Genomic DNA, 56,227 nt, shown 5'->3' on the forward strand with positions numbered 1-56,227 from the left:
ACGTGACCAAGGGTCTTTTGATCCCTTGAAGTCGCGCCTTTTGGCCGAAGGCCCCGCTATCGCGATGACAGGGCGCCCTCCAAACACAGGCGACCTTCTACGCCCACGAGCGCCCTGGCAGCGCGATAGCGGCAGCGCGATAGACAACAGCGCGATATTCACAAAAGCCCGAGCTCCCCGAGGTCGGCGACCGGCTCGTCGAACGAAGCAGCCGCGTAGGAGGCGAAGAGTCCGCGAACGGCCTTCGCGGCCGGCTCCGACATGCCCTTGGCCTCGGCGGCCAGCGCGGCGCTGTCGGTCGACTCGAGCGCGGCCCGCACGTCACCGCCCGAAAGGGAGCGTGCGGACGCGACGATGAGGTTCAGGAACCCGTGATGGGTGAAGCCGCTGGTCTCGTCGTCATGCCGGACGGCACGGTGCAGGCTGTTCGTGGCCTTGAACGACGCCCCGGTCGAGCCGCTGACCACCGAGAGGAAGTCCGCGACCTCGTCGACGCTGGGGAAGTTCTCGCCCGCCTTGCCGCCGCAGCGGATCTTCGGCCAGCTGCCGTGCTCGATCACCTTCCGCACACCGTCCAGCCAGCCGACACCGCGCCGCGGCTCGACCACCCGGATGACGTCCTCGGGCACGAACTCGGAGACGCGCTCCAGCCAGACCTCGTCGACGTCGGACGGCGCCGGCATCTCCACCATCCGCAGCGCGAGGATCTCGCTGCGCGACTCGACGATCGAGATCGCCTTCGGGACCCCGCCGAGGCCGGTGTCGATGATCAGCGACAGCGGCAGCGGTTCCTTGGGTTTGATCTTGATCAGTTCGGTGATGAGCTCGGGCAGCCTCGACGCCTGGCACAGGAACACGCCGAGGACGCCGGAGTGTTCACCGGACCTCGACGCGAAGTGCGCACGCAGCGCTTCGGGCATGGACGCCTCGCCGGGCGGGAACAACGCCGAGTCGTCGACGAGCCGCGCGAACAGGGGAGGGATTCCTCGGGGGCCGGGTGGCGTGAGTTCCACAGCGCTTGACACGACTGACACGCTAGTAGCGTACGACATCAGGACAAAATCGTTCGCACAACGGACACGTTCCGGGGAGATTCCGATGCCTTACTACCGGCAGGTAGGCGAGATCCCGCACAAGCGCCACACGGCGTTCCGCAAGCCCGACGGGGGCCTGTACGCCGAGGAACTGATGGGTGTCGAGGGCTTCTCGGCGGACTCCGCGCTGCTCTATCACCGCGGCCTGCCCACCGCGATCGTCGACGCCGTCGCGGTCGAGGACGAGCGCGGCCCGATCACCCCGAACCACCCGCTCAAGCCGCGCGCCTTCAAGACCCAGGACCTCGAGTTCGGCGACGCCGACGCGGTCACCGACCGGCGGCGCCTGTTCGGCAACGCCGACGTCACCATCGGCTTCGTCAACGCGACGAAGCCTTCGCCGCTGTACCGCAACGCGGCGGGCGACGAACTTTTCTACGTCCACGGCGGCGGCGCGACCGTCGAGACGATCTACGGCTCACTGGAGATCGGGGACGGCGACTACCTCGTCATCCCGACGTCGTGCACCTACCGCGTGCTCCCGCACGACGAGGTCGAGCTGCTGACCATCGAGGCGCGCGGCCACATCGGCCCGCCGAAGCGCTACCTGTCGGCGAAGGGCCAGTTCCTGGAGCACTCGCCGTACTGCGAGCGCGACATCCGCGGCCCGGCCGAACCGCTGGTCGTCGACGGCACCGACGTCGAGGTCCTCGTGCGCCACCGTGCGGGCCTGACGCGCTACACCTACGCGACCCACCCGTTCGACGTCGTCGGCTGGGACGGCTGCCTGTACCCGTGGGTGTTCAACATCGACGACTTCGAGCCGATCACCGGCCGCGTGCACCAGCCGCCGCCGGTGCACCAGACGTTCGAGGGCCCGAACTTCGTGGTGTGCTCGTTCTGCCCGCGCAAGGTCGACTACCACCCCGAGTCGATCCCGGTGCCGTACAACCACGCGAACGTCGACTCCGACGAGCTGATGTTCTACGTCCGCGGCAACTACGAGGCGCGCAAGGGCTCCGGGATCGAGGTCGGCTCGCTTTCGCTGCACCCATCCGGCTTCACGCACGGGCCGCAGCCCGGCGCGGCGGAGGCGTCGATCGGCGCCCAGTTCTTCGACGAGACCGCGGTCATGGTGGACACCTTCGCGCCGCTGGAACTCGGCGAAGCGGCCGAGGCCTCGGAGGACCCCGGCTACGCGTGGACCTGGTCCGGACGCGGCCCCGACGCCTGAATTCCTCGTCGCGGCCGTGGCGGGACAAGTACCGCCACGGCCGCAACGGTTCGGCAACGCGGCCCCTGGCGAGGGGAAACCTCCGGATAATCGGTGTTCCCACCGCTGGAGGTTCTCCATGGTCGTGAATCCCGGTCAGTCCAGAGGCGGCCGCAAGGTCCTGGCGTTCGTGGCCGCGGCGGTGGTCGCGATCGGCTTGATCATCGGCTTGCGCGCGCTCACCAGCGATTCCGGCGACGAGACCGCGGAAGCGAAGTGCACGACAGGCGACGCGGTCGAACTGCAGGTGTCGTCGTCACCGGAGAAGGCAGGGGTGGTCACCGAGATCGCCAAGGGCTACAGCGGCCGCTCGGTGGCCGGGCGCTGTGTCGACGTGCTCGTGCAGTCGAAGTCCTCCGGCACCGCGATGCAGGCGCTGTCCCGCGGCTGGAACGAGGCGGTGGACGGGCCACGGCCGGACGTCTGGACGCCGGCCGCGTCCGGCTGGGTGAACCTGCTGCGCCAGAACCTCACCGGCACCGACCACCCCGCGCTGGTCCCCGAGGGCGACCCGGAGTCGGTCGCGAACGCGCCGCTGGTGGTCGCCATGCCGAAGCCGATGGCCGAAGCGCTCGGCTGGCCTGGCAAGGGCATCGGCTGGAAGGATCTCGCCGCGCTCGCCACCGATCCGCAGGGCTGGGCGAAGTACGGCCATCCGGAGTGGGGGAAGTTCCGGCTCGGCAAGACGAATCCGAACATCTCGACGTCCGGTCTCAACGCCACCATCGGCGCCTACTACGCGGCGACAGGGACTTCGTCGGACCTGACCGCGAACGCGCTCGCGAAGCCGGAGGCGCGGACGTTCGTGCAGAACGTCGAGCAGGCCATCGTCCACTACGGCGACAACACGCTGACGTTCCTCACGAACCTGCAGAAGGCCGACGACCGCGGCGCGGCGCTTTCGTACATCTCCGCGGTGACGGTCGAGGAGAACTCGCTCGTCGGCTACAACCAGGGCAATCCCACCAACGATCCGGAGAAACGCGGGCAGCACGCACCGCCGAAGGTGCCGCTCGTCGGGATCTACCCGAGCGACGGCACGCTCAACTCCGATCACCCGTTCACCGTGCTGAACTGGGCCGACGACCTCCACAAGCAGGTCGCGGCGGACTTCCTCGCGCACCTGCGCGGCGCCGAGGCGCAGCAGAAGTTCAGTGACATCGGCTTCCGCACGTTCGACGGGAAACCCGGTTCGCAGACGATCTCGGAGAACGGTGCCCAGCCCGACACGAAGCTCAACCTGATCCGCCCGCCGAGCCCGCCGGTGCTGACCGAGGTGCTGAAGTCGTGGAAGGACCTGCGGAAGAAGGCGAACGTGCTGCTGGTCGTCGACGTCTCCGGCTCGATGGGCGACGGCGTCAGCGGGACCGGGAAGAACAAGATGGACCTCGCGAAACAGGCGGCCGTCGCGTCGTTGCCGCAGTTCAGCGACGCGGACCAGGTCGGGCTGTGGATGTTCTCCACGAAACTCAACGGTGACAAGGACTTCTTCGAACTCCGGCCGGTGGCGCCGATCGGCGGCGAAGCGGGCAGGCAGGAACTGGCGTCGCGGCTGAACGGATTGACCCCGCAGAACGGGACCGGTCTCTACGACTCGTCGCTCGCGGCCTACGAGTTCATGAAGCAGCGGCTGGATCCGAACGCGATCAACGCCGTCGTCGTGCTCACCGACGGCCGGAACGAGGATCCCGGCGGCATCGATCTGCCCAACCTCGTCGGGCAACTGCGGACCGAGGGTGGCGGTGAGGCGGTGCGGATGTTCACCATCGCCTACGGCTCCGACGCGGACTTGGGCGTGCTCAGGGAGATCGCCGAGACCACACAGGGCGTCGGATACGACTCGTCCAAACCGGACTCGATCGACCAGGTCTTCACCGCCGTGATCTCGAATTTCTGAGATCCTCGGATATGCGCTTCGTCCGTGAACTAGCCGAACCGTGGGGACTGCTCCTCGCGGCGACGTCGGCAGGTGCGGCCTGGGCGGTGCAACTGCCGTCGGTCGCCGCGCTGGGCGTCGGCGTGACCGTGCTCGCCGCCCGCGCCGGGATCGCCGCCGCCACGCGGGCGAAACCTGCGTCCGAGCCCGGAGAACGGGCTCTCCCCGACGTCGAGCCGGGTTCCCCGGAGGCGGGCTGGTTGCGGCGCGCGGAGGCCGCGGCCGACGGTTTCCAGTCCATCTCCGACTCGCTCGGCACCGGCCCGCTCGCCGACCGGGTGGCCGACATGGAACCGGTGGTGCGGGAAACCGTCGACACCCTCCGGCGGCTGGCCGGCCGCACGTCCGCCACCGGAAAAGCGCTGGCCCGGGTGGACGCGGGCGCCGTCGCCGCCGAGAAGGCCCGGCTGCGGAAGGAACTGAAGACCGCCGACGACGACATCCGAGGCGACCTGACGCAGTCGCTAGAAGCCGTGCAGGCACAGGAGGACGTCCACGCGCGGCTTTCGAGCGCGCAGCGGAAACTGCTGGCACAGCTGCGATCCGGCGCGCTCGGACTCGACGGCCTGGTCGCCAGGGCTGCCGAATTGTCGGCAGCCACCGGCGATTCGCTGCTCGACACCACCACGATCGGCGAACTGAGCGAACAGCTGGAGGGGATCCGGCGAGGCGTTGTCGAGACCGAAGAGGCGACGCGGCGCTCGCTCAGCTGACCCGCGGCGTCACGGCCCGAACTTCACCGGCCCGAAAACCGCGTGACCGGGCACTCCGGCCTTCGCGGTCTTCCCGGCCACCGGCACACCGAGCACCCACAACCGTCCGGTCGCGGCGATGTTCGCGGCGAGGGACTGGTCCGAGCCGCCCGCGCTCACGGTGATCTGCCTGCCGTCGGGCAGGACGGTCCGGCCCTTCACCGTGACCATGCCGAAGAGGTTGACGGACGCCGGGCCGGACACGACGGGCAGCTCGGTCCACCGCGGTTCGGGTACCGGCCTGGAGACGACGAGCGCGGCGATGGCGAGACCGAGCAACCCCAGCACACAGAGGACCGCCAAGACCTGCGCGATCAGCACGAGGAGGCTGCCGCGATCCGGGAGGTCGACCGCGATCCAGATCGAGAAGGCGGCCGCCACCAGAGTGACCCCGGCTCCGTAGAAGTAGTACTGCCCCAGCAACCGGCGTTGCAGCGAGAGAAGCCGTCCGGATGAAACCGGCTCCGTGGCCAGCGGCCGCGAACCCCTCACCGGGACGCCCCGGAACGCGCCGCGCCGGGGCACGATGACGCCCGGAAGCAGGACGAACCGGCCCAGCACCCACAGCCTTCGCTGAGCGGCGAGCTGCGCGCGAAGCGGGGCCGGGAGCCGCACCACCAGCCACTGCCCGTCGAGCGGAACGCTCACCCGCGAACCAGCGACGACGGCGCCGCCGAGCCCGCTCACCAGGCGGAACGGCTGGTCGGCGAGGCGCCGCATCGGCAAGGATCCGGCGATCGTGAGGTGGCCGTAGAAGACCGAAACCGGCGTCATGAAGACGAGGAGGAAAAGCGGTACGGCGATCCCGAACCGGCCCATGACCAGCAGGAAGACGCCCAGTACGACGAGCAGCCCGGCGGCGAACGCCAGCGTGCCCGCGGTCGTGGCCGAGCGGTCGAGAAGGGACACCAGGATCGGCATGTTCGCCACCGGAATCCCTTCGGGTGGTTCGAGCACCTGGATTCTGCGGTCTTCCACCTGGTCAACGTAGACGCGTGCGGCGGGAAGTGATCGAGCCTACTTCCGCTCAGCACTTCAATCAGGTTAGGCTCACCTAACTTAGGAGGTGAGCCGTGACCACACCGACGTCCCTTCGCCGCCCGCCGGCGCCGAACCCCGCGGAGCGCGCGAAGACGATCGCCACCCGCAACGGGCCGGCGACGCTGATGCCGACCGCCGAGCAGCGCGACCAGCCAGGACAGTACGGCCGCGTCGTCCCCGAGCTGCACCACGTGCACACGAGCGGCAGCGTCAGCATCCTGCTGCCGGACGAGCACACCCTGGTGAAACGCGCACACGAGGCGCAGCGGGGCGAGCTCGCGGTGATGGTCGAGCTGACCGACCAGGCGCCGGTCGCCCTGCGCGAGCCCATCCGCGGACTGTTGTGGATCACCGGCTGGCTCCGCCCGCTCTCCGACGTCTCGGCCCGCGCCCGTGCGGTCTCCATCGCCGAAACCCGGCCGGACGAGCGGTTGCTGGACGTCGGACACGGCCTGACGTTGCTGCGGCTGACCCCGGCGTCGCTGGTGCTCGCGGACGCCGAGGGCACGCACTCCCTCCGGCCGCACATGTTCAGCGCCGCACCGCCGGACCCCTTCCACGACTACGAGGCCGGCTGGCTGCGGCATCTGGAGACCGACCACGCCGACGTCGTCCAGCAGCTCGCCAAGCATGTGCCGACCGAACTGCGCGGCGGATGGATCCGGCCGCTCGGACTGGACCGCTACGGCCTGCGACTGCGGGTCGAGGCCGACTCCGGCGACCACGACGTCCGGCTCGCGTTCTCGCGCCCGGTCGACGGGCCGCCGCAACTCGCCGGCGAGATCCGCAGGCTGGTCGGCTGCCCGTTCTTTTCGGCGGATTAGGCGAGTTGCGCCGGGAAGCCGCCCTTGGCGATCGGGCCCCACGACTCGATGGTGACGCGGATGATGCTCTTGCCCTGCTTCACCATCGCTTCGCGGTACTCGTCCCAGTCGGGGTGCTCGCCCGAGATCGCGGGGCTCCAGCAGCGGCTGAAGGGAACCATGCCCGCATGCGACGCGGTGAAAGTTCCCTTCACCGCGTGCCATGCGGTGAAAGCGTCCTTCAGCTCCAAGGTAGCGTGCGGCAATGCGAAGCTGGCTGCGTCCCGAACGCCCGGCGCCGCCGGAATTCGTGGAAGACCCGGCACGCCGCCGCGCGATCGTCATCGAACTGGTCGTCGTCTTCGGAATCACCCTCGGCCTGTCCGGGTTGCGCAGCCTGCTGTCCCTTGTGGACTCGCTGCTGCAACCGGTTCCGCTGGCACAACAACAGGCCCAGCTCAACGTCCCCCAGGCGACGCTGAGCCTCGTCGACATGCTCAAGCAGCTCCTGAGTGCCGGCCAACTGGTCGGCTGGGGCGCGCTCGGCCTGTACCTGCTGTGGCGCGGCGGGATGAAGCTCGCGCGGATCGGGCTGGATCGGAGCCGTCCCGGACGTGACATCGGCTACGGCGTTCTGCTCGCCGCCGCGATCGGGATTCCGGGACTGGGGCTGTACTTCCTGTCCTACGGCCTCGGGTTCAGCCTCTCGGTGCAACCGTCCACTTTGGGCGAGACGTGGTGGCGCCCGATCACGCTGACGTTGTCGGCGTTCGGGAACGCGTTCGCCGAAGAGGTGCTCGTCGTCGCGTACCTGCTGACCAGGCTGCGGCAGCTCGGGCTGCGCGAGAACAGCTCACTGGTCGTCTCGTCGGTGCTTCGCGGGTCATACCACCTGTATCAGGGTTTCGGCGGCTTCGTCGGCAATGTCGTGATGGGTCTGGTGTTCGGCAGGCTGTGGCAGAAGACGAACCGGCTGTGGCCGCTGATCGCCGCGCACACCGTGCTCGACTTCGTCTCCTTCGTCGGATACGCGCTGCTCAAGGGGCGAGTTTCCTGGCTTCCCTAGCCAGTCCATCCATGCCCCCGCCGCCGCCCTCAACGGCGGAGCTTCACTCCGCATACTCTGAACAGGGTGATTGACGAGACGACTCCACCCCGAGTTGACAGCGAAGTCGGCCCCCTGCGTGCGGTGCTGCTGCACAGGCCCGGCAACGAGCTCAAAAGGCTCACGCCTCGCAACAACGACCAGCTCCTGTTCGATTCCATCCCCTGGGTGGACCGCGCACAGGAGGAGCACGACGCGTTCGCCGAAGTACTGCGCGGCCGCGGTGTCGAGGTGCTGCTGCTGGCCGACGCGCTGCGCACGGCGCTCAGCGACACCCGCGCCCACGCGGCGGGCGTGCACGCGGCGGTCGACGAACGACGGCTCGGGATCGACCTGGCCGATTCGCTGCGCTCCCACCTGTCGAGTGTCTCCCCCGAGGTGCTGGCCGAAGCGCTGATGGCCGGGATGACCTTCGAGGAACTGCCCGCCTCCGAGGGTGTGTCGCTGGTCCGGCTGATGAACCACCCGAACGACTTCGCCGTCGATCCGCTGCCGAACCTGCTGTTCACGCGGGACTCGTCGGCGTGGATCGGCGACCGGGTCGCGGTCTCCTCGCTCACCATGCCAGCCCGCGTCCGCGAAACCGCGGTGCTGGACCTGATCTACGCCTACCACCCGTGGTTCCGCCACGCGTCCCGCGCGTACGGCGCGCATTCGGCGCCGATCGAGGGCGGCGACGTCATGCTGCTCTCGCCGGGTGTCCTGGCCATCGGCGTCGGCGAGCGGACCACCGCGGCCGGCGCGGAGTCGCTGGCGCGGTCGGTGTTCGCCGACGGGATCGCGCACACCGTGCTCGCCGTCCCGATCCAGCAGACCCGCGCGACCATGCACCTGGACACGGTTTGCACGATGGTCGCGGCCGACGCTGTCGTCATGTATCCGCTTTCCCGTGATTCGCTGACCGCGTTCACCATGCGGCCGACCGATGACGGTTCCATGAAGGTGGAAGGTCCGGCCCCATTCCTCACCGCGGCCGCCGAAGCAATGGGAATCGACCGGCTCCGCGTCATCGACACCGGACTCGATCCGGTCACCGCGGAACGTGAGCAATGGGACGACGGGAACAACACCCTCGCGCTCGCTCCCGGCGTCGTCGTCGGCTATGAACGTAATGTGGAAACCAACGCACGACTGGAGGAGGCCGGTATCGAAGTACTGGCCATCACCGGCTCCGAGCTGGGCTCCGGCCGCGGCGGGCCGCGCTGCATGTCGTGCCCGATCCGGCGCGAAAGCATCTGAAACAACAATCAAGTAAGCCTTCCCTCATTGATTACGACTGATTAGGGAAGGCTTACTTAATTGAGCTGGACCTATCATTGGGAATGGTAACCTTATAGGGGACAGATCACCGGATAGAAGTGGAAATCAAAGAGGGACATGACGTAGTGTCGAACATATGGCCCTCCTCAAGAAGCAACCGCGCTCGAAGTTCTATGAACTGCTGCAGGCGCAGATCCACAACGAGTTCAACGCCTCCCAGCAGTACATCGCGCTGGCGGTCTGGTTCGACGCCGAGGACCTGCCGCAGCTCGCGAAGCACTTTTACAAGCAGTCCGTCGAGGAACGCAACCACGCGATGGCGCTGATCCAGTACATGCTGGACACCGATCACCATGTGGAGATCCCCGGCACCGGCGACGTGCGCAACACCTTCTCCGACGTCACCGAGGTCATCGAGCTCGCGCTGCAGCAGGAGAAGGACGTCGCGACCGACATCCAGCAGCTGGCCAAGGCCGCCCGCGCCGAAGAGGACTACATCGGCGAGCAGTTCACGCAGTGGTTCCTCAAGGAGCAGGTCGAAGAGATCTCCCAGATGTCCACGCTGCTCAACATCGTCAAACGCGCGAACGGCAACCTGTTCGAGGTGGAGAACCACCTGCACCGCGAGTCCATCGGGGACGGCGGCGCCGACTCGGGGATGCCCCCGGTCGCGGGCGGGGCGCTCTGACGCGCTGACCGCTCTCCCACCACAGAGAAAACCCGGGCTCTCCCCCTTGGAGCAGCCCGGGTTTTCCGTCTGCGCCGACGGCTCAGCTGAACTGGCAGTCCTGGTTGATGCTGGTCAGCAGGATGCTGACGGCGGACCCGTCGTCGGACACGAAGATCCGGTACGCGCTCACCGCGCTGGCGGGCGCGACGTAGGTACCGCCGTCCTTGGTGCTGCCGGGGTACGCGGCGAGGATGTCCGCCTCGGTCGAGCCGACCCCGATCCCTTCCGGAGTGTGCACCGTGCCTGCCGGGTTGATGACGGTCACGCCGTCGGCCTCGGTCAGCGACACCGACGTCGGGCCCGGTACGCCGAAGCCCTCCGCGTAGCCGTAGACGCAGCCGCCGCGAACCTCTCTTGCCCGGATCGGGCTGACAGCGGCCTCCGCGTCGGCTTCGCTCATGCCCAGCCGGAGCTTGCCGAAGCCGGACGCGGTCAACAGCGAACCCGTCGTCACCTTGTTCGGTGAAGGCGGTTTCGTGGCCGCGGTGCTCTTCGGCGGCTTGACCGGCCCATCGGAGATCGTCGACTGCGGCGGCTGGGCCATCTGGCTCGACTGCGGTGCCGAAGACGACACCGGCGGCACCTCGCTCGCGGGTCCCGGCAGGACCTGGCTGGTCGCGGACTGCCCCAAGCCGAGCTGATCGGGGGGAAAGACCGCGCCGTTGTCCTTGTCATGGATCGTGAAGACGGTGAGTCCGCCGCCCACCATGACCACCGCGGCGGCCATCCCGGTCGTCGTCTGCATCATCCGGCGGCGACGGCGGCGACGCTTGGCCCCCGCCACGATCGTCTCGGGATTCAGCGTGGACGGCACCCCGAGCCGATCGTCGGAGAACAGGTCGCGCAGCTTCTGCCGCACGTCCTCCTCGGACATGTTCATCCCGCTTCCCTCCCTTCACCTTTGGACTCGAACAGTGCGAGCTTCGTGCGCAAGGACGTGATCGCCTTGCTGGCCTGGCTTTTCACGGTGCCCTGGCTGATGCCGAGCGATTCCGCGATCTCCGCTTCGGACAGCCCCTCGTAGTAACGCAGGACCATCACCGCGCGTTGCCTCGGCGGCAGCGCGCGTAACGCCTGCCACAGCGGCTCGTGCTCGAACGGATCCACCGGACTGTACGGCCGCGTGTCCGGGAGGTCGGCGACCAGGCTCTCCCGCTTGGTCCGGCGCCACCGGCTGACGTGCGCGTTCGCCATCGAACGGCGGATGTAGGCCATCGGGTCGCCGGTCTTGTGCTGGACGTAGGACCAGCGTGCGCCGATCTTCTCCAGCACGGTCTGGACCAGGTCGGCGGCGTCGTGCGGGTTCCCGGTGAGGGCGTGCCCGTACCTCAGCAGACCCGGCAGGCTGGCCTGCACGAAGTCGCCGAAGTCGGTGAGCTCACCCGGCACGTCACTCCCTCGGCTCTCGCCGGCCCCCCAGACGTCCGTCCCCGAGATGACCGTCGCGGCAGCGGTCACCGTATCGCCTCCTCCCGGGGTCCCTCGGCCAGTTACGCCTGGCTCACCTCTCCCGAAACGCATGACCGCCCCCACAGGTTGTCTCTTGCCGCGAACCGATTCGAGAGACGCCCATACGGATGAGGAGTTGCCCGCCTCAACGTCTCGACAGGGACTCGGGAATTCTGAACGAACCGTCCCCCCGATCAGGGAATTCGTGCACGGCCACGACGGCGTTACGCGGTATCGGTCCGTACACGTGGGGGAACTGGACACCGGCCGGATGCGGCGGGTCGCCGTCCTCCCAGACCACGGGCGAGCCGACGAGCGCCGGGTCGATCTCCAGCAGCACGAGATCGGTGCGGCCGGCGAACACGGCGTTGGCCGGGATGTGCGCGGTTCCCGGGTCCGAGCAGTGGATGAAGCCGTCGGAGTCGAGCGACGCGGCGGTGTAGACGCCGCCTTCGGGCACTTCGGCCCACTCGGCCTGACTGCAGATATGAAGGATCACGCACCCATCCTGACGCAATTCGTCCTCTGGTTGCGGTAGATGCGCGTGCAACTACCGCAACCAGAGGACGAAACGCGAGGAGTGGGTCAGCGAATGGTGAGCTGGCGGCCGATCAGGCCGTCGCGCGAGCGGCGCTCGGCGGCGTTGAGCGGCTCGGTGTCGAGGGACTTCAGCGCGGCCTCGAGCCGCACACCGAGCTGGTCCTTCGCGTCGGCCCATTCGCGGGCGTGGGCCTCGGGGTCGAGGTCCCACACCGGGACGAGCAGCCCGTGCGCGCGGAACGAACCGGCGTAGCGGGAGCCCTCGCCGAGGCCGAGCTCACCGGCCGCGGACAGCCGCGCAAGCGCTTGCAGCAGCAGGTTCTCCGGTTCGGGGCGGACCCAGCGCAGGTGCGCCTTCTCGCCGGCGAGCACCCAGTACGCGCCCGCGCCGAGACGCTCGGTCGGCATGATCGCCGCGTTCGCGCGCTCGAGGGACAACGCGACGTCGCCGCTCGCGTCGGCGTCTTCGGGCAGCCACCAGGCGAAGTCGTTGTAGAGCGTGGCGTCGAGTTCGACGCTCGTGTCGAGCAGGTCCTGCAGGCGAGCCTTCTCGTCGGCGGTGGGCGGGGTCGTCGTGTCCGGCACGGACAGGACGTCGCCCTCCTTCGCCTCCAGCGCCCACTGGAGCGACCGGCCGAGGTCGCGGCTGATGTCCGAGGACCGGGTCTGCACCTGCATCCCGACGTAGCGCTCGCCGTCGGACCGGACGAACGCGGCCGCCGCCATCGGCAGCACCGTGCCGAGGGTGACCTTCTCGCCGGAGCCCGCCAGCGTGAGCGACGCCGTCGCCGAGGGGACGAACTCGCGCAGCGCGATCAGTTCGGTCTCGGCCGCGAGACCTTCGAAGGGCTGGCCGACGAAGACGTCGCGCACCTTCGGCTTGCGGTCCGAGGTCGTCTTGGGACCCTTCTTGCGCGAACCCTTGCCCACGTCAGCCTCCTCAAGCTCGGTTCAGAACGCTATCGCGGGAAGGGCGCGCGGCTCGTAAGGCCCCCGCCCTTCCCGCGCGCGATCAGGAGCGCGAGGCCGGACGACGGCCTCGGGAACCTTCGAAACCTGCTTCGGCTTCTCGGGCGTGTCATCAGCGAAAACGGCATTACGAATACGCATGGAAATATCCCAGATCCCCATGAGTCGATTTCTTTCCGAGCCAGACTGTCGCGGAAGTCTTCAGTGGGCCCGGTAACGAAAACATCGCGGGTGACACCCCGCTTCCCCGGAATCAACCTGATAGGCCGGTTTCAGCGGCCATTCGGGTATTACGGAAACATGACTGAAAATAGTTGTCACCATCCGGTAGGTCTAATCGCGGGTGATCAGTCTGCCCTTTTCCCGCACCTCGGCGAATACTTGATCATGGCGCCGACCGGCGCCGGATTGCGGAGAAGGGATCACAGATGAGCAACTCCAAGCGCCGGGCCGCACTGGCGGCCTTGCCCGTGGCACTCGGACTGTTGGTGGCAGGCCCCGCGGTGGGCATGGCCTCGGCCACGCCGCAGGCCGCGCCGCAGGCAGAGAAGAGCGACCAGGCGCGCTGCCTGCTGCTCTGTTTCGGCCACTACCACCATTCTCACCATTACCATCACCATCACGGTTACCCGGGATACTGGCTGTACTGACAGCTCTGCGACCGCGTCGGGGTGGGGTCCCGGCGCGGCGCTGTCATGACCCGGCCGGGTTACAGTCGGCGAGTGTTCGACCTCGCCGATCCGGCCTTCCTCGCGAACCCGTATCCGTACTTCGCCGACCTCCGTGAGCGCGGCGAAGTTCACCGGCACGACGGCCTCGGCATCGCCGTGGCGGTGTCGCACGCGGCGTCGGCCGCCGTCCTGCGGCATCGCGGGCTCGGCCGGATCTGGCAGGACGCGCTGCCGGTGGAGCGGTTCGCGTCGTTCAACCTGCTGCACCGCGACTCGCTGCTGGAGAACGAGCCGCCTGCCCACACCCGGCTGCGGCGGGTGATCGCGGGCGCGTTCGGACGCGGGCACGTCCAGCGGCTGCGGCCGATGGTCGCCGAACTCGCGGACGGCATGGTCGGCGGGCTCGCCGCCGAAATCGCCGAAACCGGCTCGGCCGATCTGCTGGCGCACCTCGCGCAGCCGCTGCCGGTCGCGGTCATCGCGGAACTCCTGGGCGTCCCGATCGAGGACGGGCCGCAGATGGTCACGTGGTCGAACCACATCGTGAAGATGTACGAATACGGCCTCGCCGAGGAGAAGCGCGACGCCGCCGAAGCCGCGTCCGCGGAGTTCGTCGAGTACCTGCGTGACGTGGCGAAGCAGCGCGCGAACTCTCCTGGCGACGACATCATCAGTGACCTTCTCCGCGGCGAACTCACCGAAAGCGAACTGGTCGCGACCGCGGTCCTGCTGCTGATGGCCGGGCACGAGGCGACGGTGAACGTCATCGGGAACGGCGTCAACGCGCTGCTGACCCACCGCGACCAGTGGGAGCGGCTGGTGTCGTCGCCGGATCTCCTGGACCCGTGCGTCGAGGAGCTGATCCGCTTCGACGCGCCGCTCCAGCTCTTCGAGCGGACGGCGACCACCGACGTCGAGATCGCCGGGTTCCGGGTGGCCGAGGGCGAGAAGATCGGCGCGCTCCTCGGCGCCGCCGCGCGGGACCCCCAGGTGTTCGACCGGCCGGACACCCTCGACATCGGCCGCACGCCGAACGCGCACCTCGGCTTCGGCATGGGCATCCACTACTGCGTCGGCGCCCCGCTCGCACGGGTGGAGATCGCGGCCGCGTTGACGGCGCTGACCACGAAACTGCCGGGGCTGGAACTTGCCGAAATGCCCGAGCGACGGCCGGAGTTCGTGATCCGCGGCCTGCGCTCGCTCCCGGTCGCCACGGGCTAGGGGTAACCGAGGCCGAGGTTTCGTTCTCGACCGGCTCAAGCCTGCTGGCTCCGCTGCTTGCTGCTCATGTCTGCATGATCACCGGCAGACTCGCCTTGAGGTCAGCGCACGGAAGAGGTGGGGCGTTCGCGGCGTTCCGGGTCCGGAGCGCCGTCCACCTTCAGCACACGAAACAGGCGAAGCCGCTTCTCCGCGACAGGCGACAGCAGGCCGGACATACGCTTCACGAGCAGGGCCGTCACCACCGCCAGCCCGGCCGCGGCAAGGTCGGTCAGCGCGACCAGCACGACGCCGTCGGCCATGGCCTGGACACCGTCACGGAACCGCCAGACGATGACGAGGACGAGCAGCAGCCAGTTCAGCACCCAGACGCCCCACCACATCAGCACGAGCCGCGACGGCTTCGGCCGCGTTTCCCGCGTCCGGCGCAGGACGGCGTGTTCGAGTTCGGCGACGATCGGCAGCACCAGGATCAGGTTCACCACCGGCACGAGCACGAACGTCAGCACCTGCCACTGCCGCCTCGGCGGCAGCTCGCCGGAGACGTCCGCGGCGGCGTAGCGGGCCACGAGCAGCCACCACACGGTGAGTCCCGACGGCAGCAGCGAAAGGATCGTCGTGAGCAGGCCGGTGGTGATCACGAAACTGTCGGAGACCGTGACGACGGACGTCGACAACGCCGAGTCGCGGCTCTGCACGAGCAGGACGTAGCGCCAGATCTCGGCGGCCGCGGCGGCGAGCGCGAGGGCGGCGAAAGTCCACAGCACCGGCAGGAGACTGCGCGTGATCACCCGCAGCCGCTCGCCCGGCGTGACCTCGCCGGACGCCGTGCCGGGGACCGCGGTCGGGCGGCGCCAGGCCAGGTTCGGGAAGCCCCACCGCGGCGGGACCGGGTACGACGGCGGACCGGAGTAGCGCTCGGCCACGGCTTCACGCCGCGGCGGCCAGGCGCCGGGAGGCGGCGAAGCGACCCAGCGGACGCGGTGACGCACCGACTGGGCTCGCGGCTGCTGCATCGGCTCGGGACGCACGGGCGGCACCGGCGGCATCGGCGTCCTTGGCGGGTAGTGGCCTGGCTGCACGGTTACAGCACTTCGGGTTCGACGCCGGGATGGTCGCCGACCATCGGGCGCCCCTCCTGCTTCCACGACCCCATCCCGCCTGCGACGTTCACCGCGTCCCAGCCGCTCGCGTTGAGCCACGCGGCGGCGCGGGCGGACCGGCCGCCGCTGCGGCAGATCACGTAGACCGGCTGGTCGTCGGGCAGCTCGGCGAGTTCGCCGACGCGCGCGGGCAGGTCGCCCATCGGGATGTGCTTGGCGCCCGGGGCGTGCCCGGCGGCCCACTCGTCGTCCTCGCGGACGTCGAGCAGCGCGACGCCGTCCTTGGGCAGATCACGGACGGCGGCGGTCGGGATGTCAGCAGGGCTCACCACCCTGTCATCCTCGCATCCCGTCCCGTTGCGCGCGCGTGAAGCGGATCTCAGTGCTGAGTCGCCTTTTCCGCCCCGGCGCCGGTGAGGGAGCGGACCTCCATCTCGGCGTACTTCTTCTGGTTGTGTTCTTTGGACAGCACGGTGCCGAGCCAGCCGAGGAAGAACGCGACGGGGATCGAGACGATGCCGGGGTTGTCGAGCGGGAACCAGTGGAAGTCGACGCCTTGGATCATCGAGGCACTCTTGCCCGTCTTCGGATCGATGGGCTTACCGGAGACCGCGGGTGAGAAGACGATCAGGACGACGCACACGCTCAGCCCGCCGTAGATGCTCCACAACGCGCCCTGGGTGTTGAACCGTTTCCAGAACAGCGAGTACAGGATCGTCGGCAGGTTCGCCGACGCCGCCACCGCGAACGCCAGCGCCACCAGGAACGCCACGTTCTGGTTCTTCGCGAGGATCCCGCCGACGATCGCGACCGCCCCGATCACCAGCGCGGTGATCCGCGCGACGCGGACTTCGCTGTCGGCGTCGGTCTTGCCCCGCTTGATCACGTTGGCGTAGACGTCGTGCGCGAACGACGCCGACGCCGTGATCGTCAGGCCCGCCACCACCGCGAGGATCGTCGCGAACGCCACCGCGGCGATGAACCCGAGCAGCACCGGGCCGCCCAGTTCGAGCGCCAGCAGCGGCGCCGCGGAGTTGGTCGTCCCCGGTGCCTTCGCGATCACGTCCGGGCCGACGAGCGCGCCCGCGCCGTAGCCGAGCACCAGCGTGAACAGGTAGAAGATGCCGATCAGTGCGATCGCCCAGACCACCGAACGGCGCGCGTCCTTCGCGGTCGGCACGGTGTAGAAGCGCATCAGCACGTGCGGCAGGCCCGCGGTACCGAGCACCAGCGCGATGCCCAGCGACAGGAAGTCCAGTTTGGTCGTGCCCGTCTTCCCGTACTGCTTACCCGGGCCGAGCAAAGCTTCCCCGGTCTGTCCGCCCTTGTCGACGGCGGCTTGGAACAGGTTGGAGAGGTTGAAGCCGTATTTCCCGAGCACCCACAACGTCATCGCGAACGTGCCCGCGATCAGCAGGACGGCCTTGATGATCTGGACCCAGGTGGTGCCCTTCATCCCGCCGATCAGCACGTACAGGATCATGATCACGCCGACGACGGCGATCACCAGGTCCTGGCCGAGGTTCCCCTCGATGCCGAGCAGCAGGTTCACCAGGCCGCCCGCGCCCGCCATCTGCGCCAGCAGGTAGAAGAACGAGACGGCGAGGGTGGAGATCGCGGCCGCCGCGCGGACCGGGCGTTGCTTCATCCGGAACGCGAGGACGTCGCCCATGGTGAACTTGCCGGTGTTGCGAAGGAGTTCCGCGACCAGCAGCAACGCCACCAGCCACGCGACGAGGAAGCCGATGGAGTAGAGGAAACCGTCGTAGCCGTTGATCGCGATGGCGCCGGCGATACCCAGGAACGACGCCGCGGAAAGGTAATCGCCCGAGATCGCGATCCCGTTCTGCGGGCCGGTGAACGCGCGGCCCGCGGCGTAGTAGTCGGAAGCGGTCTTCGTATTCCGGCTGGCCCGGAGAACGATCACGAGGGTGATCGCGACGAACACCGCGAAAATGGTGATGTTGAGCGCCGGATTGCTGCCTTGGACGCCCGCGGCCAGTGTGCTCACCGTTCGGTCCCTTCGACCCCGTGCCGGATCTTGTCGGCGAGCGGATCGAGTTTCCGGTTCGCGTACCGGACATAAAGGCCGGTGATCACGAAGGTCGACACGAACTGCAGCAGGCCGAAGACGAGGCCGACGGTGATGTTGCCGAAGAGCTTGGTGCCCATGAACGCGGTCGCGTAGTCGGCGAGGAGTACGTAGAGCAGATACCAGAGCAGGAACAGCACGGAGACCGGGAAGACGAATACCCGGAGCCGTCGTCGCAGCTCGGTGAATTCCGGGCTCGCCTGCACCTTTTCCCAGTCGGATTCCGGATCCGGGCCGAGGTCTTGCTCGGTGCCACTCACGTCGGACCTCCCACCTGCCGCGAACACTCGTGACGCCTGGCCGATTTCGTCGTCACGGGAGATCATGCCCCTTATGGGGCGCGAGAGGGGCAATCCATTTGAGTGAACGAGACGACTCTGCGTAGACCGTTGCGACACGACCGGGTGAACTACTTCCGGTGACGACCCTTTCCGGTGGTCCGCGTCTTCTCCTCGGCCTGCCCGAACCGGGCGACCGCGCGATCGCGCATGAACCCGAGCGGGTCGGGCGCGTGCAGCCGCAGCATCACGCCGTGGACGTCGTCCGGTCGCCCGTACCCGGTCGCGCGGCTCACCACGTAGGTGGTCAGGAACGCCGCCGGCACGGTGATCAGCGCGGGCTGGTTCGAGAACCACGGCGCCCAGCCGCCGGTGTACTTGCTGACGATGTTGACCACCAGCGCGGTCAGCACCAGTCCACCGCCGACGAGCATCCCGGCCAGCGCGCCTGGCCAGCTGAGCTTCCGCCACCAGACCCCGAGCAGCAGCAGCGGACTGAACGTGGACGCGGCCAGCGCGAACGACATCCCGACCGAAAGCGAGAGGTCCTCCGACGGCAGCAGGACCGCCAGCGCGAACGGGATCAGCGCCACGATCGCCGTCGCCACCCGGAAATCGCGGACACGGCCGGGCAGCACGTCGGTGGACACCACCCCGGCGACACTCACCAGCAGTCCCGACGAACTGGAGAGGAACGCGGCGAACGCGCCCGCCGCGGTCACCGCGCCCAGGATCTGCCCCCAGAGTCCGGGGAGGACCGCGGACGGCAGCAGCAGGACGGCCGCGTCGGTCTTCCCGGTCACCAGCAGTTCCGGGACGTACATCCGCGAAAGCGCGCCCAGCAGTGTCGGGAACAGGTAGAACAGCCCGAGCAGCAGCAGGACGTGCACCGTCGTGCGGCGCGCGGCCTTGCCGTCGGGGTTGGTGTAGAAACGGACCAGGACGTGCGGCAGGCCCATGGTCCCGAGGAACGTCGCGAGGATCAGCGAATAGACCTGCAGCAGATCGGTGAGACTGCCCGAGCCCGGCCGCAGCCAGTCGCCGTTGGACGCGGGCGCGTCACTGACCACCGGGACCGGGGTGCCCGCGGTGAACTTCAGCGTCGTGCCCTTGGTGACCTTGTGCCCGGCTTCCGGCGTCCACACCGCGAAACCGTTGGCCCGCGCGCCTTCTATCTGGCCGTACGCCTCGAGCACGGTGACCGAGGTGACCTTCAGTGTGACGTCGGTCTGGACGGAGATCGTGGTGTTCTCGGTGAACATCGGCGGCGCGGGCTGCCCCAGCGGACGCGCGCCGCCCGGCCCGCCGGAGCCGACGAACACGATGCACAGGATGAACGTCGGCACCGCGATGGCGAACAGCTTGAGCCAGTACTGGAAGGCCTGGACGACGGTGATGGCACGCATCCCGCCCGCGATCACGTTGAAGCCGACCACGAAGGTCACCAGGATCGCGCCCGCCCAGGCTGGCACGGGCAGGATGGTCGCCAGCGTCAGGCCGGCGCCCTGCAGCTGCGGGGCCATGTAGAGGATCCCGATGAACACCACGAACGCCGTCGAAACCCGGCGCAGCATGGTCGAGCCCAGCCGCATCTCGACGAAGTCCGGCAGCGTGTACGCGCCGGACCGCCGCAGCGGCGCGGCGACGAACAGCATCAGCGCGAGATATCCGGCGGTGAAGCCGATCGGGAACCACAGCGCGTCGGCGCCGTCCTTGAGCACGATGCCCGCGATGCCCATGAACGACGCGGCGGACAGGTACTCACCGGAGATCGCGGCGGCGTTGCGCCGGGAGCGCACGGTACGGCGGGCGACGAGGAAGTCGTGCGTGCTGACGGCCGACCTCGAGGAACGATGCCCCAGGTAGAAGGTCAGAACCGCGACCAGCACGATGCCGGCGATGGCCCACGGATTCAGCTGCACAGTGGTATCTAATCGCGCGCTGACGGAAACGCGCCGCCAGGGCACCACTGAGTGAACACGTCACCTCGATGTGCGACCGCGTTTCCGGGGCCTTCGGCCACAAGAGGGCGCGTGATCATGCTCCTCCTCTCCGTGCCGCTCCGCGATCAGTTCTCGATCATGTCGACGAAGTCGCGTTCATGGCGTTCGGCGAGCCGGTTGTACCAGAGCCCGATGACGAACAGGAACGGAAACGGTGCCACGCCGAGGATCAACCAGGGCAACGGGATGCCGACGACGACCACTCGTCCGAACGACGGGATCAGGTAGAACAGCACCGGTAGTGAACACAGCGTGCCCATCACCAGCAGCGCCAGCAGGGAGGCCGTCCGCAGCTGGATCTTCACCAGATCCCGGACGAGGAGCTTTCCCCAGCTGGTCTGCTCTTCGAGTTCGACCCTGGCCCGCAGGGTGCTCGTGGCCTGCCGCGGATCGGCGAGGATCACCCGCTGCCGCTTGGGTTTCGCGTGGTGCTCGGGCTTCGCCTGCTCGTGTTTCGGGCCGGACGGCGCACCCGGCACGGGCTCGACGACGGCGCCTTCGGGCTGCGGCGGCTTCTTGTGCCTGCCCTTGCCCAGCGTCGGGTCCGGTTCGCGGACGCCGTTGACGCGGCGGTAGTAGTCGTCGGTCATGATCCGACGCTACGTCGACCGGTTGGTGCCGACCAGCCTGTCCTTGAGCGCGCGGGTGTGACGGCGGCTCACCGGCAGCACCTTCTCCTCGTTGCCGATGACGACCTGGTAGCCACCCTGGCCCATCCGCAACTCGGTGACCAACGGCAGCGAGACCAGGAACGACCGGTGGATCCGGACGAAACCCGCCTTCTCCCAGCGCTCCTCGAGTTGTGCGAGCGGGATGCGGACCAGGTGGCTGCCGTCGGTGGTGAACAACCGGGCGTAGTCACCCTGCGCCTCGACCCACCGGACCGAAGAGCGCGGGATCAGCTTCGTGGTGCCCGCGAGCTCGACGGGGATGACCTCGTCGTCGTTCTGGACGAGCCCCGTGCCCTCGGGGCCGCCCCGCTGCGGCGCGGCGTTCGCGGCGAGTTTGTCGATCACGCGGACGATCGCGCGGTCGAGCCTGTCCTGCTGGTACGGCTTGAGCACGTAATCGAGCGCGCCGAGGTCGAAGGCGTTGACCGCCTCTTCGGCGTGCCCGGTCACGAACACCAGCGCCGGTGACGGGCGCAGCGCGGCGAACACGCGGGACATCTCCATCCCGGACAGTCCGGGCATGTCGATGTCGGCGAACACCGCGTCCACGATCGGGAGGCCGCGCGCCTTGCGGTCGCCGAGCCTCGGGTCGTCGGTGGACAGCAGGCGCAGCGCCTCCGAAGCGTCGATCGCCGGGAAGACCAGGGCGACGTGCGGGCTGTTCCGGAGACAGTGAACTAGTTCGTCTAGCCCTTTGGGCTCATCGTCCACCGCAAGGACAATGAGCTTCCGGGTGTCATCGTGAGCACTCACAGTGAGTCGCATAATGCCCATTGCCGGGTTCCCTGTCCAGCCCGCCTCACGAAAGTCGAACGAAAAGGACGGCACCGCCCACCCCCGCGCCCGGGGTGGCCGGTGCCGTCATCATTTCCGGTGACACGAACCGCCTAGCCGTGCCACATCTCTTCCTTCACGGGGTGAAGGTGAACCAGTTGACGCTCACGAAATCGGCGGGCTGGCCGCTCGCGAAGGTCAAGTAGACGTCGTGCTTCCCGGTGATCCCGCTGATGTTCGCCGGAACGGTCCGCCAGTTCTGCCAGCCGCCGGTGTCACCGACGGCGAAGCTGCCGACGGGCGCGTTCGACCGGCTGTCGAGCCGGACCTCCACGAGGCCGCTCACGCCACCCGCCGCGCCGGACGCCACCCGCGCCTGGAACTGCCTGCCGGTCCGCGTCCCGAAGTCGACGTTCGGATAGCGGGCCCAGTCGCCGTTGCCCGCCGGGCCGATGTTCTGGCCGCCGCCGGAGTCGGACGTGGCCTGCTTGGCGATCCCGGTGGCCTGGCTGTAGGACTCCGCCTGGATCGTGCTGTAGGCGCTGCCGCCGCCGGGAGAACTCGTAGTCGTGGTGGGTGTGGTGGGTGTCGTGCCGCCGCCGCGGGTCAGGACGGTGACGTAGTCGACGAGCATCGGATGCCCCGGCACGATCCCGGGTCCCGGCGTCGTGGTGCCGGAGTTGTTGTTCGGGAACGCGCCACCGATCGCGACGTTCAGCAACACGAAGTAGCCCGCGTGGTTCGTCATGTTCGCCCAGGTGGTGGCGTCCACCTGGTTCTGATCGACCGAATGGAACTGCTGACCGTCCACGAACCAGCGGAACACGTTGGGGACGGCGCTCGTGTCCCATTCGAAGGTGTAGGTGTGGAACGCGCTCTGGCAGCTCGCGCCGGGGCAGGTCCGGCTGCCGACGAGGCCGGTGGTCTCGTCGCACGGGCCGCCGGGGTTGACGCCGCAGTGCAGCACACCCCAGACCGAGTCGATCCCGTTGACGTTCTCCATGATGTCGAACTCGCCGACGGCGGGCCAGTTCCAGTAGTTGCCGCGATACGGCGAGCCGAGCGCCCAGAAGGCTGGCCAGTAACCGAGGGCCGCGGCACCGGTGACGTTCGGCATCTGGATGCGGCCTTCGATGCGGAGCGCGCCACCCGACGGCGGTTTGAAGTTCGTGCGCTGCGTTTCGATCCGCCCCGAGGTCCAGTTGCCCGCGCCGTCACGCAGCGGCGTGATCCGCAGATTCCCGGAACTGTCCTGAGCGAGGTTGGCGGGATTCGCGGTGTAGTTCTGGATCTCACCGGTGCCCCAGTTGCCGGGACCGCCGGGATAGGCGTGACCGGTGTCGATGATCCAGTTCGCGCTCGACGGGAGCGAACCCGCGGCGCCGGTGAAGTCGTCGGTGAACACGGTGGTCCAGCCGGACGGCGGGGGCGGGACGGCGGCGGCAGCGGGGATCGTGAGGGGAACCGCGATCAGCGCCGCGCCGGCCGCCGCGCCGAGCGCGATCTTCCAGCGGCTCCGGTGGCTCGGACGGCTCGCTTGGGGAGAAGTAACGGACATCGGACCTCCTCGTCAACACTGTCGAGGGTTTGTTGCCGTTCACAACAAAGCGGTATGTCCGATATGACACCTGGTCTGAACCACTTACGCCTACCACCGTCCGGGTGAATCTGCCCCCAGCCCCGACGCGATGAACGGGACTTTCCTCGCAACTTTTGCGAGGAAAGTCCCGTTCATTACCCTGGTCAGAGGCCGAAGCGGCTCCACGCGGCCTTGTGCTGCACGGCGTCCAGCAGCGCGCTCGCCGCGGCGGGAGCGCCGATGCCGAGCCGCGCCAGCAGGGCCTTCTTCGGTTCGGCGATCGAGATCTCGGCGTCCGGGTACCGCTCGCTGATCACCTGACGGAGGCTGCCGACGCCGTCGATGAGACCGAGTTCGACCGCGCGGGCGCCCAGCCAGACATCCCCGTTGAACAGGTCGTCCGAGCCGGAAAGGCGGTCTCCCCGGCGTTCGGTGACCCAGTCGACGAACAGTTCGTGGAGCTGGCCGTGCATCTTCTTCAGCCACTCGACGTCTTCCGGCTTCTCCGGGCTGAACGGGTCGAGGCGGGACTTGTTCGTCCCCGCGGTGTGCAGCCGCCGCTCGATGCCGAACCGCTCCAGCAGGCCGGTGAACCCGAACCCACCGCTGATCACGCCGATGGAACCGACCATCGACGTCCGGTGCGCGTAGATCTCGTCGGCCGCGCAGGCCAGCCAGTAGCCACCGGACGCGGCGACGTCCTCGGCGAAGGCCAAGACGGGCACGTTCTTCTCGTCGGCGAGCTGGCGGATCCGCTCCGCGACCAGGCCCGACTGCGTCGGCGCCCCACCCGGCGAGTTGATCTGCAACGCGACGGCCTTCAGCCGGTCGTGCGCGAACGCGCGGGTCAGCGCCGATTCGACGGCGGCGAGGTTGATCGATCCCCTCGCCAGTGGCGACGGGGTCGGCGTGATGACCCCGTGCAGCTTCACCACGGCGACGACGTCCTTGCGCTCACCCCGGTCGCCGATCATCGGGAGACGGGAGGTCAACTTGTCCGCAACGCTCATACCGCCAGGTTACCGACGTTCAGGACGGCAGCACGCCGCTGCGCGAACCGGCCACCCCGCTGGCCTCGTGCGGGCCACCCTGCGGGGGGACGGCGGTGCTGTCGACGGAGAAGTCCGGCAGGTTCGGCCGCACACCGGGCATGAACTTCGGCACCCGCAGGGTCACCTTCATGCCGGCACCGGGCGCGGTTTCGACCATGAGCGCGTAGTCGCGGCCGAACACCTGCTGCATCCGCTGGTTGATGTTGCCGAGGCCGACGTGCGCGCCGGTGCGGTGCTGGCTGCGGAGGTCCGCGAGCTTGGCAGGCTCCATGCCGATGCCGTCGTCCTCGACGGTGATCAGCGCCTCGGCGCCGTAGTCCTCGGCGATCACCGTGACGCAGCCGCCGGAAGGCTTCGACGCGAGGCCGTGTTTGACGGCGTTCTCCACCAGCGGCTGGATGATCAGGAACGGCACGACCACCGAAAGCACCTCGGGCGCGATCTTCATCCGCACTTCTAGGCGCCCGCCGAAACGGGCGTTCTCGATGGTCAGGTACCGGTCGATGTTCCGCAGTTCCTCGGCGAGCGAGGTGAACATGCCCGACGTCCGGAACGAGTAGCGCGTGAAGTCGGCGAAGTCCTGAAGCAGCTCTCGCGCCTCTTCCGGGTCTGTCCGGATCAGCGACGAGATGGTGTTGAGCGCGTTGTAGACGAAGTGGGGCGAGATCTGCGCGCGCAGCGCCTTGATCTCCGCCTGCTGGAGCTGGTTCTTCGATTCGTCGAGGCGTGCCAGCTCGAACTGGGTGCAGACGAACTGCGCGACCGCGTCGGCCATCTGCACCAGCCGCCCGCGCGTGCGCCCGACGACCAGCAGCGCCGCCTCGGTCTCGCCCTCGACGATCAGCGGCACGATCACGGCGGTCCGCATCCGGCAGGTGCCGCGGTGGTTGCACGGCATCTTGTCGTGCGCGACGACCTCGCGGCGGTGTTTGCGGATCGCGTTGCCGATGGCGTCGACGAGATCGACGTAGTGGTCGTTGGCCTCGCCGTCCCAGGACAGCAGCGTGCCTTCGCTGTCGGTGATGCCGACGGCGACGCAGTCGAGCATCTCCAGCAGCTGGCTGGTGATCTTGTCGGCGACCTGTTCGTCGAGCCCCTCGCGGAGGTCCGGCGTCGCCTTGGACATCCGGTGGACGGCCTGCAGCACCGCGTTCTCCACGATGCTCGCGGGACGCCGCAGCTTGATCAGCAGGACGATCACGAGGATCGCGAGGAGCAGCGCGACACCCCAAGGGATGATCTGCGCGATCTCGAGCCCGGACACGGCGTCCATGCTCTGCGCTCGACCAACCGGGTGCAAGGCCTGCTTCCCACTTTCCGTTGAGTTGTGACAACTGAGGGTGGGACCGACCCTACCCAAGCCGGGGTGCTCTCCCCGGGGTCACTCCCCGTGGCGTCGGGAAGACTGTCCGCAGGCAATCGTTTCCGGGGGAGGAACACAAGGCGCGGAACGGGGAAACTCGCCGCGGTCGGGGAACCTGGTCGCGGAAGGGGGATTCCCGGGAGCGGTCGTCCAGGTCCGGAGCGGTGAGGCGTGCTGGCGCTGAACGGGTACGACCTGGCGAAGGACGTGGCGCACGAGGCTCCGCTGCCGAGCAGTCCGCTCCCCGCGGGTCGCCGCCGCCCGCTGCTGACCGCGTTTAGTCCTCTAGTTGCGGTAGTTGCGCGTGCAAGTACCGCAACTAGAGGACTAAACGCGGAGGTGGTGGGTCACTTCAGCAGCCGCGACATCCGCCGGTCCGCCAGTGGTTTGCCGCCGGTCTGGCAGGTGGGGCAGTACTGGAACGACTTGTCCGCGAACGAGATTTCGCGGATCGTGTCGCCGCAGACCGGACACGGCAGCCCGGTCCGCGCGTGCACCCGCAGCCCGGACCGCTTCTCCCCCTTGAGCCTGGCCGCGGACTGTCCGACCGACCGCGTCACGGCACTGGTCAGCACTTCACGGATGGCCTCCGAGAGCCCGTCGAGCGCTCCTTCGGACAGTTTTCCGGTTGTGGCGTAAGGAGAAAGCTTCGCCATGTGCATGATTTCGTCGGAGTAGGCGTTGCCGATCCCGGCGACCAGCGACTGATCGGTCAGCGCCGTCTTCAACCGCTCGGTGCGCCCGGTGAACAGCTTCTCGAGTCCCGCCCGGTCCAGCGACAGCGCGTCCGGCCCGAGCCGCGCGATGCTGGCGACCTCCTTCTCGGGATCGCGCACGATCCAGACCGCCAGTCCCTTCTTCGTGCCGGCCTCGGTGAGGTCGAAGCCCGGCCCGGCGGCCTCGTCGAGGTGGACGCGCAACGAGATCGGCCCCTTGCCGGGTTTGAGCGGCGTCGGCGACAACGCGTCGGACCAGCGCAGCCAGCCCGCCCTCGCCAGGTGGACGACCAGATGGAGATCCCCGGCGACGAGGTCGAGATGCTTGCCGAAGCGGCCGGCCCCGGTGACCTCGCGGCCGTGCAGCTCGGTCCACGGCGGTGTCGCCGTCTTCAGGACGCTGAGGGACGACACGTCGACGCGGAAGACCGTCTTGCCCACCGCGTGTTCACGCAGATGGTGAGCGAGCGCTTCGACCTCGGGTAACTCGGGCATGGCCCCAGTCTCGCGCGTTCAGGCCGCCGCGACTACTCCACCGGGTGCAACGGGCCGTCGAAATCCGGCAGCGAGTGCTTCTGGATGGTCTTGGTGATCTTCGAGACCTCGCCGCGCACGGTGAACATGCCGCGGATGGTGCCCACCCAGCGCTCGGACGGCCGGTCGCCCGCCAGATCGCCCTCGGTCTCGGCGACCACGGTCCACGGACGGCGCAGGATCCACCGCAGCGGGAAGAACAACGCGACCAGCAAGAGCGCCAACGGAACCCAGGACGGGATCATCACGTCCGCGGGGGTCCACAGGATGAGCACGATCGCGAGCAATGCCGTCACCACGATCATCGCGATACCCGGGCCGTAGCTGCCTGCCACATCGTGCTCGAAGTCGTCCGCTGTCGCGGGAGCACGCCATTCCATCTGGGCTCGGACCACCCAGTCACGGCCGTCCTCGCCGTGCACCAGCCGGTTCATTCAGTCGCCTCCCGCGCGGCCGCTCGCTCGTCGTGAGCGAGCTCCACCGTACCGTGACCACGGCGAAATTCGCGAGAGTTCGAAGGCGATCTGTCCCTCTCGCGCGTTACGGGCACGTCGGGTGGTCGACGCGTGGTTCCGGATAGTGGGAAGTGGGCTTCACCGGGCTCTGCTCGTCCTCCGACGGCTCGTCGGACGGCGTCTCGGTCGTCCCCTCAGGGTTGCCGATCACCGGCGAAGTGGCCCCTTCCCGGCCAGTGGTCGACTCCGGCGCGTTGTTCGGCTCCGTGGACTCCCGCGGGGTGGTCGTCGTCGGACTCAGCGACCCCCCGGACGGCGGGAGGTCGTCCCGCTTCGTGGTGGTCTGGTTCGAGCCGGTTTCCGGGACCTCGTTACGCGGCGAGGTCTCCTCCTGTGACGGAACCAGGCCTGGCTGAGGCTGCGGCTGCGGTCGCGGCTGCTGAATGTCGTCGCCGCCGAATTCCTTCCTCGACTTGCCCGCACCGGGCAGGCTCGGCAGGTCGGCGACGCCGAGTTCCGCCGCCGGGCCCCGCCCGGTCTCGATGGACTGGGGCCCCTTGCCGTGCAGCTGGTCCTCGGCGATCCGCTGCGGCGGAATCTCCACCGGCCTGCCCTGGCCCGGCGGGGCGACCTGCGCCGGCAGCAGCGCCAGCTCCGGCAGCCCGCCACCGGGCAACCCGATGGTGTGCGTGACGTCGGTGCCGAACACGGCCGGACCCGCGACGAGCCCGGCCGCGCCCGCGGCGGCCGTCGAGGCCACCGCCAGACCGACCTTGACCTTCGACCCGAGCAGGATTCCCTTGACCGACGCGGCCACCCCGGACAATGCCCCGGACGACCCGCTCGCGTAGATCCCGGCCGCCCCCGGCACCAGCAGGGCCACCACACCGGCGTGCGCCCGCAGCGAAGAACAGACGTCACGCAGCTCGTCATGCGTGGCACGGCAGGACTGGCACCCGATCAGATGAGCCTTGATCCGGCGAGCCTCGGCACCGGTGACACTGCCCGCGGTGAACCCGCCGAGCTTCTCCACCACCGCCCGGCACGAATCCGGCCCGCGGTTCACCGACAGATGCGCCTGCAGATACGCCGCCCGCAGCCCCTGCCGCGCCCGGCGCGCCAACGCCGCCGTCGCGTTCGCGCTCAGCCCGAAATGCGGCGCGACCATCGAGGGCTGCTCACCCTCGACCTCCGTCTGCCACAACACCGAACGCCAGCGCTCCGGCAAACTCGTGAAAGCGGTCGTGATCAGCGAATGCTCGGCCGTACGGGCATGCGTGTCCGTCCCCGCCCCGGCCCGGAAAGTCAGCTCGTCGTCGCTCACCGGCACGTCACGACGCGCGCCGTGCCACTCCCACGAGACCCGGCGAGCCACCGTCAGCAGATACGCCCGGACATAGTCCCGCGGCCCCGCGCCCCGGCGCAGCGCCTGAAGCACCCGGAAGAAGGTTTCGGCCGTGATGTCCTCCGCCTCCGAACGATCGGAGGCCAGACTGCGCGCCAGTCGCCGCACCGCGGCGGCGTGAAGCTCGAAAAGCTCCCCGAAAGCGGCGTCCTCCCCTTGGCGGAGCCGCTGGAGCAATGCCTGCTCGTCGGATTCCGAGACCGCCTGAAGCGGCACTGTGCCCTGCTCGGTCATCCGGCCAGGCACCTCCTCCCCGAAGGACTCACCATTCGGTCGAATGGGGACACCATACGGAGGTATGCAGCCGTCGTCACCCCTTGTACGCCAGGCGTGACACCGAAGCACGTGTCGGGGTGGGTAAAAACGGCTACAGACGGTCCGTGTATGGTTGTTCCACTGCTTCAAACGAGTGCTGAAGCAGCGCAGGACATGCGGATGTAGCGCAGCTGGTAGCGCATCACCTTGCCAAGGTGAGGGTCGCGGGTTCGAATCCCGTCATCCGCTCGCATGCGGGCGCAGTGTGTCCAGAAAAAGCCTGGACCCAGGCCTGCTCGCCATAATTCCCGGGGGGGCCGAGCCCCCCGGACCCCCACGTCGCTTGTCTCTCACCTTTTCGGGGTGGGTACGGAGCACGTGGTCTTCTTCGTTTTCCCCCTATGTTCTTCGTGGCTCTTTTGGTTACTAAGTGCTACAGGTTCGGTGAGCGGGGTCACACGACCGTAGTAATTCGGATTCGTGCATATGTCGGCCCGCTGGCCGCGGTCGTCACCTGGGCATTCGGTAGCTTGTGGGCCGGATCTTCGAGCCTGAGGGAACAAGCATGAGCGAGAGCACGTCGGGTGGCGACACCGCCACCCTCGAGCCCGCCTCGCGACGTCCGCGAACCACCGGGACCAGGCTGTCCCGGCTGCCCGGCCTCGGCACCGTGTCGCTGTGGGCCCTCCTTGTCACCCCCATCGTGCTCGCGCTCGCCGAAGCCCTGAGGTCACCGAGGCTCAACTACTGGGACTTCTGGCACGCCCTCAGCCTCACCACCGACGCGAACGGCTCGCTCGACCCGTCGACCTTCGGGAGGCTGTACAACGAGCACCCGATCATCACCGTCGCGATGACCTTTTGGGTCGACGCGAAGCTCTTCGCCGGCGCCAACTGGACCCTCGGTGTCGCCACGGTGCTGCTGGCTCTGGTCACCTACGCCGCCCTGTGGAGCATGCTCCCCGAGAAGCTCACCGGCCTCCCCCGTCTCGCCGTCCTGGCCGCGCTTTCCCTGCTGGTCTTCTCCTCGGCCGGGATGGACTACTTCGGCGCGGGCTGGATGGGGATCCAGTGGTTCGTCGGCATCGCACCCGCCGTCGTGGCCATCGCGTTCGCCCACCGCGGCCGCACCGTGCCCGCCATGCTCCTGGCGCTCATCGCCTGCCTCGGCCACGGCTCCGCCTTCCCGGTCTGGATCGCGCTCGTCCTGATCGCGTGGCTCCGGCGGGACCGGCCGTGGCGGGTCCTGCTTCCCTTGGTGCTCGGCCTCGGTGTCCTGCTCTTGTGGCGGCTGGCCACCAGGGTCGAGGTAGGCGCGCCCCCCGCCATCCTGGGTGTGGACACCTACTTCGGTTCGATCGTGACCGTCCTCGGCCGCACCTGGGCGGCATCGGCGGCCGACACCGCCATGGTCACCGGCGTCGCCATGCTCGTGGCCATCGGACTCACCGTCGTGGACGCGGTCAAGCGACGGGGCACGGCGTCGACCCCGCAGGCGGGCAACAGCTCCGGCTGGGTCGGCTTGGGCGTCCACATGGCACTGGCCGCCGTGCTGATCGGGCTCGGCCGAGGGCGGTTCAGCAACGTCGAAGGCCTCTCCGCCCGCTACTCGATCATCGGCCTGCTCGCCGTCGGCGCGCTCCTTGTCCTCCTGGCGATGCGAGCACAAGGACGCGTCCAGCGCTACCTCGTGCCCATCGCACTCGTCGTCGGGCTCAGCACGTACGCCGTCGGGTCGACGAGCGCCCACATCGTCCGGAAGGGTTACCCCGGCCAGCCCGTCCTCGCGGTCGCCATGCAGACCGGCGCCACCGCGGTCGTCAAGAAGATGAACGGCTACCCGGAGAACCTCGACAAGTACCGGCGACTCGGTATCTACCCCTTCACGTCCGACTTCACGCTCGGCTGTGGCGAGGGCGGACCGGAACTCGGCTCCCGGATCGACGTGGCCTCGGTCCCGGTGATCACCGCGGCGATACCGAAGGGTGGCGATCGGACGGCCGGATTCATCGAGAGCCCCGCTGTCACCGGCGACACCACCCTCACCGGCTGGTCCTTCGTCGGCGGCGAACAGGCCGACTGTGTGGTGGTCACCGATGGCTCCGGCACGGTCGCCGGAGGCGGCGCGGTCGGCTTGCCACGCCGCGACGTCTCGACGGAGTTCGGCCCCATCACCGGCCGCGCCGGCTGGGAGGCCGTGGCACGACCGGGACTCGAGGACGGTCTCGTGTTCGTGAGCCGCGAGGGCGAGCTCTACCGGCTGGGGGCGCAGACCGACGGCAAGCCCTGAGATTCCGCCCGCTCAGGGCGCGGGCACCTTGAAGGGGTCGTGCTCGGACAGGAGCTTGTCGACCCGTGCCTGGTCGACTCTGCTGACGACGGCGTTCTCGTCCTGCCGGTCACGGACGCATTTGGCGAGGGTGAACGCCGACGTCGTCAGGAACAGCATGCCGAGAGGCCCGCGATGACGGCGACCAGGGCCAGGCCGAAGGAAAGGGCCGCCTGGACAAAGAACGCGACGGTGGTCGGAGGCGCCGAGGAGTGGGGTTTTTCGTCATACAAACCAAGGTCCACCGACGGCCGCCCGATGTCTTGAGTACGGCTACTCAAGAAGGTGTCGCGATCAGATCTCGTAGCCGTCCATCACGGTCGGCGCGACCGGGGAGAGGTGGTCGTCGCCGCGTTCGGCGACCAGGCCACGCGCCATCCGGTACACCTGGAACTCGTTGTCGTGCGCGGGATCCTGGTCGTCCCAGACGTGCAGGAGACCGTACGAACCCGGCGCGAGGTCGCCGACGCGGGTGAACAGGTCCACCAGCTCGGTCCCGATCACCGTGCCGTGCTTGTCCATACCGCCCAGATGCAGCACCGGCACCCCGGCGGCCCAGCGCAGGTCCACCAAATCACCGTCGGCGAAATCGCGGACGGCGCGGTGCACCCGTTCGACGATGCGCTCGAGCAGCGCCGCGTCATCGTCGCCGGAAGGGCTCGCTTGGATGGTCACCCACCCGTGGTATTCGAACACCCGCCTGAGTTTAGGCAGGTCCGGCCGCCATCACCGCCGGCGCCCCATCGCGCCGCAGCACGTTCTTGAAAACTCGCTCGCCGTGCCGCTCGAAGGCGGGCGCCAGTTTCTCGCCGTAGACGCACAAGGTTCGCTCCCACGGGTGCCCGAGTGTGCCGAAGCGGAAGTCGTTCGCCAGGAACAGGTGGTAGTCCGTACGCGGGAACACCGGAACCGGCCACGGGTCGAGCGCGGCGTGACGATGCGGGTAGAAGCGATACGACTGATGCTGCCAGTGCAACACCCATACCCACTCGTCCTCGGCGACGCAGTCCTTCAACGCCGACAACGCGACACGGGCGACGTCGTTCTGCTCGACGGCGTACGGGCCGAGCCGGAATTCGGCCGAAGACCGGTCGAGTCCACCGGGCGCGAGGTCCCACGCGACGGACGGCGCGGGTTCACGGAAGCCCGGCCAAGCGTGCGAATAGGTACTCGGCCAGAACGCGAGCTTGTCGTAGACCCAGTACCACGCGGGCTCATCCGCGACCCTGGAGACGGCTTCCCATGCGTTGTTCACGAGCGACCCTCGGTGGTTCGGCCGATTAAGACTGGGAAAGCTTCGTGTTCGGGGCCCAAGTTGTCCAGCTTGTAGGCATACTCCGTGAAACTGTCACCTGATCAGGTGTCTTGTGCCGCCGCCGGAACCGTGAGAATGACGGTGCGTGAACGGCGAGCCCGCCGGACGCGGGCTCGCCGTCGTTCGATCATGCGGCCGCCTCCCAAAGGCTCATGAAGGCCGACGCCTCACTCCGCACCCACGGCCGCACCCTGTCGCGATCGCGCGGTGACAACGCGAACTCCTTCGAACGCCGGACATCGATCACCAGCGGACGCCCGCCGGGACGCAGCTCGTCCATGGTCTGCTCCAGTAGCCACAGCACCATCTGCGCCGCGTCGCGGCTCAACGGTTCCTCCTTGAAGTAGAGCCAGGTCGCGTAGACCGGGCCGTCGGCCTTGCGCAGGCCGAGGTGCGGGTTGATGCCCACTTCGAGCGCGCCGAGCCGCCAGCGCGACCGGCCGACCTCGGCCAGCCGCAGGTCGCGCCGCCCCAGATAGCGCAGCCAGCCGTCGGCGATCTCGGTGTAATGCGGCCGCGTGCGCTCATCCGCGTTCTCGATGAGGGCACGCATCGCTTCGCGATCCCGCCCGGAGATCCGCCCGGCCCGGATCGCGTTCGCGGCGCGGAGGTAGAAGTTGAACCCGCCCCGGGCGGGGTCCTCGTACTGACGGCGCCACCGCCGGACGAACGAGGAACGTGCGGGACCCGAACTCGTGCTGTACCCCACGAACGTGGGCAGGGTGATGTAGGCCATCCGTGTCTGCCTTTCGCCGCTGTTCCTGCTGTACAACGTCGATTTTAGAACACATGTACGACAAAAACCGGCGCCTTACGGGTGACTCCGGCGAGGAGGCCAAGGACCTTCGAGCAACTCCGCCGATTCCTCGAGGATCGGCACCTCGCAGACGTCACGCGGGGTGAGATCGGTGGGGATCCAGTTGTCGAGCATCGCCGACCAGCGCGCGATTCCCCGTAGCGACGCCGGCGACCCGAGCAATTCGCCGACCTCGCTGACCAGCGCGCCACCGGCCGCGGGTGACAAGTCGCCCTCGACCATGGCGGTGAGCCAGCCGCGGATCAGCAGCCAGCGCGCGGCCGTCGGGTCGGTGGGCAGTTCGAGACCGAGTTCGCCGACGACCTGGCCGAGCGCGTTGTCGACGGCGTCTTCGCCGGAGGACTCGAGCCCGGCGAGCAAGGCGAGAGAGGGCACGTCGAGCCCGGCGACGATCGCGTCCAGACCGGCCTCGACCAGGTGGGACGTGCGGACGTCGCGTCCGGCGAGCCTGCCGATGGCCAGCTCGCGCAGCGCGCTGCGACACGCGTCGATTTCCGTCACCCGGCACTTCCCACGTCCGCCACCGTACCGCCGGGAGGGGTGGGTCGCCCGTGCACGCGTTCACCTGGTCGTGAAGGCCTCTTTGCCTGCCTTTCAGGGCCCAGGATCTCGGCAAAGTCGCGGAGCTGCCGCTCTGCGCTGCTGGTGGTAGTCCGGACTTGACATCGCTCGTGCCGGGGTTCATCCCTTCACCGTCAGCCTCACACAACGACGAATAACGCCTGACCCGCAAGACCTCGACTTTGCCGGGACCTTCCGGTCCACGATGTCGCGTCCGGGCGGTGCTGGACCTAGGCACGGACGGACGTAAGAATGGGAAAAGACCAACATCAACCACCCGTCCGGGTCATGCAACACTGACGGCCCACACCCGGCGGCAGGGGGCTATATGAGCTGGCAGGACGAGCTTCGACAGCTGGATGTCGAGCTGGCCTCGGGCCGCATCGGGCACACCGAACACCGCAAGAGGCGCGACGAACTCCTCGCGGAGGCGTCCGGTGGGACAATGCCGTCGCCGGTCGCCTCACCGTTGCGTCATCAGTCCGGACCGTGGCACAGCACCAACCCCGCCGCACGGCCGATCGAACTGCCGACGGCCACGGTCCCGGCGCCCCTGCCGCGGCAGACGCCCCCGCCGGAGCGGAAGACCGAGCCGATCGCCACCGAGCCGCCCCCGTACCGGTCACGCGACGAGAAGCGGGACAGGCAGTCCATCCCCCACATCGCGGACCACAAGACCACGGCGCCTTCGCCCGCCGACATCAATCCGACGGTCTATCTGCGCGCGGAGCCGCCAACGCAGGTCCAGCGCAAGCGGGCCACCGCGGAGCCGAACCGGCCGCTCCCGCCGCTGACGCCCGAGCCCCGCCCTCAGCACAGCGCTCCCGCCGAGGATTACACGGTCGCCGGCAAGGAGAAGCCGGTGTGGCTTTTCCTCGGCGCCGGTGTGCTCGTCGTGCTGGTACTGATCATCGGCGGGACCCTGTGGCTCGGTTCGTCGTCTTCGAACGTCGCCGGCACGCCGCCCGAGACGGCCCAGCCGCCGGGTGGGCTCTCCGGGCTCGTGCCGAGCGAACGGCCGGACAGCACGCGGACACCGGTGGAAGACCGGCTTCCCGCGTTGCCGGGGACGCCGTCGAAGGAGAACTCCACGATGTCGGTCGCCAAGGGTGCCGAGCTGAAGCTCTACTCCCAGGCCGCGGCCGACTTCATGCTGGCCAAAGGGGTCACCTCGGTCACCTACAAGGGCTCGTCCGACGGTGTGAAGGGCTATCTCGTCCTGGTGATCCCGACGAACGACGCGAAGGACGCGGACGCGGTCGTCAAGTACTTCCGGCAGAACTCGATCAACGCCGGAATGCGCGAACAACGCGTCGGTGACCGGCTCGCGCTCGTCGGCGCCAACAAGAACGGCCAGCTCAGCGGGTTCGGGTACGCGTCCGGCACGATGGCCGTGACGGCTTGGGTGTCCCAGCCGCTCGGTGGCGATTCGAAGGCACTCGACGACCGTCTGGAGAAGACGGCCGCCGCGCTGGGCGACGTCCTCCCGGCGGGCTGAGCTGCCCGGATCGCCGGCAGATCACGATTCGACCCGCGAGAGCGCCCCGGCGCCGGGCAGTGCAGAATGTGCGACGTCACCGCAGTGGTGGTATCGCGACGACCGGGCCTTTTCCGCGAGCCCGGCCATCAACGAAAAGGGGGCTGGTGGTGTCCTGGCAGGAAGAGCTGCGGAATCTGGACGAGGAGCTCGCATCCGGCCGCCTCTCGGCGGACGACTACCGGATCCGCCGCGACCAGGTGCTGTCTTCAGCGGTCGCCTACGGTGACGCTCCGCAGCAGCAGGTCCAGCAGCCCGGCCAGCAGCCACCGCCCGCAGGCCAGCAGCCGCCGCCCGCCACGCAGCACGGTCAGCCCCCGCAGCAGCCCGGCCAGGCCTCGGCCGATTCGACGCAGATCATCGCTCCGGTGAACCCGCCGCAGGGCGGCGACGGCGCCGAGCGCACGCAGGTCGTCCCGTCCTGGCAACAGCAGCAGGCCCAGCAGCCGACCACCGACCCGAACCGCACGCAGGTGGTCCCTCCCACGACCTCGGCGCCCGGTGGTTTCCCCCAGCAGGGCCAGCCGTCCCCCGCCGTCGGCTTCCCTCAGCAGGGTCAGCAGTCGCCGGCAGGTGGTTTCCCCCAGCAGCACGGCTATCAGCACCAGCAGCCCCAGCAAGGCTGGAACGCGCCCGAAGCGGACCCCGCACCGCCCTGGGGCGGCTCGGACTTCCCGCCGATCTCCCCGGTCGGCAGCACGGAATGGGTCAAGCAGGGCCCCGAACTCTTCGACGACAAGCCTCGCGGCAAGGGCAAGAAGGTCGCCATCATCGCGATCGTCGCCGTGCTCGTGCTCGCCGGTCTCGGCGTCGGTGGCTACTTCGCGTTCTTCTCCGGCGGCGGCGATCCGCAGGCGGATGACCCGGCCACTCCGCCACAGAGCCAGTCACAGGCGCCGCCGTCCTCCACGAAACAGCTCACCCCGCAGGAGAAGCTGCTGGAGAGGATCCCTGAGCAGTCGGGTACCGCGGACCCCAAGAGCGGTGTGCTCAAACTCGCCGAGGCCGCTTCGATCACCGGGATGGAACAAGGCGAGATCGACCTCGTCACGGCCGAAGGGGTCAAGGAGGTCATCTACCGGGGCTCGGAGAAGCAGCCGGACGAGGCCGGACCGCAGAAGGCCAAGATCTCGATCACGATCATCCCGCTGAGCAACCCGGGCAGCGCGCAGGACCTGGTGAGCAAGCTTCGGCAGTACCAGAACAGCCACGGGTTCGTGCACATCACCGACACGGTGCTGCCCGGCATCCCGACCAAGGTGAACTTCCACAAGAAGGTCGAGGGCGACAGCGGCGACTACCGCGGCACCTGGGTCTCCGGCAACAACATCATCCGGGTGGACATCCTGCAGAACCCGCTCGGCGGCGGACCCGGCGAGGCCGCCCTGAGCGGCACTTACCAGCGTGCGGTGAAGCAAGGCCTGCTGGAAAACTTCCCCGCCACGAACTGAGTGGGGCAGATGGGGGTCGACCGGCTGCTCTCGACGGTCCTTTCGCTCGCCGAGGACCTGGATTCCCTCAGCGACGAACTGCACTTCGCCTGCCGGGATCTCGCCGACCGCGCGCCGCTCGACCACGGTGCGGCGAACGTGCTCCGGGCGCTCACCCTGCCCTGCGACGCCCGGGTGCTCGAGATCGGCGCCGGCTATGGGGCGCTCACGAGGTATTTGGGCGAGCAGGCCGAGGTCGTGCACGCGATCGAGCCGGACGAAGGCCGCGCGGAAGCGGTCCGGGCGCGGACCGGTGAACTGCGCACCGTCGAGGTGTCCACCGACGATCCGCGGAAGTTGCCGAGCGGTACCGAGTACGACTTGGTGGTCGTCGCCCAGCCGTACGCGACCAGAACCCTTCTGGAGTCCGTGCGGCGGCGGCTGTCGCCCCACGGCGCCGTGGTGGTGACGACCCGCTCCCGAGCGGTCGTGAACACGCTCGCGGACGCCGGGCTGGACGTCACCCGGGAACTCCTCTGCTCGCCTGGACACGAGATCGCCCGCTCGGTGCGGTCGGCGAGGCTCGACGCCGAAGCGCCACGGCTGGCCGCGGCGATCGCGGACGGTCCCGGCCAGGGTCTGCTGCTCCTCGCCGGTCCTGGTGCGGGCGCACTGTGGCCGTCCGACCGGCTCGCGACCTACTTCAACACCACCGAACGCGCCGCGTTCGCCTGCACGCGGGCCGACATCGTCCGGACGTCGGGCGGGGCCGAGGTGCGGCGGGTGCCGCTGCGTCCTTCGACGGCCGTCGCCGGGATTTCCGTCGGCCCGTGGACGGATCCGGTGTACGACGCCTCCACGATCCTCGAGGTCCTGCTGGCCGCACCGGAACGGGCGGGCGACCTGCTGCCCGCCTGGCGCGACTTGCTGCGCGCCGAGGCGGCGCGGGGGGTGCGGGCGCTGTGGGACCTCGTGCCGCACAACGTCGTCGTCGACGGCGAGACCCTGCACCCGATCGACCTCGAATGGCGGCACACCGGCGCGGGTGTCGCCGAGGTGACCGAACGCGGAGTACTGGTGCTGGCCGACAAACTCGCCTCGGCGGACTGGCGGGGAGCGGCGGACGGCGGGACCACGCGGGAACTGGCCGGCTGGCTCGGCGTGCTCGCCGGTCTCGATCCCTCCTTTGTGGACAGTGCGGTCGAGCGCGAGATCGACTTCGCGACGATCGGTTCGTGCGGTGCCGTGCACGGCACCGCCGAGATCCGCGCGGCGATTTCGGACATCTGGCACGCGCGACTGGAGCGAACGGTCCATTCCGCCGAAGACCGGCCAGACGCGGAAGCCGCCGAGTACGGTCGCCTCAGCGACGAGAACAAGGAAGCGAAGCCATGACGAGCCTCTACACCGCCGGTATCGTGACCCCGGGCCGGCCGGTCGGGCATCGGTACGAGCTCCGCGGCTGGACCACCGGCGTCGGCAGCGCCGACGAGATGTCCGTGAGCGTCGCCGGGGTGCCCACGACCGTGGTTCCGGAGGACTGCCCGGACGCGCCCGCCGGCGCGTTCGGCTGGAGAGCGGTGCCGCACGGGTGGCTTCCCGCCGGGCGGCGGGAAGCGGTCGTCTACGGCCCCGGCCAGCGCGTCCTGTCCACGGCCAGCGTCCACATCGGAACGCTGCCCGGTGAGGAACCGTTGTGGATCGGGGAGATCACCACCCCCAGGGCGGGTCAGGTCACCGATGCCCACGTCGCGTACGTCTCCGGCTGGGCACTCCTGCAGGGGCAGGCGCCGAGCTTGATCGAGGTGCAGGTCGAAGGCGGCGGCACCGTGCGTGCCCGCACCCGTCTCCCCCGCGAGGACGTGCACGCGGCACTGCCCGGTTTCGCCGACGCCGGGGTGAGCGGGTTCGAGGCGTGGGTCCCGGTCGACCTGCCCGAGGGCACCGAGCGGACGCTCTCCCTCCGGATCCGGTTCCGCACCGAAGGGGTCGGCGAACACGTCTCTCCCCGGCACACCTTCACTCTGCGGCACGCGGAGGCGGATCCCGACGAAGCCGTGCTCGCCGAGGAGCTGGCCACGGAAACCGCTCGAGTGCTGGCCAGGACCACGGTGCCGGCGGATCCGCGCCACGCACTGGTGTTCACGCACAGTCTCGCCGTCGGCGGCGGACAGCTGTGGCTGCAGGAACTGCTCGGCAGGCTCGTCCGAGACCATGGCTGGCGGGCCGACGTGGTGACCGCGGTGGACGGCCCGCTGCGCGCGGAGTGCCGCGAACTCGGTGTCCCGGTCCACGTCACGACGCACTACCGCACGTCGTCGGTCCCCGAGTACGAAGGTCACGTCGCCGAACTGGCCCGTTTCGCCAAGTTGTCCGGTGCGGGCGTGGCGCTGGTCAACACCCTCGGTGGTTTCGCCGCCGCGGACGCGGCCAACCGCGCCGGGCTCCCGACCGCGTGGGTGATCCACGAGAGTTTCTCCTTGCCCACCTTCGCCTTTCACAACTGGGGCCCGGACAAACCGCCACCCGCGGTCTGGCGACGCTGGGAGTCCACTCTCGCCGAGACCGACAAGCTGCTGTTCGTGGCCGACTCGACGCGGGAGATGTTCCTTCCCTACAGCAAGCCGGAACGGTGCCGGACGGTCCGCTACGGAACCCCGATGTGGACGCTTGGCGGAAGGACTCCGGCCGAGACCCGGCGCAAGGCACGCTCCGACCTCGGCTACTCGCCGGACGACGTGGTGCTGGTGAACGTCGGGATCACGGAGCCACGCAAGGGCCAGGCACCACTGCTGTCGGCGATGCGGCGGATCCGCCGCGTCCACCCCGAGGTGAAGCTCAGCGTCATCGGCCTGCACCCGACCCCGTACGGGCTGGCCATGGAGCGGACGGTCGAGCGGGCCGGGCTCGGGAGGGCCGTCGAGCTGGTGCCGATCCAGCCGGACCCGATGCGCTGGCTCCACGCGGCCGACCTCTTCGTCAACAACTCGGACGTCGAATCACTGCCACGGTCGATCCTCGAAGCCGTCAGCTGCGGAGTCCCGGTCGCGGCGACCGATGTGTTCGGCGCGCGGGAGATGCTCGTCGACGGGGAATCCGGCTGGTTGTTCGAAACCAACGATGTCGACGCCTTGACGGCGACGTTGCTTCGGGCGCTGGAAACACCTCCGGCTCGACGACGAGAAATGGCCGAAGCCGCGTACGAGAAACTCCTGCCGTGGCTCGATCCGGCAGGCTACGCACGGGAATACTCCGAAATCCTGACCGATCTCGCCCACAGCGGGCGCAACAGTGCGGGGGGCGACCGTGCCTGACGAAGAATCCGAGTTCACCGGCCTGCCCGGCCGCGTACAGGCCGAACTGACCCGCTTGCGGGCCGAACGGCAGATGTTCACCGCCGAACAGGACAGATTGAAAGCGAAGCTGACCGGTACGGAGCAGGAACTGCGCGAAGCGACCGCCGACGCCGCGGCGGTCACTTCGCTGCGCGCGGAGCTCGCCGAGTCGGAAGGGCAAGCGGCCGCGCTACGGGAAGAGCTCGACATCGCGAACGCGAGGACGACGGCGTTGGCGGGCGATGTGCTCTTCGCCCGGCATCAGCGTGACTCGATGCGCGCGGAACTCCTGGCGGCTCGCGAAGAACGCGACAGACTACGGCTCGCCTTGCTCGACGCCGAACTCGTGCTGTCCGCGGGGGTCGTCGAGGCGGACATCCTGCCCGGTGGCGAACCGTCCGCGGACCGGCAGCGCATGCTGACCGCGGAACGGGTGGCCGCCGAGATGGCGGGTGAACTCGACGCGACGCGCCGGACCGTCAGCTGGCGGGTCACCGCGCCGCTGCGGCTGGTGCGCAGGAGGATGAACCGGCCGTGACCGACCTCTGTTTCGTCTCCGCCGAGGGCGGCTCGTCCTTCATGGAGGAGCTGCTCGAAGTGGTCGCCGACGCGGTACGTTCGGCGGGTGGGCAGGCTCGGACGGCCGTCGGCAAGTACCCGGAGGCCGGCCCGGACACCGTCTACGTCGTCGTCCCGCACGAGTACTTCGTCATCTCCCCGGACGCCGACTTCCCCACCGCCGAACAGTGCCACCGGACCATCGGGTTCTGTGTGGAACATCCCGGCACCTCGACGTTCGAACGCACCGTCTCGCTCGTCCGCGCGCTGGGCGCCGCGGTCGACATCCACGCCGACGCCACCGCCGAACTGCGACGGCGCGGGGTGCGGGTCGAGCACTTCCAACTCGGCTACACCCCGCTGTGGGATCTGTGGGGCGGCGACCTCGACAGCCCTCGCGACCTCGACGTGACGTACCTTGGCACGGCCGAACGCCGCCGGTCGGCACTGCTCGGCTCGTACGCGCGTGACCTCGCCGGGCTGCGGACGCGGCTGCTGACCCCACCGCACGAACCGATGACCACCGCTCGCGTCGATTTCCTGCCCGGCAAGGCGAAGTTCGAGCACCTCGCCCGGTCCCGGTTCCTGCTGAACCTGCATCGGGAGCGGAAGCAGACCCTGGAATGGGTCCGCACCCTCGAAGCGATGACCAACGGCTGTGTGGTGATCAGCGAGACTTCGGCCGACATCGAGCCGCTGGTCCCCGGCGAACACCTGGTGATCGCGCGGGCGGAGTCACTGGGCACCGTCGCGGCGGCGCTGGCCGCGGAACCCGGACGCGAACGCCGTCTCCGAGCGGCGGCGTATGACTTCGTGCGTTCACTAGACATGGGGCCATCGGCCCGGATGCTGATCGAAGTGGCTTCATCGCTCGTCCGCGGCGCCACCGCGGCGCCGCAGACGGACGTCGCCTCGGCACGGCGGCTCGCGTCGACCCTGCGCAGCCCGGCGAACGCACTCGCGATCGACACCTCGTCATTCGACGTGCGCTTCGCCGGGGATCGTTCGGTGCGGGGCACCGCCTCCCCCGAAGGCCTGGTGGCTTCGGCGCGGCTCAGGCGTCAGGTCGAGGGGGCGCGGCGGGTCGCTTCGCGGCGCTGGGAGCCCGCGACGGCCTCCTTGGCGGGCTCCGCCGATGTCGACGTGCTGATCGTGCGCCGGACCGGCGAAGCCGACCCGGACGAGCTGGCGAACGACCTGCTCACCGGTGGCGTGGCGCCGCGGAAGGTACTCGTCGGCGAGGACGGCGTGCACCCGTGGCCGCGCCCGCGCCCGTACGACGTCCTGCTGCACGGCACCCCGCTCGGCCGCGGGCTCACCCGGAACTCGCTGCTGGAACGTTCGACGGCGTCGTGGCTGCTGGTGCTCGACGGCGGGATGCGCGCTTCGGAGTTCCTGCTGGAACGGCTGCTCGCCGCCTCGGAAGGTGCCGACGTCGTGCACTGCCCGGTCGCGGATCCGGTGGACGGCCTGGTCGGCGCGCTGCCGCCGGAGGAGCGGCGCCTGCGGACGCTGCCGTACCTCGGCAGCGGGTATCTGGTGCGGCGGTCGCTGATCGACGAGTTCGGCGGGTGGAACTCCGAGGTCCTGTTCGAGGGTCTGGAAGACCACCTGTTCTGGCGGCGGGTGGCCGCCGCGTCGCGGCCGACGGCGCTGGTGCAGCAGGTGCTGCTGCGGCGGCTGCGGCCGGATCCGGACTCGCGGCCGATGGACGTCGACCCGCATCGGGTGTGGGCGGCGGTGGACAGCGCTCTGTAGCTCCTCCAGGGCGCGATCTTCGTCCGTTCGAGTGAGTTTAGGCCGTGTCGGTGAACGTCCTCCCCCGGTGACGCGCCTTATGAGCAGAGCATCGGAGCGTTCGATGCTGGACGAGGAGGAGCCGCATGGCCTGGGAAATCGCCCTGGTCGCCGCGCTGGCCGTCGTATTCGTCATACGGCTCGCGCTTCAGCTGAAGCGCGGCTGACCGCTTTCGGACCGTTAGCCCGCTCCCGCGGCGCACGAGTGGGATGAACGGGGCTTCAATCTCGGATTTCGCGAGGAAAGCCCCGTTCATCCCACGGCCGCCCGCCGTCCCAGCCGCAGTTGTGGAATCTGCCGCGCATGGGCCCCGCCGGCCGGGCGATTCACCGGGAAAAGCGGTGGACCGTCTTCCCGTAGTTGTTTCTTGACGTGAATCGTCTTGTACCCCGTCGTCAGATAGCCCTCGTTCTTGAGTTTCACCATCTCAGAGTGCACCGAAGCGGGGGACGCCCCGATCGCGGACGCGATATCCGCGTGGTTCAACCCCACGTCGATGACGACGTGGTCTTCTGCGGGGATTCCGTAGACCACCTGCAGGCGAGCCAGGAACGCCGTCAGCCTGCTCCGGACCTTGGCCGGCGCGAAGCCCAGCGCGACGTCACGGCGCCGTGCCCGGAAGGCCAGGACCTCGGCGGCCGCGCCCATCGCCTGCTTGTTGTCGTGAAGAAAGCCGCGAAAGGTCTTCTGCGGGACTTCGAGCACGCGGGCCGGCTTTGTGGCGACGTAGGCGAGGTGGCTCGAACGGCCGACAAGGCAGTCCTCGATGCCGAGAAGGTCACCGGTGCCGAGCAGGTCGACGATCATCGGCGAAGTGTCGCCCTGTGCCGTACGCAGCACTTTCACGAAGCCCGACTGCACGACGAGCACCGGTGGGGCCGGATCCGCCTGATTCGCCAGGTTCGTGCCCGCCGCGTGGTCGACGTATCTGCCGAGGTCGATCAGCCGACGCCGCTGCCGGTCGGTGATCGTCTCCAGGAAGGACCGGCTCATCAGCCCACCACCGCCGCGAACGCGTAGAGGATGGCCGGAAGACCCGCCACCAAGGCCGTCACCGCGCCGATGACCCTGGCGGGCTGGGCGACTTTCCCGGCGAGCAGGAGCCGGGTCAGGATCGCGGCGAAAACGATGTAGGCGAGAACGACGACGCCCGCGGTGATCACCAGCAGGGGATCAGAAGTATTCGACGCCAATAGTGACTCCCAGTGAGAAGAAAGCGTTCTTGAAGCTTTTTCAAGTTCTTGCCCGGCCGGGTGAGAATCACGTCCAGTAGGTGACGCAATCGCACGGCCACACCTTCGAAGACTAGTGCTCAGCGGCATTGCGAGAAAGCAACGCGCTACCCGCGGCACCCTTACAGGGAGCCCCCATTCGTCCATTTCGCAACGGAAAGTGACAGTCGTTTCGGGTATGACCGACGAGGAAAATCACGGACCGTACACGAGAAAGCCGTCAGTTTTCGCGGATCACGGCCGAAAACAGTGGGAAATCAGGGTTAGCAGTACGGACATATCATTGAGACTTGTCCACCGGGAATAATCGGCGGCGTTGCCGAGTCCGAGGTTTCCCCAGGTCGACGCGAGGATGAATCGGAGACCTTGATGCACGTGCAGATGCACGACCTCGCGAGGCTCACCGACCCCAGGAGGCGATCGGCGGTCATTTAACGGAGGGTCAACGATCCGTCGTCTTCGATCACGCCCAGTGATCCGAAAGGAACTTCGGCAATCTCAGCTTTTTGGGGGAATCCCACCCTGGCCGGATAACGCGCGGCGAGGAGCTGCGATCAGGCGCGACGGGGGCTGACCAGGCCGGACTCGTAGGCCAGCACCACCAGCTGCGCCCGGTCACGCGCCCCGATCTTGGTCATGATGCGGCTGACGTGCGTGCGCGCGGTGGCCGTCGAGATCACCAGATGCGCGGCGATCTCGTCGTTCGACATACCGCCCGCGACCAGGCCGAGGACCTCACGTTCGCGGTCGGTGATCTCGCGGACGGCGCTCACGTCGATGCGGCGGTTCTCCGGCCGGTCGACGAACTCCGCGATCAGCCGCCGGGTCACGGTCGGCGCCAGCAACGCCTCGCCCGCGGCGACCACCTTCAGCGCCCGCAGCAGTTCCACCGGGTCGGTGTCCTTCAGCAGGAACCCGCTCGCGCCGGCGCGCAACGCCTCGTAGACGTACTCGTCGACGTCGAAAGTGGTCAGGACCAGAACCTTCACTCCGGCCAGCTCGGGGTTCGCGGTGATCCTGCGGGTCGCTTCGAGCCCGTCGACGCCGGGCATCCGGACGTCCATCACCACGATGTCCGGCTGGTGCTCGACGGCGGCCGCGACGGCCTGTTCACCGTCACCCGCCTCGGCAAGGACCTCGAAGCCGTCTTCGGTCTCCAGCAACAACCGGAAACCGGCGCGCACCAGCGCCTGGTCGTCGGCGAGGACCACCCGGATCGTCATCGTTCCCCCTCGATCGGTAAAACCACGCGAACCTGGAACCCGCCATCCACCACGGTCGTCGTGAGCGCGCCACCCAGCGCCGCCGCCCGTTCGGACATCCCGCGCAGGCCGTTCCCGGGCGCGGGTTCGACGGCGCCACGGCCATCGTCGCGGACGAGCAGCGTCAGCGCACCGGTTTTCCGCTCGAATCCGATATCGACGCCGCGCGCCTGGTTCGCGTGGCGGACCACGTTCGTCAGCGATTCCTGCAGGATCCGGTACGCGGCACCGTCGACGGGGGCGGGCAGCTCACCCGGTTCGCCGTCGACGCGGACCTCCAGCCCGGCGGCCCGCGCGTGCTCGAACAGCTCGCCGGCCTGGGCCAGGCTCGGCGCGGGCGCCTTGTCCTCGCCGGAACGCAGCACGGCCAGCGTCGCACGAAGGTCCTTCAGCGCCGAAGCGCTCGCCTCCTTGATGTTCAGCAACGCTTCTTTCGCCTGCTCGGGACGCCGGTCCGCGACGTGCGCGGCGACCCCGGCCTGGACGTTGATCATCGCGAGGCTGTGCGCGACGACGTCGTGCACCTCGCGGGCGATGGTGAGCCGCTCCTGCTCGGCCATCCGGTGCCGGTGCTCGTCGGCCTGCTCGCGCCGGGCCCGCGCCGCGGCCAGCCCGTTGCGCACCGCCGTCCCGATCCCGACGACCGCGATCACCCACACGACACCCAGCCCGGCCCGCGCGTCGAAGGAATCGAATCCGTGCCGGACGAACAACGCGACGCCGGCGGCCACGAGCAGCGATCCGCCGGTGATCCCGGCGACGAGCGGCCCGCGGACCTTGGTGAGCACGAACAACGCGATCGTCGGCAGCACGATCGCCGGACCGCCGGGGTTGCCGGAGGCGTAGTAGCCCAGTGTCAGCGCCGAGGTGAGCAGGAAGATCGGCATCGGGAACCGGTGGACGAGCAGCAACGGCAGCGCGATCGCGACCAGCCAGAGGGCGCCGAACGTGGTCAGCGCCTGCGCGCCCGGTTGCCAGCGGGCGGCACTGCTCGTGGCGCCGAGGACGAACCCCAGCGGCAGCACCACGCGCAGCACACGGCCCACCCAGTGACTCCACGGATACCGTTCTTTCAGCAGCACAGGACGAAAACTACCTGGGGTCGAGGCGTACCGCGTCCGTTGAAAAGCGGCTTCTCGGCTACGCCGCGTGCGGTAGCCGGCGCAGGACCGACGTCATCATCAGCACCCCACCGATCACCTGCACCGCCAGCACGAGCACCCGCCCCAGCCCGGGCGAACCCATGCCGAACGCGCTGAACAGGCCCCAGGCCCCCGAGCCCGCCATCACCCCGGCGCCGGTCCACACCAGCACCAGCCGCGGCCAGAACCGTCCACGCGACACCGAAGCCAAGGCCACCGTGGCGAACACACTGAGCAAAGCGACCACGACGTCCTGGCCGCGAGCCGACAAGCCGCCGGAGCCGAACGCCCAGCTCCCGTAGCCGATCGCGGAAACGAGCGCGGCGGCGATGCCGAGTCCGCCCGCCACACCGATCGTGCCCGGCCGCACGGTGCCGGTGACGACGAACCACCAGCGATCGCGGGCGTAGAGCACGAACGCGGTCAGCAGCAGGATGCCTTGCCAAGCGAAACCGCCGTAGACGACGGCCCAGACCCAGTTCTCCAGTGGCATCTCGGCCAGTTGCGCGTGCGCCAGCTCGGTGACGATCACCGGGAGGTTCAGCACGATCGGCGCGAGCAGGCCGGTGCCGATCCAGATCGGGAACAGCACGAGCGGCGCGGGGATCCGGCGGCCCCAGGAGTAGGTGAACGCCAGCGCGAGCACCACCGCGACGACGTCCATCCCGCCGGTGAGCAGGTTCGCGAAGAGCATCAGCTCGGAGTCCACAAAGGACGGATCGCGGAGGCCGAGGCCGCCTCCCGTGACCCAGGACGCCTTGAGCGTCAGATACGGAAGCGTGCCCAGGATCGCGGCGTAGCAGATGATCAGGCGGGCACTGGAGATCTTGGGGGCGGCGACTGCTGCGGTCATGTCCTCAGCGTCGGCTTTCACGCCGCGGAAAGAATCCCCCGCGAGCCTGGTTCGCCTCCCTCCTCAGAAGGAGCTGGGCAGTTTCGCCGCGGTTTCCTCGTCCGCCGGGGTGCGCGTCGCCGGCGAAATCTCCGAACGCCGTCCGAAGTACAGGTAGGAGAACTCGAACCGCAGCAGGCCGACATCCGGATGCAGGTGCTACTCGAGCACAATTCTTTCGGTGGAGACGTCGTGCTCCTTTCACATCCGCTCGAAGACTTCGGACTCACCGTGCTGCTGGAGTGGGCGGACCTCGGCGTGCTCGATTCCGCGCCGGGGATGCTGCTGTGCGGTCTCGGTCAGGGCCTCGCGATGAGGACGGTGTTCCGGATCGTCCTCCCCGAAGGTGCCGCCGGAGATCGCCGGGGTCGGCAGCGGGATGCGGACGACGTCGCAGCAGGCGGCGATGGCACTGGGCGTGGCGACGTTGGGGACGTTGTCCGCCTCCGTCGGCGCGGGCCCGCTCGGGATGAAGGGCGCGTTCGCCCTGGTCATCGGGATTCAGGCGGTGCTGACGGTCGGTGTGATCACGGTGGCGCGACGGCTGCCCGATCCGCGGGGCTGAGAAAGTTCGATTTCACCCGTCGGAGTTGTGGCTCGCCGAGCGACGATGGGGATGTGACGGAACCACGGGTGCATCGGGACCCGGCCTTCGCGCTGCTGTCGCTGTACGAGACGGCGTTGCCGGAGGTCTACGGGTACCTGCTGTCCCGGTGCGGTGATCGCACCCTCGCCGAGGAACTGACGTCGGAGACTTTCCTCGGCGCGGTGAGGGCCTGTCGCAAGGAATACGCGCCTGCGGTGAGCACCGGGTGGCTGATCGGCGTCGCCCGGCACAAGCTCGCCGATCACTGGCGACGTAAGGAACGCGAGGAACGCGGGCTACGGCTCGTCCACGAGGAAGAGGTCCACACCGATCCTTGGGACGAGCGGCTGGACGCGCTCCTGGCGCGCGAAGTGCTCGCGTCGCTCGGGGCGCACCACCGAGCCGCGTTGACGCTTCGCTATGTCGACGGCCTCCCGGTACCGGAGGTCGCCGTCCATCTGGGGCGCACGGTGCACGCCACCGAGGCGTTGCTCGTGCGGGCCCGTGCCGCGTTCCGGCGTGCTTATCAGGAGAAGGAGGGTCGCGATGCCTGATCCGTTCGACGCGCTTCGCGCGCCCTCACAGCGTGTCGATCCCGACCCGCTCTTCGCCGCCGAACTGCGCGACAACCTGCGTCGCGCCGTCTTGAACGGAGCCGAGATGACCGAAACACTGGCGGAACCACGTTCCCTGACGCCGTACCTGGTGGTGACCGACGCCCGCGCCGCGCTCGACTTCTACGTGGAGGTGTTCGGGGCGCGGCACCGGGCCGAGCCGATCGTGATGGAGGACGGCCGGGTCGGGCACGCGGAACTGGCCATCGGGGACAGCGTGCTGATGCTCGCGGAGGAGTTCCCCGAACTGGGCAATGTGGTGGCGGCCGCCGGTGGCCCGCTGATCCGGGTCGAGGTGCCGGACGTGCACGCGGCCGCGCGGCGGGCCGTTGAACTGGGCGGGGAACTGGAACGTACCGTCTCGGACGAAGGCCATGGGCTGAGCGGGACGATCAAGGATCCGTACGGGCAGCGGTGGCTGGTGGCGCAAGCCGCTCCGCGTTCTTCGTCCGGTGCGGCGCCGATCCGGCACGGCGAAGCGGGCTACTTCACCTTCCAGGTCCCGGACGACGCACGCGCGAAGGCGTTCTACGGCGCCGTCCTCGGCTGGCAGTTCTCCCCCGGACGGGTCGAAGGTGGTTGGGGCGTCGAAGGTTCCGGCCTGCAAGGCGGGCTTTGGGGCGGCCCAGGACGGCAGGTGGGCTGGAAGGTCATGTACGCCGTCGACGACCTGGCCGCCGCCCTCGACCATGTCCGGGCTCAGGGTGGCCAGGCAGGCGAAACCGAACAGCAGCCCTACGGCCTGAGCGCCGACTGCACGGACGACCAGGGCATCGAATTCTGGCTCTGGGAACAGCCGCGCTCTTAAAGTCACCACCCCGGCCCCCACCCGTCCCAGGGGGGCGACCCCAAAGCCAGTCTATCGCCGATGGGGGACGGGAAGTGGGGCTGAGGCGAGTTGTCCACAGGTGGAAGGCATTGTGGACAACTGGGACTGGGGGTTCAGGGTCCCGGCGAAGTCGAGGTTTTGCAGGTCAGGCGGTTATTCGTCGCTGCGTGAGGCTGACGATGTAGGAATTGGGACGATGAGTGTCCCGATTCCTACATCGTCGCGAGGTCACCGGTTGCGGAGCTTGATCGACAAGGGTTCAGGAAGACATGCCCTCGGCACACGCCGAGCGGGGGAAGATTTCGAACGTTCAACGTCCCAAATCTTCCCCGCTCGGCCCTCGAGGCACTAGCGATGCCAAGTCCTGATTACCAACAGCAGCGCTGACCAGCAGCTCTGCGACTTTGCCGGGACCCTGACTTTGAGGGTAGGGAAGGAGGCCTTCACGGCACGATCCGGGCAGGTCAGCGACCGGCGGCGTAGCCCTGCATCCCCCGCGCGTTGGCGGCGGCGCGGAGAACTCCGCCGGAACGCGAAACGGCCGAAAGTCGTCCCAGCGCCCAAGGTCCGGCATCGACGACAGCGTGTCCACGTGCGGCCAGAGCGTCCATTGTGGACTGGCCGAGCCGCGACTCGACCACGAGTTCCCGCGGTGTCCACGAGCGCGGATAGAACGAACTCGGGAACGCGGTCGTATGCCACGCTGGCGAGTCGATCGACTCCTGCAGGTTCAGCCCACCGAGGGTGTGCGCCAGCCAGAAACACAGCTGCCACTGGTCCTGCTGGTCCCCGCCGGGCGTCCCGAACGCCAGCACCGGCTCGCCGTCGCGCAGGCCCATCGACGGCGAAAGCGTGATACGTGGCCGTTTCCGCGGCGCCAGCGAGTTCGGCAGGCCCTGTTCCAGCCAGAACATCTGCCCACGGGAGTCGAGACAGAAACCGAGTTCCGGAATCGTCGGACTCGACTGCAGCCAGCCACCCGACGGTGTCACCGAGATCATGTTCCCCGCCGCGTCGACGACGTCGATGTGCACGGTGTCGCCCCGGGTCTCACCCAGCGGCCCGACCGTCGGCTCCCCCGTCGCGCCGGAACCGGATTCGATACCACGCAGCTTTTCAAGGATCGCGGGCAGTCGCGGCGAGGGCCCACCCGGCCGGAGTCCGGCGGACGCCTCTTCGGTGATCAAGGCGCGGCGGGTATCCGCGTATTCGCGGGAGATCAGCAATTCGATCGGCACGTCGGGGGAATCCCCGTACCAGGCCTCGCGGTCGGCGAACGCCAGTTTCGCCGCCTCGACGGCCAAGTGCACCGTGCGTTCCGTCGGAATTCCGTCCACATAGGACAGTTCGTCACGCAGGCCGTCCAGTAGCCGAGCCTGCTGCAGCAACGCGGGCCCCTGGGTCCAGGCGCCCATTTTCACCAGGCCCCAGTCACCGAAGTCGACCTGCAACGCCTCTTCGTACGTCGCTTCCCCGCCCGCGATGTCCTCGCCGGTGAGGAGACCGGCGTGATCGCGGCCGGAGTCGTCGCGGAAAGCCTTCCGGCCGAACGCCTCGATCGCTTCGGCGACGAAACCCTGCGACCACGCGTGCCGTCCGGCGTCGATCTGTGCCTCGCGGCCGCTGACCGACTCGGCCTCGGCGAGCAACCGCTCCCAGGTGTCCGCGAGAGCCGGGTTGCGGTGCGGTCCCTGGGCGGGCTCGCCGTCGGGGAGCCACAGCGCCGCCGACGTCGGCCAATGCTCGGTGAACAGGTCCCGCACCGCGCGGATCGTGTCGCCGACCCGGCTGACCAGCGGAATCCCGTTGCGCGCATATGAAATCGCGTAGCCGAGCACGTCGCGCAAAGACTTCGTGCCGTGATCCCGCAGGAGCAGTAGCCAGCCGTCCCACGCCCCCGGCACGGTCGCGGGGAGCAGGCCGCTGCCGGGGATCAGATCGAGACCGAGGTCCGCGAAACGCTCCGGTGTCGCGGCCGCGGGCGAGACGCCTTGACCCGCGAGGACCCGGGGCGTCCGGTCCTTCGCGGTGACGAAGATGCCGGGAACCTGCCCCGCCGGGCCGCACAGATGCGGCTCGGCGATCTGCAGGACGAACCCGGCCGCTACCGCCGCGTCGAAGGCGTTGCCGCCGTTTTCCAGCACCGCCATCCCGGTGGCCGAGGCCAGCCAATGCGTCGATGCCACCATGCCGTGGGTGCCGGCCAGTTCCGGCCTGGTCGTGAACACCCAGCCGATACTACGCTTGGCTAACTACTTTTTCAGTCCCAGCAGTTGAAGAGGGCTCCGCCCAGGTTGCCCTGGTGTCCTGAAAGGGTCCTTCAGGACACCCCCGGAAGGCAGGTGGGTCAGGAGACGGCGACCTTCCGCCGCAGCGCCGCCCGCGGTCGCCCGACGCCCTGCCACGACAGGCCGGCGTCCAGGATCCGTTGCGGCTCCAGGAGGTTGCGTGTGTCGACGACCGAGTCGCCGTCCATCTGCTCGGCCATGTAGTTCCAGTCGAGCCGGTTGAACTCGTCCCACTCCGTCAGCACGACGACGGCGTCGGCCGCCTTCGCGACCTGGTACGCGTCGTCGACCACGGTCATCCCGGCGATCTGGCCGCCGACGGCGGGGTCGTAGGCGGTCAGCTCCGCCCCGAGCGCGCCCAGCACGGAAGCGACCGCGAGGGCGGGCGAGTCACGCAGGTCGTTCGTCCCGGCCTTGAACGCCAGTCCGAGGACGCCGATCCGCGAACCGGCCAGCGTGCCGCCGACGGCGCCGGCGATCTTCGCGACGATCCGGTCCCGCTGCGCGATGTTCTCCTCGATCGCCGAGGTCAGCAGCGTGAAGTCGTACTGGACGGACTCGGCGACCTTGACCAGCGCGCTGGTGTCCTTCGGCAGGCAAGAACCGCCCCAGCCGGGGCCGGGCTTGAGGAACGAGCGGCCGATGCGGCGGTCGTAGCCCATCCCTTCGGTGACCAGGTCGATGTCCGCGCCGAGGCGTTCGCACAGTTCGGCGATCGAGTTCACATAGGACAATTTCATCGCGAGGAAGCAGTTCGCCGCGTACTTCACCAGTTCTGCGCTGGCCGCGTCGGCGATGACGACCGGGGCGGCGAGATCGGCGTAGAGATCGCCGACCCAGCGCGCCGCCTCGACGTCGTCCGAACCCACGACGATCCGGTCCGGGCCGAGGAAGTCCTCCACCGCGGTGCCCTCGCGCAGGAACTCGGGGTTCGACACGACCGGCACGTCCGTGCGGCCGAGCATCGCCTGGATGCGCTTCGACGTCCCCACCGGAACGGTTGATTTGGTGATCAGCGCACAACCCGGCGGAATGACGTCACCGATCTCGGTGGTCACGGCTTCGACGGCCCGCAGGTCCGCCGAACCGCCCGCGCCCATCGGGGTCGGCACACAAAGGAAAATGGCCTCCGCGTCGCGGACCGCGTTCCGCGCGCCGACCACGAACTCGAGTCTTCCGCTGGTCAGTCCCCTCGACACCAGCTCGGACAGTCCCGGCTCCAGGATGTCCACTCGTCCGGCGGAGAGCCTTGCGACCTTCGCCTGGTCGACATCGACGCAAGTGACTCGATGCCCCAGGCCTGCCAGGCAGGCCCCCGTGGTCAATCCGACGTAACCGGTCCCCACCACCACGATCCGAGCAGCGCTCATGGTGCTGAAGGTGACAGCCTGAGTTGACCTCCGAGCGAACGGAATGCTTCGGGCCCGAATACTCCTCACGACATGCTGCGCACCGACGTGAGCCAGCACACCCACCCCGCCGATGCGAACGAGCGTTAACCTAGGGAACGGTTGTCGACGAAAGGGAGAACATGCAGATCACCGATACCGCGGCGCTCGTCACGGGTGGCGCGTCCGGGCTCGGCGGTGCGACCGCGAAGGCGCTCGCGGCGAAGGGCGCGCGGGTCTTCGCGCTGGACCTCGCCGGTGCCATCGCCAACGCCGAGCAGGTCGAGGGCATCACCTACGTCGAGGCCGACGTGACCGACCCGGAGCAGGTGCGGACCGCCGTCGCGACCGCCGCCGAGTCCGGGGTGCCGTTGCGGACCGTGGTGAACTGCGCCGGGATCGGACCGTCCGCGCGGATCCTTTCGAAGAAGGGCCCGCACGACCTCGCCCTGTTCGCGAAGGTCGTCCAGATCAACCTGATCGGCTCCTTCAACGTGCTGACGCTGGCCTCCGAGGCCATCGCCAAGACCGAGCCGCTGGCCGACAACGCGCGCGGCGTCATCATCAACACCGCGTCGATCGCGGCCTACGACGGCCAGATCGGACAGGTGGCATACTCGTCGTCCAAGGGCGGCATCGTCGGGATGACCCTGCCCGCCGCCCGCGACCTCGCGTCGCACGGCATCCGGGTGCTGACCATCGCGCCGGGCATCGTCGACACCCCGATGCTGGCGACCGTAAGCGACGAGTTCCGTGCTTCGCTGGCCGAAGGCGTTCCGTTCCCGAAGCGGCTCGCGCGGCCGGACGAGTACGCGCAGCTCGCGCTGTCGCTGATCGACCACGACTACCTGAACGGTGAGGTCGTCCGGATGGACGGCTCGCTGCGCATGGCCCCTCGCTGAGCCGCTCCCCGTGAGATGAACGGGGCTTTCCTCTCAAATTCTGCGATGAAAGCCCCGTTCATCTCGCTCAGGGACGGGTGAGGCGCACGTCCAGGGTGATGCCCTCCGTGGTGATCTCGCACGTCCTGAACGTGGTTTCGGCGACCAGCCCGCCGAACCGCGCCGGCGTGTAAGCGCGCCGCCGGAGCTGGCCGAGCGTCTGCCGGACACCGAGCGCGGCGAGTTTGCCGAGCTTCGTGCTCTCGACCTCACGCACGATGCCGGGCGGGCGCGAGTCTCTTAGTTCATGAGAGATCAGAGGTCGTTCATATACGGCACGGCCGTCTGCGCGTGGTCGGTCATCCACTTCCGCAGCGCGTGCGTGGCCAGGACGTCGTCCTCGTTGTAGCGCAGCAGCCGCTCCCGCTGGAGTTCGTCCGGGACACCGCCGTCCATGCCGACGGCGTCGCGGTACCAGCTCATCGACGCCTCACCGCCCGCTTCCGGATCGCGCCAGGTGAAACCGGCGACCGGGGCGATCACCTTGAGCCCCTTGCCGTGCGAGCACAGGAACTGGTCGGTGACGCTGCGGAAGAGGTCGATCCACTCCTCGGAGTCCACAAAGGACGCGATCTCGGCCTTGGTGGGAACGCCGGGGTGCTCACCGAACCGGCCGGCGGACCCGAAGAGCCAGCGGTTCTCGGCGAGCGCGTTGTAGCAGTAGGCACGGAAGGTCAGCCCCGCCGCGAGCGTGCGCTCGCGGACTTCCTTGAACCAGGCCCAGAATTCGGCGAACGACCGCGCCTCGTCCGCGGTCGGCAGCGGCTCCCAGGTCGCGAAGGCCCGGTAACCCTGCTCCATTCCGATGTCGGCTCCGGTCAGCAGCGAACCCCACAGGTACGCGCCGGAATCGCCGAAGCTCTCCATGTCGACATCGACCTCGACGTCACCGCGCGAGACCTCGATGCGGTCGACCTTGCGCACCATCGTGAGATCGGCGAGCCAGGCACGCGCGAGGATGATCGCGTCGGCGAAGGTACCGCCCGTCCAGTTCATCGGCGGCGGCTCGTCGGCCGGGTCGAGCGCGGCCAACTTGTCCACTGTGGACACTCCGGCGCGGCGGAGTTCCATCGCGTCCTCGCCGCGGACGACCAGGCTGACGTCGCGGGTTTCGGTGAGCACGACCTCGCACGTCGGCCACCAAGGGCAGCGACGGCATTCGAGGACACGCGACGGCTCGGCAAGTGGCTCTTCGCCTTCAACGGCTGCGCTCGCGATGGCGAGCCTGTCGGCGAAGCGGCTCTGGTACTCCGTCAGCGCGCTTCGGCCGCCCGGCCAGGTACCCGCGGACAGGTCGTGCCAGACGACGACATCCGCGTCGAGGCCGATGACGCCGCCGATGGCGCGGTGGCCTTCGTGCCTCCCGAGCGCTTCGAGCATCCGATAGAGGTGCGCGAGCCGCATTTGGTCACGCGGCTGCGAGCGGACCTTTCGCGCCGGATCGGGCAACCGGTTCGCCGGGTCGAGATCGGTCATCACCGTGGTCGGCGCGCCCGAACCGCGATCGGTGATGCGGTGCCGCACGACCAGCACCGGCACGTAGCCGTCGGCTGTGCGGATCAGAAGTTCTGAGCCGCCGCGACGGTGACCGGCACGGTCCACCGGGAGCAGGGCACCCCAGATGTAGTGCGCTTCGGCGGCGAAGGCCTCTTCGGTGAGTTGCACACGCTCGGCGGCGGGAAGGTCGCGAGGGATCTTTACCCAGCTCACGCCGGGTCCTGTCGCCTCCATCAGCTGCCGCACGATGGCCTCGCGATGCGCTGACGCGTCGTCGATCCGCTGCTGCGCGGCGGGGTCGGGCGGGGCGAGCGGGACCTCGCGCATCGCCGGATCGTGTTCGAGGTGCACGCGACGCCGGCAGCGGCTCACCGCTCCCGCGTCCAGTAGCACCTCGTTACTCACAGACAACACTCTAGAAGGCGACCGGCAAGCCGACATGCCCGCCACTTCGGGGACCAGTAAGTTCGTCTGTGACACAGCGTGGGAGGTGCCATGGCGCGCAAGGCCAAAGCCGTCGAGGCCGAAGGCAGGATCAACCCGAAGAAGGCGAAGAACGCCGTCGCGGTGGTCAAAGTGCTCGGTCCGGCCGTACTGCCGGTGATCGCGCCGTACGCCGTTCGAGCGGCGGGGGCCGCGCGAGAGCTCTACGACCGTTACCAAGCGAAGAAGCTCGGTGTCGCGGTCGACCAGCTCGGCGAATTCAGCGGACGCGGTGCCGCACTGCACGCGCGGATCGCCGGGCTGACGCAGGGACTCGCGGAGCTGAGGAAGTCCGCGAAGGCGACCGATGCCGACGTGTCCTTCGCGAA

General features: G+C 68.7%; 54 protein-coding genes, 1 tRNA gene and 2 pseudogenes (1 of these 57 running past the window's edge). 21 read left to right on the plus strand and 36 right to left on the minus strand.

Annotated features, from left to right (window positions below):
• Window positions 1-158: 158 nt before the first annotated feature.
• Window positions 159-1,013 (minus strand): hypothetical protein, encoded by an 855-nt coding sequence (locus tag ACM6LU_RS05145; protein ID WP_414937093.1) that lies wholly within the window; start codon window positions 1,011-1,013, stop codon window positions 159-161.
• A gap of 85 nt (window positions 1,014-1,098) precedes the next feature.
• Here ACM6LU_RS05145 and ACM6LU_RS05150 point away from each other — a divergent pair, with 85 nt between their 5' ends.
• The 3 genes from ACM6LU_RS05150 (at window position 1,099) to ACM6LU_RS05160 (ending at window position 4,956) form a co-directional block, all read left to right on the plus strand.
• A complete protein-coding gene (locus ACM6LU_RS05150; RefSeq protein WP_414936381.1) occupies window positions 1,099-2,268 on the plus strand; it encodes a homogentisate 1,2-dioxygenase in 1,170 nt (389 codons plus the stop codon).
• A gap of 118 nt (window positions 2,269-2,386) precedes the next feature.
• On the plus strand, window positions 2,387-4,204 hold the full coding sequence (locus ACM6LU_RS05155; protein WP_414936382.1) for a substrate-binding and vWA domain-containing protein: 1,818 nt from the start codon (window positions 2,387-2,389) through the stop codon (window positions 4,202-4,204).
• Between the two features lie 11 nt (window positions 4,205-4,215).
• Window positions 4,216-4,956, plus strand: a complete 741-nt coding sequence (locus ACM6LU_RS05160) for a hypothetical protein (protein ID WP_414936383.1) — start codon at window positions 4,216-4,218, stop codon at window positions 4,954-4,956.
• Between the two features lie 9 nt (window positions 4,957-4,965).
• Here ACM6LU_RS05160 and ACM6LU_RS05165 read toward each other — a convergent pair whose 3' ends face one another.
• A complete protein-coding gene (locus tag ACM6LU_RS05165) occupies window positions 4,966-5,973 on the minus strand; it encodes a hypothetical protein (RefSeq protein WP_414936384.1) in 1,008 nt (335 codons plus the stop codon).
• A 95-nt stretch (window positions 5,974-6,068) separates the two neighbouring features.
• On the opposite strand from ACM6LU_RS05165, the gene ACM6LU_RS05170 reads away from it, so the two are divergent.
• On the plus strand, window positions 6,069-6,860 hold the full coding sequence (locus ACM6LU_RS05170; RefSeq protein WP_414936385.1) for a DUF2470 domain-containing protein: 792 nt from the start codon (window positions 6,069-6,071) through the stop codon (window positions 6,858-6,860).
• Here the strand turns inward: ACM6LU_RS05170 and ACM6LU_RS05175 are convergent.
• Window positions 6,857-6,991: pseudogene (locus ACM6LU_RS05175) on the minus strand (PPOX class F420-dependent oxidoreductase); the annotation flags it as partial. The gene ACM6LU_RS05170 and the pseudogene ACM6LU_RS05175 overlap by 4 nt on opposite strands.
• Before the next feature lie 113 nt (window positions 6,992-7,104).
• On the opposite strand from ACM6LU_RS05175, the gene ACM6LU_RS05180 reads away from it, so the two are divergent.
• The 3 genes from ACM6LU_RS05180 to ACM6LU_RS05190 all read left to right on the plus strand — a co-directional run bounded on the left by ACM6LU_RS05180 (window position 7,105) and on the right by ACM6LU_RS05190 (window position 9,892).
• Window positions 7,105-7,905, plus strand: coding sequence for a CPBP family intramembrane glutamic endopeptidase (locus tag ACM6LU_RS05180; RefSeq protein WP_414936386.1), 801 nt, complete (start codon window positions 7,105-7,107; stop codon window positions 7,903-7,905).
• A 66-nt stretch (window positions 7,906-7,971) separates the two neighbouring features.
• Window positions 7,972-9,183, plus strand: a complete 1,212-nt coding sequence (locus tag ACM6LU_RS05185; RefSeq protein ID WP_414936387.1) for an arginine deiminase — start codon at window positions 7,972-7,974, stop codon at window positions 9,181-9,183.
• A 157-nt stretch (window positions 9,184-9,340) separates the two neighbouring features.
• Window positions 9,341-9,892, plus strand: coding sequence for a ferritin (locus tag ACM6LU_RS05190; protein ID WP_414936388.1), 552 nt, complete (start codon window positions 9,341-9,343; stop codon window positions 9,890-9,892).
• A gap of 82 nt (window positions 9,893-9,974) precedes the next feature.
• Here ACM6LU_RS05190 and ACM6LU_RS05195 read toward each other — a convergent pair whose 3' ends face one another.
• From ACM6LU_RS05195 to ACM6LU_RS05210, 4 genes are all read right to left on the minus strand, one after another.
• Window positions 9,975-10,814 carry a hypothetical protein gene (locus tag ACM6LU_RS05195; protein ID WP_414936389.1) on the minus strand — a complete coding sequence of 280 codons (840 nt, stop codon included), beginning with the start codon at window positions 10,812-10,814 and terminating at the stop codon, window positions 9,975-9,977.
• Window positions 10,811-11,323: a SigE family RNA polymerase sigma factor gene (locus ACM6LU_RS05200; protein ID WP_414937094.1), complete on the minus strand. Its 513-nt coding sequence runs from the start codon at window positions 11,321-11,323 to the stop codon at window positions 10,811-10,813. Before ACM6LU_RS05200 ends, ACM6LU_RS05195 begins: the two co-directional genes overlap by 4 nt.
• 205 nt (window positions 11,324-11,528) lie before the next feature.
• A complete protein-coding gene (locus tag ACM6LU_RS05205; protein ID WP_414936390.1) occupies window positions 11,529-11,882 on the minus strand; it encodes a DUF952 domain-containing protein in 354 nt (117 codons plus the stop codon).
• 86 nt (window positions 11,883-11,968) lie between these two features.
• Window positions 11,969-12,853, minus strand: coding sequence for a DUF5926 family protein (locus ACM6LU_RS05210; protein WP_414936391.1), 885 nt, complete (start codon window positions 12,851-12,853; stop codon window positions 11,969-11,971).
• Window positions 12,854-13,320: 467 nt separating this feature from the next.
• On the opposite strand from ACM6LU_RS05210, the gene ACM6LU_RS05215 reads away from it, so the two are divergent.
• Both ACM6LU_RS05215 and ACM6LU_RS05220 read left to right on the plus strand, forming a co-directional pair.
• Entirely contained in the window at window positions 13,321-13,542 is a 222-nt protein-coding gene (locus tag ACM6LU_RS05215; RefSeq protein ID WP_414936392.1) for a hypothetical protein, read from the plus strand.
• Between the two features lie 72 nt (window positions 13,543-13,614).
• Window positions 13,615-14,784: a cytochrome P450 gene (locus ACM6LU_RS05220; protein WP_414936393.1), complete on the plus strand. Its 1,170-nt coding sequence runs from the start codon at window positions 13,615-13,617 to the stop codon at window positions 14,782-14,784.
• Between the two features lie 101 nt (window positions 14,785-14,885).
• Here the strand turns inward: ACM6LU_RS05220 and ACM6LU_RS05225 are convergent, their stop codons facing one another.
• From ACM6LU_RS05225 to ACM6LU_RS05285, 13 genes are all read right to left on the minus strand, one after another.
• Window positions 14,886-15,833 carry a DUF4328 domain-containing protein gene (locus ACM6LU_RS05225; protein WP_414936394.1) on the minus strand — a complete coding sequence of 316 codons (948 nt, stop codon included), beginning with the start codon at window positions 15,831-15,833 and terminating at the stop codon, window positions 14,886-14,888.
• A gap of 35 nt (window positions 15,834-15,868) precedes the next feature.
• The gene (locus ACM6LU_RS05230; protein WP_414936395.1) at window positions 15,869-16,219 is read right to left on the minus strand and encodes a rhodanese-like domain-containing protein; all 351 of its coding nucleotides are present in this window, start codon (window positions 16,217-16,219) and stop codon (window positions 15,869-15,871) included.
• A gap of 47 nt (window positions 16,220-16,266) precedes the next feature.
• The gene (locus ACM6LU_RS05235; RefSeq protein WP_414936396.1) at window positions 16,267-17,898 is read right to left on the minus strand and encodes a cation acetate symporter; all 1,632 of its coding nucleotides are present in this window, start codon (window positions 17,896-17,898) and stop codon (window positions 16,267-16,269) included.
• Window positions 17,895-18,239, minus strand: a complete 345-nt coding sequence (locus ACM6LU_RS05240; protein ID WP_414936397.1) for a DUF485 domain-containing protein — start codon at window positions 18,237-18,239, stop codon at window positions 17,895-17,897. The genes ACM6LU_RS05235 and ACM6LU_RS05240 overlap by 4 nt, the downstream gene beginning before the upstream one ends.
• Window positions 18,240-18,388: 149 nt before the next feature.
• Window positions 18,389-20,179, minus strand: a complete 1,791-nt coding sequence (locus ACM6LU_RS05245) for a cation acetate symporter (RefSeq protein ID WP_414936398.1) — start codon at window positions 20,177-20,179, stop codon at window positions 18,389-18,391.
• A gap of 146 nt (window positions 20,180-20,325) precedes the next feature.
• Window positions 20,326-20,850 (minus strand): hypothetical protein, encoded by a 525-nt coding sequence (locus tag ACM6LU_RS05250; protein ID WP_414936399.1) that lies wholly within the window; start codon window positions 20,848-20,850, stop codon window positions 20,326-20,328.
• A 9-nt stretch (window positions 20,851-20,859) separates the two neighbouring features.
• Window positions 20,860-21,696, minus strand: coding sequence for a LytR/AlgR family response regulator transcription factor (locus tag ACM6LU_RS05255; protein ID WP_409489632.1), 837 nt, complete (start codon window positions 21,694-21,696; stop codon window positions 20,860-20,862).
• A 145-nt stretch (window positions 21,697-21,841) separates the two neighbouring features.
• Window positions 21,842-23,263, minus strand: a complete 1,422-nt coding sequence (locus ACM6LU_RS05260) for a carbohydrate-binding protein (protein WP_414936400.1) — start codon at window positions 23,261-23,263, stop codon at window positions 21,842-21,844.
• A gap of 185 nt (window positions 23,264-23,448) precedes the next feature.
• Window positions 23,449-24,294, minus strand: coding sequence for a S49 family peptidase (locus ACM6LU_RS05265; protein ID WP_414936401.1), 846 nt, complete (start codon window positions 24,292-24,294; stop codon window positions 23,449-23,451).
• Between the two features lie 19 nt (window positions 24,295-24,313).
• The gene (locus tag ACM6LU_RS05270; protein ID WP_414936402.1) at window positions 24,314-25,609 is read right to left on the minus strand and encodes a histidine kinase; all 1,296 of its coding nucleotides are present in this window, start codon (window positions 25,607-25,609) and stop codon (window positions 24,314-24,316) included.
• A gap of 437 nt (window positions 25,610-26,046) precedes the next feature.
• Window positions 26,047-26,910 carry an Fpg/Nei family DNA glycosylase gene (locus ACM6LU_RS05275; protein ID WP_414936403.1) on the minus strand — a complete coding sequence of 288 codons (864 nt, stop codon included), beginning with the start codon at window positions 26,908-26,910 and terminating at the stop codon, window positions 26,047-26,049.
• 32 nt (window positions 26,911-26,942) lie between these two features.
• A complete protein-coding gene (locus tag ACM6LU_RS05280; protein ID WP_414936404.1) occupies window positions 26,943-27,383 on the minus strand; it encodes a DUF983 domain-containing protein in 441 nt (146 codons plus the stop codon).
• 106 nt (window positions 27,384-27,489) lie between these two features.
• Window positions 27,490-29,043, minus strand: a complete 1,554-nt coding sequence (locus ACM6LU_RS05285) for a sigma-70 family RNA polymerase sigma factor (RefSeq protein ID WP_414936405.1) — start codon at window positions 29,041-29,043, stop codon at window positions 27,490-27,492.
• 197 nt (window positions 29,044-29,240) lie between these two features.
• Here ACM6LU_RS05285 and ACM6LU_RS05290 point away from each other — a divergent pair.
• Both ACM6LU_RS05290 and ACM6LU_RS05295 read left to right on the plus strand, forming a co-directional pair.
• Window positions 29,241-29,313, plus strand: a tRNA-Gly gene (locus ACM6LU_RS05290).
• 316 nt (window positions 29,314-29,629) lie between these two features.
• The gene (locus ACM6LU_RS05295) at window positions 29,630-31,354 is read left to right on the plus strand and encodes a hypothetical protein (RefSeq protein WP_414936406.1); all 1,725 of its coding nucleotides are present in this window, start codon (window positions 29,630-29,632) and stop codon (window positions 31,352-31,354) included.
• Between the two features lie 12 nt (window positions 31,355-31,366).
• Here ACM6LU_RS05295 and ACM6LU_RS05300 read toward each other — a convergent pair whose 3' ends face one another.
• The 5 genes from ACM6LU_RS05300 to ACM6LU_RS05320 all read right to left on the minus strand — a co-directional run bounded on the left by ACM6LU_RS05300 (window position 31,367) and on the right by ACM6LU_RS05320 (window position 34,026).
• Entirely contained in the window at window positions 31,367-31,513 is a 147-nt protein-coding gene (locus ACM6LU_RS05300; RefSeq protein ID WP_414936407.1) for a hypothetical protein, read from the minus strand.
• Window positions 31,514-31,687: 174 nt separating this feature from the next.
• Entirely contained in the window at window positions 31,688-32,089 is a 402-nt protein-coding gene (locus ACM6LU_RS05305) for an immunity 7 family protein (protein WP_414936408.1), read from the minus strand.
• A 10-nt stretch (window positions 32,090-32,099) separates the two neighbouring features.
• On the minus strand, window positions 32,100-32,648 hold the full coding sequence (locus tag ACM6LU_RS05310; protein ID WP_414936409.1) for a DUF2716 domain-containing protein: 549 nt from the start codon (window positions 32,646-32,648) through the stop codon (window positions 32,100-32,102).
• Window positions 32,649-32,835: 187 nt separating this feature from the next.
• Window positions 32,836-33,444 carry a hypothetical protein gene (locus ACM6LU_RS05315; protein WP_414936410.1) on the minus strand — a complete coding sequence of 203 codons (609 nt, stop codon included), beginning with the start codon at window positions 33,442-33,444 and terminating at the stop codon, window positions 32,836-32,838.
• 75 nt (window positions 33,445-33,519) lie between these two features.
• Window positions 33,520-34,026 (minus strand): hypothetical protein, encoded by a 507-nt coding sequence (locus ACM6LU_RS05320; protein ID WP_414936411.1) that lies wholly within the window; start codon window positions 34,024-34,026, stop codon window positions 33,520-33,522.
• A gap of 388 nt (window positions 34,027-34,414) precedes the next feature.
• On the opposite strand from ACM6LU_RS05320, the gene ACM6LU_RS05325 reads away from it, so the two are divergent.
• The 6 genes from ACM6LU_RS05325 to ACM6LU_RS05350 all read left to right on the plus strand — a co-directional run bounded on the left by ACM6LU_RS05325 (window position 34,415) and on the right by ACM6LU_RS05350 (window position 42,704).
• On the plus strand, window positions 34,415-35,584 hold the full coding sequence (locus ACM6LU_RS05325; protein WP_414936412.1) for a hypothetical protein: 1,170 nt from the start codon (window positions 34,415-34,417) through the stop codon (window positions 35,582-35,584).
• 146 nt (window positions 35,585-35,730) lie between these two features.
• Window positions 35,731-37,074 carry a flagellar basal body-associated protein FliL gene (locus ACM6LU_RS05330; RefSeq protein WP_414936413.1) on the plus strand — a complete coding sequence of 448 codons (1,344 nt, stop codon included), beginning with the start codon at window positions 35,731-35,733 and terminating at the stop codon, window positions 37,072-37,074.
• A gap of 9 nt (window positions 37,075-37,083) precedes the next feature.
• Window positions 37,084-38,448 (plus strand): class I SAM-dependent methyltransferase, encoded by a 1,365-nt coding sequence (locus tag ACM6LU_RS05335; RefSeq protein WP_414936414.1) that lies wholly within the window; start codon window positions 37,084-37,086, stop codon window positions 38,446-38,448.
• A complete protein-coding gene (locus ACM6LU_RS05340) occupies window positions 38,445-40,367 on the plus strand; it encodes a glycosyltransferase family 4 protein (protein WP_414936415.1) in 1,923 nt (640 codons plus the stop codon). The genes ACM6LU_RS05335 and ACM6LU_RS05340 overlap by 4 nt, the downstream gene beginning before the upstream one ends.
• Complete coding sequence (locus ACM6LU_RS05345; protein ID WP_414936416.1) at window positions 40,360-40,926, plus strand: hypothetical protein; 567 nt, start codon at window positions 40,360-40,362, stop codon at window positions 40,924-40,926. The genes ACM6LU_RS05340 and ACM6LU_RS05345 overlap by 8 nt, the downstream gene beginning before the upstream one ends.
• Window positions 40,923-42,704, plus strand: coding sequence for a glycosyltransferase (locus ACM6LU_RS05350; RefSeq protein WP_414936417.1), 1,782 nt, complete (start codon window positions 40,923-40,925; stop codon window positions 42,702-42,704). Before ACM6LU_RS05345 ends, ACM6LU_RS05350 begins: the two co-directional genes overlap by 4 nt.
• 292 nt (window positions 42,705-42,996) lie before the next feature.
• On the opposite strand, the gene ACM6LU_RS05355 is transcribed toward ACM6LU_RS05350, so the two are convergent.
• The 7 genes and pseudogenes from ACM6LU_RS05355 to ACM6LU_RS05385 form a co-directional block, all read right to left on the minus strand.
• Window positions 42,997-43,737 (minus strand): Crp/Fnr family transcriptional regulator, encoded by a 741-nt coding sequence (locus tag ACM6LU_RS05355; protein WP_414936418.1) that lies wholly within the window; start codon window positions 43,735-43,737, stop codon window positions 42,997-42,999.
• Window positions 43,737-43,937 carry a hypothetical protein gene (locus tag ACM6LU_RS05360; RefSeq protein WP_414936419.1) on the minus strand — a complete coding sequence of 67 codons (201 nt, stop codon included), beginning with the start codon at window positions 43,935-43,937 and terminating at the stop codon, window positions 43,737-43,739. Before ACM6LU_RS05360 ends, ACM6LU_RS05355 begins: the two co-directional genes overlap by 1 nt.
• Before the next feature lie 593 nt (window positions 43,938-44,530).
• Window positions 44,531-45,199, minus strand: coding sequence for a response regulator (locus ACM6LU_RS05365; protein ID WP_414936420.1), 669 nt, complete (start codon window positions 45,197-45,199; stop codon window positions 44,531-44,533).
• Window positions 45,196-46,320, minus strand: coding sequence for a sensor histidine kinase (locus tag ACM6LU_RS05370; protein WP_414936421.1), 1,125 nt, complete (start codon window positions 46,318-46,320; stop codon window positions 45,196-45,198). Before ACM6LU_RS05370 ends, ACM6LU_RS05365 begins: the two co-directional genes overlap by 4 nt.
• Before the next feature lie 58 nt (window positions 46,321-46,378).
• Entirely contained in the window at window positions 46,379-47,233 is an 855-nt protein-coding gene (locus ACM6LU_RS05375; protein ID WP_414936422.1) for a hypothetical protein, read from the minus strand.
• A 63-nt stretch (window positions 47,234-47,296) separates the two neighbouring features.
• Window positions 47,297-47,500 (minus strand): annotated as a pseudogene (locus ACM6LU_RS05380) (XRE family transcriptional regulator); the annotation flags it as partial.
• Window positions 47,474-47,767, minus strand: a complete 294-nt coding sequence (locus ACM6LU_RS05385) for a hypothetical protein (protein WP_414937136.1) — start codon at window positions 47,765-47,767, stop codon at window positions 47,474-47,476. The gene ACM6LU_RS05385 and the pseudogene ACM6LU_RS05380, both read right to left, overlap by 27 nt.
• A 123-nt stretch (window positions 47,768-47,890) precedes the next feature.
• Between ACM6LU_RS05385 and ACM6LU_RS05390 the strand changes: the two genes are divergently transcribed.
• Window positions 47,891-48,412 carry an RNA polymerase sigma factor gene (locus ACM6LU_RS05390; protein ID WP_414936423.1) on the plus strand — a complete coding sequence of 174 codons (522 nt, stop codon included), beginning with the start codon at window positions 47,891-47,893 and terminating at the stop codon, window positions 48,410-48,412.
• The gene (locus ACM6LU_RS05395; RefSeq protein ID WP_414936424.1) at window positions 48,405-49,280 is read left to right on the plus strand and encodes a VOC family protein; all 876 of its coding nucleotides are present in this window, start codon (window positions 48,405-48,407) and stop codon (window positions 49,278-49,280) included. Before ACM6LU_RS05390 ends, ACM6LU_RS05395 begins: the two co-directional genes overlap by 8 nt.
• A 485-nt stretch (window positions 49,281-49,765) precedes the next feature.
• Here the strand turns inward: ACM6LU_RS05395 and ACM6LU_RS05400 are convergent, their stop codons facing one another.
• Window positions 49,766-51,529 (minus strand): gamma-glutamyltransferase family protein, encoded by a 1,764-nt coding sequence (locus ACM6LU_RS05400; protein ID WP_414936425.1) that lies wholly within the window; start codon window positions 51,527-51,529, stop codon window positions 49,766-49,768.
• Window positions 51,530-51,648: 119 nt separating this feature from the next.
• Window positions 51,649-52,959 carry a UDP-glucose dehydrogenase family protein gene (locus ACM6LU_RS05405; protein ID WP_414936426.1) on the minus strand — a complete coding sequence of 437 codons (1,311 nt, stop codon included), beginning with the start codon at window positions 52,957-52,959 and terminating at the stop codon, window positions 51,649-51,651.
• Window positions 52,960-53,120: 161 nt separating this feature from the next.
• Here ACM6LU_RS05405 and ACM6LU_RS05410 point away from each other — a divergent pair, with 161 nt between their 5' ends.
• Window positions 53,121-53,879: an SDR family NAD(P)-dependent oxidoreductase gene (locus ACM6LU_RS05410; protein WP_101611665.1), complete on the plus strand. Its 759-nt coding sequence runs from the start codon at window positions 53,121-53,123 to the stop codon at window positions 53,877-53,879.
• 67 nt (window positions 53,880-53,946) lie between these two features.
• Here ACM6LU_RS05410 and ACM6LU_RS05415 read toward each other — a convergent pair whose 3' ends face one another.
• The gene (locus ACM6LU_RS05415; RefSeq protein ID WP_414936427.1) at window positions 53,947-54,135 is read right to left on the minus strand and encodes a hypothetical protein; all 189 of its coding nucleotides are present in this window, start codon (window positions 54,133-54,135) and stop codon (window positions 53,947-53,949) included.
• Window positions 54,136-54,173: 38 nt separating this feature from the next.
• Window positions 54,174-55,820, minus strand: a complete 1,647-nt coding sequence (locus ACM6LU_RS05420; RefSeq protein WP_414936428.1) for a TM0106 family RecB-like putative nuclease — start codon at window positions 55,818-55,820, stop codon at window positions 54,174-54,176.
• 90 nt (window positions 55,821-55,910) lie between these two features.
• Here ACM6LU_RS05420 and ACM6LU_RS05425 point away from each other — a divergent pair, with 90 nt between their 5' ends.
• Window positions 55,911-56,227: the 5' portion of a DUF6474 family protein gene (locus ACM6LU_RS05425; RefSeq protein WP_414936429.1), read on the plus strand. Its footprint extends 148 nt past the window's final position; 317 of the gene's 465 nt are visible here — the first part of the coding sequence; its start codon is at window positions 55,911-55,913; its stop codon lies beyond the right edge, outside the window.

Source organism: Amycolatopsis sp. cmx-11-51, assembly GCF_047608665.1.
GTDB lineage: Bacteria > Actinomycetota > Actinomycetes > Mycobacteriales > Pseudonocardiaceae > Amycolatopsis.

What these genes read in the sequence shown, in the direction of transcription:
- ACM6LU_RS05150 (WP_414936381.1), top strand. Translation starts at nt 1,099, where the DNA reads ATGCCTTACTACCGGCAGGTAGGCGAGATCCCGCACAAGCGCCACACG.
- ACM6LU_RS05155 (WP_414936382.1), top strand. Translation starts at nt 2,387, where the DNA reads ATGGTCGTGAATCCCGGTCAGTCCAGAGGCGGCCGCAAGGTCCTGGCG.
- ACM6LU_RS05160 (WP_414936383.1), top strand. Translation starts at nt 4,216, where the DNA reads ATGCGCTTCGTCCGTGAACTAGCCGAACCGTGGGGACTGCTCCTCGCG.
- ACM6LU_RS05180 (WP_414936386.1), top strand. Translation starts at nt 7,105, where the DNA reads ATGCGAAGCTGGCTGCGTCCCGAACGCCCGGCGCCGCCGGAATTCGTG.
- ACM6LU_RS05190 (WP_414936388.1), top strand. Translation starts at nt 9,341, where the DNA reads ATGGCCCTCCTCAAGAAGCAACCGCGCTCGAAGTTCTATGAACTGCTG.
- ACM6LU_RS05195 (WP_414936389.1), bottom strand. Translation starts at nt 10,814, where the DNA reads ATGAACATGTCCGAGGAGGACGTGCGGCAGAAGCTGCGCGACCTGTTC.
- ACM6LU_RS05215 (WP_414936392.1), top strand. Translation starts at nt 13,321, where the DNA reads ATGAGCAACTCCAAGCGCCGGGCCGCACTGGCGGCCTTGCCCGTGGCA.
- ACM6LU_RS05225 (WP_414936394.1), bottom strand. Translation starts at nt 15,833, where the DNA reads ATGCCGCCGGTGCCGCCCGTGCGTCCCGAGCCGATGCAGCAGCCGCGA.
- ACM6LU_RS05250 (WP_414936399.1), bottom strand. Translation starts at nt 20,850, where the DNA reads ATGACCGACGACTACTACCGCCGCGTCAACGGCGTCCGCGAACCGGAC.
- ACM6LU_RS05255 (WP_409489632.1), bottom strand. Translation starts at nt 21,696, where the DNA reads ATGCGACTCACTGTGAGTGCTCACGATGACACCCGGAAGCTCATTGTC.
- ACM6LU_RS05260 (WP_414936400.1), bottom strand. Translation starts at nt 23,263, where the DNA reads ATGTCCGTTACTTCTCCCCAAGCGAGCCGTCCGAGCCACCGGAGCCGC.
- ACM6LU_RS05265 (WP_414936401.1), bottom strand. Translation starts at nt 24,294, where the DNA reads ATGAGCGTTGCGGACAAGTTGACCTCCCGTCTCCCGATGATCGGCGAC.
- ACM6LU_RS05270 (WP_414936402.1), bottom strand. Translation starts at nt 25,609, where the DNA reads ATGGACGCCGTGTCCGGGCTCGAGATCGCGCAGATCATCCCTTGGGGT.
- ACM6LU_RS05275 (WP_414936403.1), bottom strand. Translation starts at nt 26,910, where the DNA reads ATGCCCGAGTTACCCGAGGTCGAAGCGCTCGCTCACCATCTGCGTGAA.
- ACM6LU_RS05280 (WP_414936404.1), bottom strand. Translation starts at nt 27,383, where the DNA reads ATGAACCGGCTGGTGCACGGCGAGGACGGCCGTGACTGGGTGGTCCGA.
- ACM6LU_RS05285 (WP_414936405.1), bottom strand. Translation starts at nt 29,043, where the DNA reads ATGACCGAGCAGGGCACAGTGCCGCTTCAGGCGGTCTCGGAATCCGAC.
- ACM6LU_RS05295 (WP_414936406.1), top strand. Translation starts at nt 29,630, where the DNA reads ATGAGCGAGAGCACGTCGGGTGGCGACACCGCCACCCTCGAGCCCGCC.
- ACM6LU_RS05300 (WP_414936407.1), bottom strand. Translation starts at nt 31,513, where the DNA reads ATGCTGTTCCTGACGACGTCGGCGTTCACCCTCGCCAAATGCGTCCGT.
- ACM6LU_RS05315 (WP_414936410.1), bottom strand. Translation starts at nt 33,444, where the DNA reads ATGGCCTACATCACCCTGCCCACGTTCGTGGGGTACAGCACGAGTTCG.
- ACM6LU_RS05325 (WP_414936412.1), top strand. Translation starts at nt 34,415, where the DNA reads ATGAGCTGGCAGGACGAGCTTCGACAGCTGGATGTCGAGCTGGCCTCG.
- ACM6LU_RS05335 (WP_414936414.1), top strand. Translation starts at nt 37,084, where the DNA reads ATGGGGGTCGACCGGCTGCTCTCGACGGTCCTTTCGCTCGCCGAGGAC.
- ACM6LU_RS05340 (WP_414936415.1), top strand. Translation starts at nt 38,445, where the DNA reads ATGACGAGCCTCTACACCGCCGGTATCGTGACCCCGGGCCGGCCGGTC.
- ACM6LU_RS05355 (WP_414936418.1), bottom strand. Translation starts at nt 43,737, where the DNA reads ATGAGCCGGTCCTTCCTGGAGACGATCACCGACCGGCAGCGGCGTCGG.
- ACM6LU_RS05365 (WP_414936420.1), bottom strand. Translation starts at nt 45,199, where the DNA reads ATGACGATCCGGGTGGTCCTCGCCGACGACCAGGCGCTGGTGCGCGCC.
- ACM6LU_RS05375 (WP_414936422.1), bottom strand. Translation starts at nt 47,233, where the DNA reads ATGACCGCAGCAGTCGCCGCCCCCAAGATCTCCAGTGCCCGCCTGATC.
- ACM6LU_RS05385 (WP_414937136.1), bottom strand. Translation starts at nt 47,767, where the DNA reads ATGACCAGGGCGAACGCGCCCTTCATCCCGAGCGGGCCCGCGCCGACG.
- ACM6LU_RS05395 (WP_414936424.1), top strand. Translation starts at nt 48,405, where the DNA reads ATGCCTGATCCGTTCGACGCGCTTCGCGCGCCCTCACAGCGTGTCGAT.
- ACM6LU_RS05405 (WP_414936426.1), bottom strand. Translation starts at nt 52,959, where the DNA reads ATGAGCGCTGCTCGGATCGTGGTGGTGGGGACCGGTTACGTCGGATTG.
- ACM6LU_RS05410 (WP_101611665.1), top strand. Translation starts at nt 53,121, where the DNA reads ATGCAGATCACCGATACCGCGGCGCTCGTCACGGGTGGCGCGTCCGGG.